The following is a 54,193-nucleotide window of genomic DNA, read 5'->3' as shown; positions in this document are numbered from 1 at the left end:
AGCGTTTCCGGCTGGGCCGGCGGCCGGGTGCGGTGTGAGGTGACCGTGGTGCTCATGCGGCGGACTCCGTGAACTCCCGGCGGCGGTAGATGATCGCCCGCGCGATGATGTTGACGACCAGCGTGATCGCGAACAGCACCAGACCGGATGCGATCAGGGCACCGCGACCGGTGTCGTTCGCCTCGGCGAAGCGGTTGGCGATATTGGCGGCGATGGTGTTGCCGCCGGACTCCAGCACGTTGAACGAGATGCTGTAGGTGGCCCCGAGGGTCAGCGCCAGCGCGATGGTCTCGCCGAGTGCCCGACCGAGTCCGAGCATCACCGCGGCGATGATGCCGGGCCGCCCGTACGGCAGGACCGCGGTGCGCAGCATCTCCCACCGGGTGGCGCCGAGCGCGAGAGCGGCCTCCTCGTTCGCGGTGGGCGTCTGGAGGAACACCTCGCGGGTGAGCGAGGTGACGATCGGCAGCACCATGATCGCCAGCACGAGGGAACCGAGCAGGATGGAGTTGCCGTACGGGCCGTCGCCGCCGAAGATCGGGATCCAGCCGAAGTACTTGTTCAGCCAGCCGGACAGGTCGGTGACCGGGCCGATGAGATAGTCGCGCCCCCAGAGGCCGAACACCACACTGGGTACGGCGGCCAGCAGGTCGATCAGGAAGCCGAGTGCGTTGCCGATGCGCCGGGGCGCGTAGTGGGACAGGTAGAGCGCGATGCCCATCGCCACCGGCACCGCCATGAGTAGTGCCAGCGCCGCCGTGAGCACCGTACCGAAGGCGAGCGCGCCGATGCCGAACGTGGGCGGGTTGTCGTTCGGGAACCAGCCCTCGAAGGTCCAGAAGCTGGCGGTGTTGGCACGCAGGGCCGGAATCGCCTTGGCGATCAGGAAGACCGCGATGGCGACGATGATGACCAGAACCGTCGTGCCGGCGGCCAGGGTGAGGCCGTGGAAGGCCCGCTCGGCGCCGAAAGCGCGGGCCCGGGGCAGTGCGCCACCGCCGCCGAGCCCGGAACCGTCAGGGGAACGGGTGCTGACTGGTGCCTCGGCCACACGCGCCGAGGCACCGGCGGGCCACTCGTGACTCTGGGTCACGCGCGTCCCGCCGGTGCCGGCGTCGGCCGAGCGGTGAGGGGTTTCACCCATCTGCTCGCTCGATTCGGTTGCGGAGGTGTGGGGTCGGGTCAGGAGAGGTTCTTGACCGCGGTCTCGACCTTGGTGCGGACCGTCTCCGGCAGCGGGGCGTAGCCCAGCTCGGTGAGAGACGCCTGGCCCTCAGCGCTGGCGGCGTGGCCCAGCAGGCCCTTGACCAGCTTCAGCTTGTCGGCCGCGAGGCCCTTGCTGCAGACGATCTCGTACGTCGCCAGGACGATCGGGTACGCCCCGGCCTCCTTGGTGTTGTAGTCGATCGACATCTTGAGGTCGTCGCCCTGGCCCTCGATCTTGGCCCCGGCGATGGTCTTACCGGCCGACTCGGCGGTCAGCGCGGCGAACTCGCCCGCGCCGTTGCCGACCTTGGCCATCTTCAGGCTGGCGTTCTCGGCGTACGACCACTCGACGTAGCCGATGGTGCCGTCCGTGCTCTTGATCTTGCTGGCAACGCCGTCCGACTTGGCGGCGCCCACGCCACCCGGGGCCTTCCAGGCCTTCGCGTTGCCCAGGGTCCAGTCCGCCTCGGCGGTCTTGGAGAGGAACTTGGTGAAGTTGTCGGTCGTGCCCGACTCGTCAGAGCGGTGCACCGCCTGGATGGCGGTCGACGGCAGCTTGGCGTCCGGGTTGTCGGCCTTGATCGCCGGGTCGTCCCACTTGGTCACCTTGCCGGAGAAGATCTTCGCCAGGGTGGCCGGCTTGACCTGGAGGTTGTCCACGCCGTTGAGGTTGTAGGCGATGGCCACCGGGCCGATCACCATCGGCAGGTTGATGGCGGCGCCACCGACGCACTTGGCGTCGGCCTTCGGCTGCTCCTCCGGCTTGAGCGCGGAGTCGGAGCCGGCGAAGTCGGCGGTGCCGTTGGTGAACGCCGTGATGCCGGCGCCCGAGCCGGACGGCTCGTAGTTGATCGTGACGCCCTGGCACTTCTGCTGGTACGCCTTGATCCACTCGTCCATGGCGTTCTTCTGGGCCGAGGAGCCCTGGGCGTTCACCGTGCCGGTGGCGCAGTCGACCGCGGCGGCCGAGCCCGAAGCGCTGGTGCTGGGCTCGTTGTTGTCCGAGCCGCATGCACTGAGACCGAGCGTCGCAGTAAGAGCGAGGCAGGCAATAGTGCCGTACCGCTGGAGCTTCACCTGAGGGGTTTCCCTTCGCGTCTGACTTGGCACCCCGATCCCGGGGCCCGAGGACCGGCACTGACCGGCTGACACGAAAGTTAGAAGTGCCAGGTAGCCGGTTCGCCGGTCGCAAGTGAACGCGAGGTGAACACGTACGGCCGCCGAGGTGACCGCTTGCTGAGGGTGAGTTGTCCGTTAAGTGAACCGGGAAGCACCTGTCGGAAGTATGGGTATATTTCCGGTTCGCCGTTATGTCGCCGACGCCCGGCCGTTACCCACCGGTGACCCGGCCGGAGCGACGGCCGACGGTCAGCCCAGGTGGTAGTTGATGTGCGCCGACCAGCGGGCGAAACCCAACCGCTCGTAGAGCGCGACGGCCCCCGCGTTCGACTCGTCCACGTAGAGCATCACCCGGTCCAGACCCCGCCGGTCCCGCAGGTACGCCAACCCGGCGGTGGTCAGGGCCCGGCCGAGCCCGCCGCCGTGTGCGGTCGGCTCCACGCCCAGCACGTACACCTCGCCGATCCGGGCCGACCCCGGGCGTTCGTGCACCTTGGTCCAGTGGAAGCCGAGCAGTCGACCCGTGTCGGTCTCCTCGGCGAGCAGGAAGCCGGCCGGGTCGAACCACGGCTCGGCGAGGCGGACACGCAGGTCGTCCGAGGTCCACCGCCCCTGCTCGGGGTGCTCGGCAAAGGCGCGCGAGTTGAGGGTCAGCCAGGCCGCGTCGTCCGCCCCGGGCCGGAACGCGCGCAGCGCCACCCCGTCGGGCAGGCGCGGCTCGCCCAGCGGGGCGGCCAGGGCCCGGCGCAACTGCCAGAGCACCCGCGCCCGGGTGAACCCGAGATCGACGCCGAGCGCCGCGGCGGACGGGTGGTCACCGTGCGCCCACGCCCGCAGCGGCCCGGTGGCCGAGGCGAGTACGCCCCGCGCCAGCGCGCGACCGGTGCCCCGCCGCCGGTACGCGGGGTGCACCACCAGCTCGACCCCGATCCCGCCGACGGGGTCGGTGGTGTCCAGGTGTGCGTACCCGGTGAGGGTGCCGTCGTCGGCGCGGGCGATCAGGTGCAGGGCCGGGGCGTCCGGGTCACGGAGGCGGAGCAGGACGTGCTCGTCGAGCGGGTCGGCGCCGTCGGTGTCGCCCGCGGCGCTGGCGAGGGCCAGTATCTCGCCGATCTCCGCCGGCCCCAGTCGATCGGTCCGGGTCACCTGGTCGCTGGTCGGCTCCGCGCTGCTCATTCCGCCACCGTATCCGCTGGGTGTCCGGACGCCCGGACCGTCGCCGAGTAAAGCCGAGCCTCAGGTGGGGTCGGTGGGCAGCGCTTCCAGCTCGAAGCGCGCGGTCAGGTCGGGCAGGATCCGGCGCAGCGCGTCCACGGTGCCCTGCCGGTTCCCGCCGGCGTCGTGCAGCAGCACCACCGAGCCCGGTTGGGCCTGCGTCAGCACGGTCGCGGTGATCTTGCCGGCACCGGGCAGTTCCCAGTCCGACGGGTCCACCGACCAGTGCAACGGGGTCATGCCGAGTTGCCGGGCCACCGTCACCACGGGGTACGTCCAGGCGCCGCCCGGCTGGCGGTACCAGACGATCGGTGCGTTCGGCACCGCCGCCCGGATCGCCTCGTTCGTGCGCAGCAGGTCGGAGCGGATCGCGTCGGCCGAGCGGGCGCCCAGGCCGACGTCGTGGTGCCACGAGTGGTTGCACAGGGTGTGCCCCTCGTTGACGATCGCCTGGATCAGGTCGGGGTGGTTCTGCGCGTTCTCGCCGACCACGCAGAACGTGGCGTGCACGTCGTACTCGCGCAGGAGGGCGAGGACCTGCGGGGTGTAGCGCGGGTCGGGGCCGTCGTCGAAGGTGAGCGCGAGTCGCGGGGAGCCGGAGGTGGCGTGCGCGCCGAACAGGTTGTCGGTCCCCGCCTCCTGTCCCGACCCGTCCTGACCGGTCTCGGCGGGGCCGGTGCCGGCGCTCGGGGTGCCGCTGGGCCCGCCGCCGCTGAGCTGGTCGGCGTAGTGCGGCCCGTCGGCGCCTGTCGTGGCCCCGGTGGAGTGCCCCGGAACCTGGTCGGGGACGAGACTGCGGCCCAGCGCGTACGCCGAGCCGAGCAGTGCCGCCACCACCACCGTCACGATCCCGGCCGCCCGCGCGGTCGAGTTGCCCCGCGTCACGGCGTCCGCCCGGCTGGCCGGTCAGCCCGGCCCGTCGCCCCCGTGGTCACTGCGCGCACAGCCGCCCCCTTCTCCGACAAACCCGGCAGTCAGAATAGGACTGCCAAGCTGCGCAAAAAGGGCATATAGGAAAGCTGAGGTGACTCGCCGATCAGACGGGTAGGGGCGCGTGCTCCGCCTCGGGCAGGGACCGCGACGGCGGGACGACGAACTTGTAGCCGACCTGGCGGACGGTGCCGATCATCGACTCGTACTCCGAGCCGAGCTTGGCGCGCAGCCGCCGGACGTGCACGTCCACAGTGCGGGTGCCGCCGAAGTAGTCGTAGCCCCAGACCTCGCGCAGGAGCTGGTCCCGGGTGAACACCCGACCCGGGTGCTGGGCCAGGAACTTCAACAGCTCGAACTCCTTGTAGGTGAGGTCGAGCGGTCGACCCTTGAGCTTGGCCGCGTACGTGTCCGGGTCGATGTTCAGCTCGCCGGCCCGGATCGAGCCGCCCGCCCCGGCGGTCGCGTTGCTCAGCCGGCCGACCGCCAGCCGCAGCCGTGCCTCGACCTCGGCGGGACCGGCCGAGGCGAGGATGACGTCGTCGACGCCCCAGTCCGCGTTCAACGCGATCAGGCCGGCCTCGGTCACCACCGCGACAAGCGGCACGCCGAGCCCGGTGGCGTGCAACATCCGGCAGGTCGCGCGGGCCTCGCTCAACTCCGATCGGGCGTCCACCATCACCGCGTCCGGGCTGGGGCCCGCGACCAGTGTGCGAACGTCGCGCGGCGCGGTGCGCACCGAGTGCGGCAGCAGGTCGAGTGCCGGCAGCACAGCCGACGGTTCGCCTGCGCGCGCGGTCACCAGCAGCAGGATCTCCACGATCACCTCCGTCCCGGCGGCGCACGGCCGCACGCGACCAGACACACTCACGAAGGAGCGCGCTGAGAAATTGCGTGGTCCCGGCGTCGCTGACGGGCGGGGTAACGGGTTGAGCGTAACCGATCGCCTCGGCCGCGCCGTCAGGCCATTTCCTGTTTGTCTACCTTGCCCCTGATCGTGGCCCAGGTTTTAACGTTGTTGAAACCCGTGACCGCCGCGTCGGGCCGCCGGTCTGGCACGATCGGGTCGTGTTTCCCTCCACGTCGCCCGAGGCCGGCCGCGAATCGTGGCCCGCCGGCCCCCACCCGGGTCCGGCCGCCACACCGACCCGCGGCCAACCGCCCGCGCCGCGTACCGGCCCGGCCACCACCGACGGCGATCGCCGCGAGCGGGGCGGCCCTCGCCGGGCCCGTCGCGCCGGTGAGCCGGCCCGCCGATCCGAGGACGAGATCGACGAGCCGGAGGAGGAGGTCGTACCCCCGGTCGAGGTGCGCCGCCAGTTGGCGGTGACCATCGCCGGCTTCGCCGCGCTGCTCGGCGTCGGCCTGGTGCTCGGCGCGCAGACGTCCGGTCCCGGTAACCGCCTGCCGTTCGCCTTCATCATCTTCGGCGTCCAGTTGCTGTTCGTGCTGGCCTGGACCATGGCCATGCGACCGCCCGCGGTGCTGGTGGTCGCCGGGATCAGCGCCACCGTCGCGGCGCTCGTCGACATCGCCGCGGTGCAGACGGAGGTCGCCGGCCTGGCGCCGCTGGGCTACCTGGCCGCCGGCGGGTTCCTCGCCGCGGTGCTCGGCCAGTTGGTCCGTCGGGTCGACCGCGTCCGGGTCACCGACTCACTCGGCGCCACGCTGCTCATCGTGGTCGGGGTGGTGGCCTTCGGCACCCTGATCGTGCTCAGCCGCATCCCGGCCGGCACCCAGGCGATCACGGTCTGCCTGTCCGCGAGCGGCGTCGCGCTGACCGTCGCCCGGTTGACCGACGCCGTGCTGCCCTGGCCCCGGCTGGCTCCGCAGGTGCCACGGGGCGCCGCTGGTGTGGTGGCCGGCGCGATGGTCGGCACGCTCACCAGCGCCCTCCTGGGCAGCTACCTGGTGGCTCCCTTCACGCCGACCCGGGCCGCCGTGATCGGCCTGGTCGCGGCCGTCACCGCCGTCCTCTCCGATCTCGCCGTGGGGTACGCGGAGGCGGGCCGGCTGATGGCCGGTGAGACGCCCACGATGTGGGTGGCCCGGCACATGCAGGGTCCGCTCGGCGGCTTCGCCCTCGCGGCGCCCGCCGCGTACGCCATGTGCATGTTCTTCCTCTGAGTCACGGTTGAGCCCGGAGCCGGTCGGGTACCTACGGGTGCGCCGCCCTGCGGCGTCGGTACGAACGACCCGTCGCGACGCGACGGGCGGAGACAGGAGGCGGCGTGGCGCAGGACTATCCGGTGGACGAGGCGCGACCCCGGCGCCGTGGCCGCAAGCTGCTCATCGGGCTGTTCGTTCTGCTCCTGCTGCTGGCGGGGTTGCTGGTGGTCGCCGACCGGGTGGCGGTCGGTGTCGCCGAGCGGATGATCGGTGACCGCGTCCAGCAGGAGGTCGCCAAGCAGGGCGCGCAAGCCGCCAAGCCGGACGTGGAGGTCGCCGGAGTCCCGTTCCTCACCCAGGTGCTCGACGGCCGCTATGAGCGGATCTCGATCAAACTGCGGGACGTGCAGGCCCCGGTCGAGGGCGACACCGTGCGGTTGCCGGTGCTCGACGTGGACGCTCGCAACGTGCGGGCCTCATTGGACACCCTGCGCACCGGCCAGGGTGACGTCGTGGCGGACACCGTCAACGGCACCGGCACGATCAGCTACGAGAGTCTGGCCGCGCTGTTGAAGCGCCCGGGGCTCACCCTCGGCGAGCAGAACGGCAAGCTCGCCGTCACGGGTCCGGCCGACATCCTCGGTCAGAAGATCACGATCAGCGGCACCGCAGACGTCACAGTCGCCGACAACGGCGCGGTCGCCCTGCGGTTCAACGACCTGGACGCCGCGGGTCTGCCGAACCTGCCGCTGGCCCGCACCTTCCTGAACAACTTCGCCAAGAGCATCTCCATCGATGTGCCCCTGCCGGACCTGCCGTTCCAACTCGCCGTCCGGGAGGTCCGTCCACTGCCGGAAGGCTTGGCGGTCACCGCCGACGCCAAGAACGTGCCGATCAATTCCGCGAGCTGAGTCGCGACCCGGGCCGGCCGTCGGCCCGGGTCGTTCCCGGATGGTGGTCGGCTCAGTGGCAGCACGGTCACCGGCTGGTAGGCTCCCTGCTCATGGGGACCCACCTCACCAAACGGCGCGCGGTCGACCTGTGCCGCGTGGCCACCTGCCTGTGTCGCCCCGTCATCTGACGGCGGGGCTGTCTCCGGCCGCCTGACGGCGGCCACCGGCACAGGGTTCTCGCACCCTCCGGTAATCCCACCGAACGCCCGGCAGCGGCGCCGTCGCACGAACCCGTGATCCCGTCCTTCCGCTGGGTCCCGCGCGTGGTGCGACAGTTACACCTATCGATACTCGCGCGTTGGCTCACCATCCATCCTCACCAGGGAGTGATTCGATGAGTCGCGACACCGCACTCGTTTCGGCCGAGTGGGCCGAGAAGAACCTCGACGCCCCGGGCGTCGTCTTCGTCGAGGTCGACGAGGACACCTCGGCCTACGACACCGGTCACATCGCCGGCGCCATCAAGATCGACTGGAAGACCGACCTCCAGGACCAGGTCCGCCGGGACTTCGTCAACAAGACCCAGTTCGAGGCGTTGCTCTCCGAGCGGGGCATCAGCAACGACGACACCGTCATCCTCTACGGCGGTAACAACAACTGGTTCGCCGCGTACGCCTACTGGTACTTCAAGCTCTACGGCCACCGCGACGTGAAGCTGCTCGACGGCGGTCGCAAGAAGTGGGAGCTGGATGCCCGCCCGCTGGTCACCGACACGGTGGCCCGCCCGGCGACGCAGTACGTCGCGCAGGAGCCGGACACCTCCATCCGGGCGTTCCGCGACGAGGTCGTCGCCGCGATCGGCACCAAGAACCTGGTCGACGTGCGCAGCCCCGACGAGTTCGCCGGCCGGCTGCTCGCCCCCGCCCACCTCCCCCAGGAGCAGGCGCAGCGGGCCGGTCACATCCCCACCGCGATCAGCGTCCCGTGGTCCAAGGCGGCAAACGAGGACGGCACCTTCCGGTCCGACGACGAGCTGCGCCGGATCTACGGCGACGCGGGCCTCGACGACGGCAAGGAGACCATCGCCTACTGCCGCATCGGTGAGCGCTCCTCGCACACCTGGTTCGTGCTCCAGGAGCTGCTGGGCCACCGCAACGTCAAGAACTACGACGGCTCCTGGACCGAGTACGGCTCGCTTGTCGGCGTGCCGGTCGCGCTCGGCGACGAACCCGGGGAGGCCTGATCATGACCCTCCCCACCGCCGCGGGTTGCGCCGCACCTGACCAGGCCGCACCGCTGCCGGCCAGCCTGGACCTGGAGAAGGAAACCGTCATCACCGGCATCGTCCGCTCCGCTGAGGACGAGCCGGTGCCGGGCGCGTACGTCCGGCTGCTCGACTCGACAGGCGAGTTCACCGCCGAGGTGGTGACCTCGGCCGCCGGCCAGTTCCGGTTCTTCGCCGCGCCGGGTTCCTGGACGCTGCGGGCCCTGTCCCGGCACGGCAACGGCGACACCGCCGTCACCGCCGGTCGGGGTGTCAACGAGGTTGCCGTCACTGTCGCCTGACCCACTGCTCTGATCGACCGGGGCCGGTCACCCACACGGGTGGCCGGCCCCCGTCGTTTCCCGGCAGCGTCAGTAAGCTCGCATCCTGCTCTGGTTGTCGGCGGGGGCTGAGTCGGGCGGAACAACCTTGTATTGCAGTTCCTCAAGCGCCCGAGCGGCGGTGCCCGGAGCATCGCGTACAGCCGCAAGTAATTGGCGCTTGCGCCACTCCTCCCGACCTTCGCCGACTGCGTTCCGCCATCCCTCCACCGTGTCGACGGAGAACTCCTCCACCACAGCCTGCAGGACATCCTCGACACATGGCCGAAAGCGGTGTCCGCCGAGCGGGAAGTGGAACTTGGCAAGCCGTGGGACCTCGTGCCTGCGCTTACGGGCTTTCGGGCGCCCGCTTGGCCCGTCCTGCATGACAAAGGCGAATTCGTCGCGGTGGCCGTGCACATGGAGGTGGGCACAGGGCACGCCAGGTTGGACCTCCCGGACGTACTCGTAACGAAACAGGGGCGCCTTTTCGCCCTTTGGTGTGACATGGAGCCAGGAGGCGTCCGTGGCCAGGTGCCTGCCGCTCGAATCCATGCAGCAGTTGAACTTGATGAGCAGGTCAAGGCGGTGCTTGTTGTCGATGTACAGCGGAAACGTGCCGAAATCGTCTCCCTCGACGATGCCCACCATGACGCGACCGCCGTTCCTGCCGGGCATCAGCAGCGCGGACAGGTGCTTCTCTGTCCTCACCACTCGTTGCACTCGGCTGGTGATGTCGTCGGCGAAAGCGCTGGCTCGGGCGATCAGGTCCGGGGAGACGGGTGTCCCGTCAGTCGTCATCGCCGAGCAGGTAGTCGATCGAGCGGACCATCTCGTAGACGCTGCGCTCGTCGGCGCGGAGCTCGAAGTTGCGCCCCAGGTCATACAGCGTCTCTTTGCTCATGTGGACACGCTCCAGGAGCCGAGATCGCCACTCTTGCAGCTCCTGCTGGGTCTTGACGATGGCGGTGCCCATTGCTGGTCCTCTCGCCGTCGACGACGTCGCTGTTGGCGTCACCCTAGTGCCTCCCTCCGACGACGCGGACCGCGTTACGGAGCCTCGCGTCACTAGTCCACTACCCACCATCAATCGATGGCACCGGCTCTTCGGTTGCGTTGGTGTCGGTTCCACGACAGTGCTTGCGAGTGGTGCGGCCAGGCGAGGCGCGAGCGGGTGTGCCGGGTGGTAGTCGGAAGAAATTCCAGTGTCGCCAAGCGTGCGGGCGGTCCAATCGAACCCATTGGCATGCGTCACTATCTAGGGGTGGAGATCACGGTTGGTGCGCAGGGCGGCGGCGAGGCCGGCGCGGAGGTCCCGATCGTCGTCTGCGTCAGCGCGGACGCCTCGGTGCTCGGTCGGGTGCTGCGCCGGCTCGACGGTGTCGGCTCGGTGGTGAACTGCGCCGACCTGACCCAGCTACGGGCCTTGCTGTCCCCGTCCCCGGCCGCCTCGACGCCTGTCGTCGGACCGGTCACTCCACCGGCCCCACAGGGCCCGGTCCGCTGGGGTGACCTGCTCGTCGACCCGGCCGGACACGTGGTGAGCTGGCGCGGCGACCCGCTGCCCCTCACCCGCACCGAACGGGAGTTGCTGGCGCGGCTCATCGGCCCGCCGCTCGTGGTGTGGAGCTACGAACAGCTCTGCGCGTCCGTGCCGGGTGACGCGGACACCACGCTGCTGCACTCCACGATCAACCGGCTTCGGCGCAGGCTGCGGCGCCTGCCGGGCGCCCCGCAGGTGCACACCGTGCGCGGGGTCGGCTATCGACTCGACCCGCCACCGCGCTGAACGACCGCTGACCGCACCGCCGACCGCCTCCGCCGCCGTGCCGGCGGCGGACGCGTGACACCATGACCGGGTGAGCGGTGCTGTCCAGACGGGTTTCGCCTCCTCGGCCGGTCCCACCGTGCCGGCACCCGCCCGGCGACGGCGGCGTTGGCTGCTGGCCGCGACCGTGGCCTGGGCCGTGCTGCTGGCCGCGCTCACCTGGACGTCGGTCCGCACCGACCCGCCGACCGTCCGCGAGCAGCGTTCCCTCAACCAGGCCGGCCCGGTGGTCGACCGGGCGGTCGGCGAGCTTGCCCGGGCGGCCGGTGCCGCCGCCCTGCTGGAGCTGAGCCCGCCGCGGATCGCGGCCGGCTGCCGGGTCACCCCGTTCGCCGAGGGGGCGAGGCTACGACGTGAGATCAGCGTGCTCGCGCCCGCCGGCACCGAGCAGGCCGTGTTGGCGGACATCGCCGATCGGCTGCCGGCGAGGTGGCGGGCCGGCGTCGGCTCCGGCCTGGACGGCCCCGAGCTGCACGCCGACGCCGGTGAGTTCGTGGCCGTCGAGGGACGCCCGACCGTGGACGGCCGGCTGCTGCTGTTCGTCGACACCGGTTGCCGGCCGGTCGGCTCCGGCTACCAGCCAGCCCGGTCGACAGTCGCCGGTCCGGAAGCCGCCGCACTGACCGCCGCACTGACCGCCGCGCTGGCGGCGCTCGGCCGGCCCGGCGACGCCGCGCCGGAGCCGGTCACCGCGCCCTGTCCGGGCGGCGGGTCTGCCCGCACCGTGTGGTCCGCGGGCGGTCCCGGCCCGGCCGCGTCCCCTGACGCCCTCGCCCCGCTGGCCGACAACGCCCCACTGCTGGACAAGCCTCCGGTGTACGCGTACCGCACCGGCCCGGTCACGGTGCTCGCCGACCTCGCTCCGGACGACACCCGGCTGGCCGCCACCGTCGGCTGCCCGAGCTGAGTCGGGCAGGCCCTCCGGGTCAGCCGTCGCCCGGCTGATCCGACTGTTCCCGGCTGCGCCCCAACGCGTCGACCATGCCCCACCGGCCGGGGATGTCCAGCAGCTCGACCCGGCCCATCCCCGGCGGCACGGCCGGGTCGATGATCAGGTGCTCGCCCTGCGGCTCCAACCCCAGCATCACCCGCAGCAGCAGCAGGGGGGTGCCGGTCGACCAGGCCTGCGGGCTGCACGCGGTCGGGTACTCCACGGGGTAGTCGGTGAGGTCCCGGGCGTAGCCGGCGAACGCCTCCGGCAGTCGACCCTCGAAGTAGCGGGACGCCGCCAGCATCGTGTCGCAGAGCAACCCGGCCTCCTCCCGGAAGCCGTACCGCCACAACCCCCAGGCGATGATCGAGTTGTCGAACGGCCAGACCGTGCCCACGTGGTAGCCGATCGGGTTGTACCGTCCCTCGTCCGTGGCGAGCGTCCGCACCCCCCAGCCGGAGAACAGTCGTGGCCCGAGCAGGTGCTCGACCACCTTGCCGGCGCGCGACTCGTCCACGATGCCGCTCCACAGCAGGTGCCCGATGTTCGAGGTAAGCGCGTCCACCTGCCGGCCGTCGGCGTCCAACGCGAGCGCGTAGTACTCGCGGTCGGCGATCCAGAAGTCGCGGTCGAACCGCTGCTTGAGGTCGGCGGCCTCCCGCTCCAGTCGGTCGGCGTACTCCGGGTCGTTCCAGAAGGTCCGCGCCAGCCGGGCGGCCCGCATCTTCGCGTCGTACGCGTACCCCTGCAGTTCGCAGGTCGCCCGGGGGAAGCCGGGGAACTGGCCGTCGGAGTACGAGATGGCGTCCCAGGAGTCCTTCCAGCACTGGTTCTGCAGACCGGTCTCCGGGTTGCGGGTCTGGTACCAGAGGTAGCCGGTGCCGAGCAGGTCGCCGTACGTGTCGATCCACTCCAACGCCGCGCGGACCTGCGGCTCCAGCCGACGGACCAGCGCGGAGTCGCCAGTCCAGCGCTCGTACTCGTCGATCAGGATGATGAACAGTGGTGTCGAGTCGGCCGACCCGTAGTACGGCGAGTGCGGCTGCTCCTCGAAGCCGGCGGTCTCCCCGTACCGCAGTTCGTGCAGGATCTTGCCGGGTTCCTCGTCCCGGAAGTCGTCCACCCGGTGCCCCTGGAGTCCGGCGAGCATCAGGATGGTCGGTGGGACGAGTTCCGGCAGGAACGGCAGCACCTGTAGTGAGGTGATGATGCTGTCCCGGCCGAACAGGGTCATGAACCAGGGCAGTCCCGCGGCGATCAGCCGCACGCCCAGGGCGATCGACTCGTAGCGCAGGGCGGCCAGGTCGTTCAGGCTACGCCGGTACGCCCCGGCCAGTGGCTCGCAGTCGCATCCGAGCTTCGGCGCCCGGTCGATCAGCTCCTGCTGCTCGGCCCGGATGGCGTCCGCGCTGCGGCTGCCCCCGTACGGCAGGGTGGCCCGGATGTCCTCGCCACGGGCACCGTAGACGACGCTTGACACGTGCAGCCGGGTGGTCCACCTGCTGTTGCGGGCGATCCGGATCCGGAAGGTCATCCCGGTGGCGTCGACCTCCGCCGGCGCGCTGGTGCTGACCACCATCTCCCGGTGGAACGCCTCCCGCCGGTAGGTCAGCCGCAGCTCGTTCTCGGCGACCGAGACGGTGGTCTGGCCCCGCTTCCGCCGCGAATCCTTGATCTCGAACAGGTCGGCGAAGTCGGCCCCGATCTCGATCCGGACGGTGCACTCCACCTCCGCGCCGAGGTGGTTCAGCACGGTCAGCTCCTCCTCGAAGCTGCCCACGATCGCCCGGCTGCGGATTACCGACGCCTTCGCGTCCAGGTAGTGGGTGGGTTCGCCGGGGGCGAGGAAGAACTTGGTGCGGTACGACTCGGCATCGTCGACGGAGAGGGCGTGCAGCCGTTCGCCGTCCAGGGTGAGCACCCACGTGGACAGGAATCGGGTGTCGAAGGAGAACAGCCCGGTGGGGAAGTCGTAGGACGGTTCGATGTCCCCCCGCCGGTCGCTGACCAGGAAGGTGTTGCCGTCCAGGATGCTGACGAGTTCCTTCACGCCGGTCGTCCGGCTGCTCTGCGCGCCGTTTCCCGGGGGTCGCGGGTGCCGGGCGGGTTCGGGAAGAACCGGCGGAAGGCGAGGAAGAGCACCACGTTGCCGCTGAACGTGCTCTCGTTGCGCAGCACCGCCGCGACCCCCTGCGCCTCGCCGGCGATCAGTCGGTCGAAGAGGGCGGCGCTGCTGTACCAGATGGCGTCGGCCGGCCCGCGCCCCCGGCTGACCTGCACCGACCCGGGCCGCATCCGGACCAGCCAGTGTTCGGTCTGGTGCTCGTCGCCGAGGTCGATCTGAAGGGTTCCGTCGGCCAGGCCGCCGAGGATGTCGGGGGCGCGGGACGGCAGCGCTTCGAAGAACCTCTCCGTCGCCTCGGTCACATCCGAATCGTAGGCAGCTGTCCGGGATGTCGGGTCGGTATCGGCACTCCGCCCGAATCGACGGACCGGGTCGGAGGGTCAGTAGACGAGCGCCTGCGCGCCCTCGGCCATCGCCTCCTCGACGAAGACGGCGGCACCCGCGATCCGGACCCCGGGCAGCACGTCGTCCGGGCCGATCTCCCGTCGGGCCGCGCACTGGGTGCAGGCGGTCACCCGGCCACTGGTCAGGATGACGTGCAGCAACTCGGCAAGCGGCGCGGAGTGCGGCAGCTCGAACTGCTGGGCGCGACCGGGCAGGACGAACCAGGTCGACTCACCGGTAAGCCAGAGCGACACGTCCACCCCGGCCGCGACCGCCGTCGCGGCGACCGTGAATGCCTGCGCACACCGCTCCGGGGCGTCCGCCCCAGCGGTGGCCTTGACGACGAGAGTACGGGCCATGTGGCCCAGCATAGGATGGCCGGGATGGTTACCGAGATCGGGTTTGTCAGCCTGTTGGTCGCTGGCCTGGGCGGGCTCGCCGGTGGCCTGGTCTACCTTGCCGTACGCATTTCGAGAGGACGCTGGTGAGCGAGAACCCGCTACAGCCGCCGTGGCTGAACGCGCCGCCGGTCGAGGAGTACCCGTTCGAGGAGAGTCACGACCTGCGGGTCGGGCCGAAGCTGCACCCCGCGCTGGACGGCCTGCTGCCCTACATCGGTCTGTGGCGTGGCCGCGGCAAGGGTGGTTTCCCCACCATCGACGATTTCGACTACGCGCAGGAGATCCGGATCAGCCACGACGGCCGGCCGTTCCTGCACTACGAGTCCCGCGCCTGGATCCTCGACGAGCAGAGCAAGCCGGTCCGCCCGGCCGGTCGCGAGATCGGCTGGTGGCGGCCGGTGCTGGTGGACGGACGGGCGACCGATGAGCTGGAGGTGCTGCTGACCACGCCGACGGGGGTGATGGAGCTGCACCTGGGCAAGCGCACCGGCACCCAGGTGGAGTTCGCCACCGACGCGGTGGTGCGGACGCCGACCGCCAAGGAGGTCACCGGCGGGAAGCGGCTCTTCGGCATCGTCGAGGGCGCGCTGCTCTACGCCCAGGAGATGGCCGCGATGGGGCACGGGCTCAGCCCGCACCTCTCCGCCCGGCTCGTCCGGGTCGGTGGCTGACTAGCCGGGGAAACCCAGCAGAGCCTGGAGGGCGGGGGTGCGCGGGCAGCGGGCCCGACGCACCCCGTCCAGCGTGTGCACCTCGACGGCCCCGCGTACCGACGAGGTGAACCACACGCCGTCCGCCGCGTGCAGCTCGGCCGGGGTGACCATCCGCTCGGCGGCGCGCAGGCCCAGCTCGGCGGCGTGGGCGAGCAGCCAGGCCACTGTCGTGCCGGCGAGGATGCCGGTGGTGGCGGCCGGCACCGTGCAGAGCGTGTCGTCGGTGAGCCACACCACGTTGGCCCAGGGGCCCTCCAGGGCGTAACCGTCGGAGGAGATCCAGAGCACGTCGTCCACCCCGGCCCGGTCGGCCCAGCGGCGGGCGGCGCTGTTCACCGCGTACGACGTCGATTTGATCCCGGCCGGCAGCCAGCTCAGCCCGTTGCGGGCGGCGGCGGGCACCCCCAGCGGCAGGGTGGACACACTGATCCCGGCCCGTCGGGCCGCCCGGGAGGCCGCCGGCACCTCGGCCAGCGTGGCGTAGACCGTCGGCGGGCCACCGGTCTCCGGGCCCCGGGTGCAGACCAGCCGAAGCGCCCCCTCCACAGGCGCTGGCCAGCCTGCGCACACCTCGTCGAGCAGGTCGATCAGCGCCGCGGTGGGCGGCACGGCCATCTCGACGGCGTCGGCGGCGGCGACCAGGCGGGCCAGGTGTTCGTCGCGCAGCCACGGCCGGCCCTGACGCAGGTGCATGGTCTCGAAGAGGCCGTCGCCCCGGAGTACGCCGAGGTCGTCACCGCGGAGCACCGGGTCACCGGCCGGCACCGGGCCGCGCCCGAGGACGACGATCCGTGCGGTCGGATCGGCCCCGACCTTCCCGGCGGGCGACATCACCATGACCGTCGAGCGTAGCGGCGGTCGATCGCGGTGCGAGGACCGGCATGGTTGGCCGAACTATGATCGGACGGTGTCCGAATCCTCCCTAGCGGAAATGCTGCGGGCCCGTGGGCTGCGGCTGACGCCCCAGCGGCAGCTCGTCCTCCAGGCGGTGCTCGATCTGGGGCACGCCAGCCCGGAGCAGGTGCACACCGCCGTCCGGGAGGTCGCCGCCGGCGTCAACATCACCACCATCTATCGCACGCTTGAGCTGCTGGAACGGCTCGGCCTGGTCACCCACACACACCTTTCGCACGGCTCACCGACCTATCACGCGGCGGGTGAGCACCAACACGTCCACCTGGTCTGCCGGGAGTGCGGGGCGATCGACGAGATCGATCCGGGGCTGCTCCGGCCGCTCGCCGACGAGTTGGCCGCGCAGCGGGGGTTCCGGGTGGATATCGGGCACGTGTCACTCTTCGGCGTCTGCGTACGCTGCGAGAACGGGGACGACAAATGATCGACATCGCGGGTGCGGTGGCCGTCGAGAGCATCGACGAGGCGAGCCGCGACCAGCCGGATCCGGCGCACGTCGCGGCCGGGGTCCGGGGGGTGGCCGCGCACTACGGGGACCCGCTGCGCGAGCAGCGCACCCTCGACACCGAGGTCGGCCTGGTCGACCGGTCGCACCGGGGGATCATCGCGGTGCCCGGGGAGGAGCGCGCCGGCTGGCTGCACACGATCACCTCGCAGCACCTGACGACGCTTGCCGCCGGTGAGGGCACGGAGCTTCTGGTGCTCTCCCCGCACGGCCACGTCGAGCAGCACGCGCTCGTCGCGGAGGACGGCGAGACCGCCTGGCTGGACACCGAGCCGGGTGCCACCGAGGGTCTGCTCGGGTACCTGGAGAAGATGCGGTTCTTCAGCAAGGTCGAACCACGCGACGCGACGGCCGAGCGCGCGCTGTTGTCGCTGGTCGGGCCTGCGGCCATGGAGGCGCTCGGCACGCTCGGCGTGACCGGGCTGGCCGCACCGGACCTGGTCGCGGTGCCCGGTCCGAAGTTCGCCGCCGGCGCCGTGCCACCACGGGCGAGCGTTCGGTACGACGTCAAACCGCTGCCGATCGGCGGCTGGGCGCGGCGCGGCCTGCTCGGGGTGGACCTGCTCGTGCCCCGCTCGGCGATGGAGCAGGTGGTGGCGGAACTGCGCGGCGCGGGTGTGCCGGTCGCCGGCCTGTGGGCGTACGAGGCGATCCGGGTGGCTGCCCGGCAGCCCCGGGTCGGGGTGGACACCGATCACCGGACCATTCCGGCGGAGGTGGACCTGATCGGCCCGGCGGTGCATCTCGACAAGGGTTGTTACCGGGGGCAGGAGACCGTGGCCCGGGTGCACAACATGGGTCGGCCGCCGCGTCGACTCGTCCTGCTGCACCTGGACGGGGTGACCACCGATCAGCCGCCGACGGCCGGTACGCCGGTGACCCTCGACGGCCGGGCGGTGGGCTTCGTCGGCACCGCCGTGCTGCACCACGAGCTGGGGCAGGTCGCCCTCGCGGTGCTGAAGCGGAACGTGCCGGACGACGCCGCGCTGCGGATCGGGGAGACGGCGGCGGCGATCGACCCGTCCTGAGCGGGCCGTCTAGGATCGCCGGCATGACGACAGGGACGTTGATCACGGTGGCTCCGACCGGCGCGGAGTCGGCCAAGGCGGAGGTGCCGGCACTGCCGGTGACCCTCGACGAGCTGCTGCTCACCGCCAAGGAGTGCGAGGCGCTCGGCGCCGCCGTGATCCACGTCCACATCCGCGACGACGAGGCCCGGCCGACCCTCGACCCGGTGCGTCTGGCCGACACGGTGGCGGCGCTGCGGGACAGCACCGACCTGATCGTGCAGCTCTCCTCCGGCGGCGCGGTGACCGACCCGGAGGCGGCCCGGCTCGCGGTGCTCGACGCCCGACCGGACATGGCCTCCTGCACCATGGGCACTGTCAACTTCGGCGACGACGTCTTCCTCAACCGCTGGGAGTTCATCGTCGACCTGCACACCCGGATGCAGGAGCGCGGCATCGTCCCGGAGTACGAGATCTTCGACCTCGGTCACCTGTCCGCGTTGCAACGACTGCTCGGCAGGTACGGGCTGCCGGCCGGCGGGCACGTGCACGTCGACTTCGTGATGGGCGTCCCGGGCGGCATGCCGGGCACCACCGAGACGCTTGTCGCCGCCCACCGGATGCTGCGCGACCTGCCCGAGGGCACCACCTTCTCGGCCACCGGCGTCGGCCGCAGCACCCTTCCGGTGCTGTTGGCCGCGTTGTCGACGGGCGGGCACCTGCGGGTCGGCATGGAAGACACGGTGACGTACGCGAAGGGCCGCCCGGTGGAGTCCAACATGCAGTTGGTCGCCCGCGCTGTGGGTTTCGCCCAGCTCGCTCAGCGCCCGCCGCTGACCACCACCGAGGCTCGCGAGTTGCTCGGGCTGTAAGGCCGGGCTGGTCCCGCGCTCCTGTCACCCGGGCGGAGGACCACCTGGTCACCCCGCCGACGGGCACCCCGGGACCGTCGGTACCGTCCAGCGCGTGACGAAGACGTACGAGGGCGGCGCGCCGCTCGCCGAGGTGGTCCGGTCCGGGTTCGTGGAGGGTGCGCACCGCGGCTCGGTGGTGGTGCTGGACGCCGCCGGTGTGCCGGTGGCCGCCGCCGGGGACGTGACGTCGCCGGTCTTTCCCCGGTCGGCCAGCAAGCCGATGCAGGCGATCGGGATGCTTCGGGCCGGTCTGACGCTTACCGACCCCGCCGATTTGGCCCTGGTGTCGGCGAGCCACGCGGGTGAGGATTTCCACCTGGCCCGGGTCGGTGCGCTGCTGGAGCGCGCCGGGCTGGACGCCTCGGCCCTGCACTGCCCGCCCGACCTGCCGGTGGGCGCGGCGGCCCGGGAGGCTGTGCTGCGTGCCGGTGGCGGGCCGAGCAGGGTGCAGATGAACTGCTCCGGCAAGCACAGCGGAATGCTGCTGACCTGCGAGGCCGCCGGTTGGCCGCGGGAGGGTTACTGGCGGCCGGAGCACCCGTTGCAGCAGCGGTTGCGGGCGGCCATCGAGGAGTTCACCGGCGAGCAGGCGGCGGCGGTGGGAGTCGACGGCTGCGGCGCCCCGGTGCTCGCCGTGTCGCTGACCGGCCTCGCCGGGGCGTACCTCCGGCTTGTCGACGCCGAGCCCGGCTCGGTGCCTCGGGCCGTGGCCGACGCCATGCGCGGGAACCCGGAGATCGTGGGTGGCACCCAGGCCGACGACACCCGGCTCATGCGGGGGGTCCCGGGCCTGCTCGCCAAGGTCGGTGCCGAGGGGGTGATCGCGGTGGCGCTGCCCGGCGTCGGTGCCGTCGCCCTGAAGATCGACGACGGCGCGGACCGGGCCCGGATGCCGGTGCTGGTCTCCGCGCTGCGCCGGCTCGGTGTGGACGCCCCGGTGCTTACCGAGTACGCCGAGGTGCCGCTCTTCGGCGGCGGGGTCCCGGTCGGGGCGGTCCGCCCGCTCTGGTGACACCACCGGTCCGGCGGTCGGCGCTCCGGCGGCCAACTCCGGAACGAGCGCTGTACCTCACAGGTATGAATATGACTCTGAGGGACAGCGCTCGTCGCGGTGTCAGCCCCCGCGTGCGGGGCACGCGGTCGGGGAGCGCGTGCCGGGCGTCCTAGCTGTACACCTGGCCCAGGAAGTCGAGCAGCGCGGCGTTGACCGGCTCCGGACGCTCCAACGGCAGCAGGTGCGCGGCGTCCGGCACGTCGGGCAGTCGTGACGCGCCGGGGACCTCGGCGGCGATCCGGTCGGCGAGCCGACTGATGTCCGGCACGTCCGCGGCACCGGCGGTGACCAGGACGGGGATCTTCAGCTCGCTGAGGCGACCGATCGCCGGTGGGGTCAGCTCGCCCACCTCGACCGCGCCGAGCGCCAGTTCGGCGGCGAGGGCGCGCTGGTCCATCTCCTGTGCGAACGCGATCAGCTCGGGGTCGACGTCCTCCGGCCGGCGGCCCGGGCCGATCACCCAGAACCGCACCTCGCCGGCCGCCCCGGCGACGAAGTCGTCGGGGTCGACCTCTCCGACGAGGTCGTCCCAGAGGTCGTTCGCCTCCTCGGACCACTCGTTGCCGGAGACCGCGGTGTCGAACAGCGCGAGCGCGCTCACCCGGTCGGGGTGGGCCAGCGCGGTGTCGATGGCGACCGACCCACCGAAGGAGCAGCCGACCAGGGCGGCCCGGGGCAGGTCGAGCGCGTCCAGCAGCCCGGCCACGTCGTCGTGGTGCGTGAACGGGGTGGGGGGCAGCTCCGAGTCTCCGTAGCCGCGAAGGTCCGGAACGATCACCCGGTGTCGGGTGGCGAGCGCGGGCACCTGCCCCCGCCACATCCGCCGGTCGGCGATGCCAGCGTGCAGCAGCACGACCGGCGAACCGGTGCCGACCTCGTCGTACGCGATGCTTGTTCCATTGACTGTGATCCTGTGCACGAACGGACCGTACGGATCGGTGAAGCGGCGCGCAAACGGGATGCTGAGACGTTGCTAACTGTGGCTAGCGTTTTGCTTGCAAGAGCTAGCACGGCCGGTTACCGTCGCTGTCATGGCCACACCGAAGGACCTTCCCGACGTCGGCGGGTTCATCCGCGATCTGCGGCGCAACGCCAAGATCTCGCTGAGGCAGCTCGCCGAGCAGGCGGGGGTCAGCAACCCGTACCTCAGCCAGATCGAACGCGGCCTGCGTAAGCCGAGCGCCGAGGTGCTTCAGCAACTGGCGAGCGCGCTGCGGGTCTCCACCCCGGCGATGTACCTGCGAGCCGGGCTGCTCGACGACAAGGAGGGCCACGGCGTGCTGGCCGCCATCGCGGTGGACACCGACCTGACGATGGCCCAGAAGCAGTCGCTCAGCCAGATCTACGAGACGTTCCGCCGCGAGAACACCCGGCTGGCCGAGGCCCAGGCCACCGCCGAGGGCGCCACCCCGACCGGCGCGACCACCCCGACCGACGTCGCCGACCAGCCCGCCGACGTGGCCAACCTGGCCGCCACCGGCCCCACCACCGCGGGCGGCACCCCGACCGAGGCCGTACTCGAGTCGGTCGCCGTCACCGAGGCGGGCACCGCACCCGCCCCGGGCAGCACCAGCACCCCCGAGAAGAAGGCCGCCGGTCCGGCGGCCCGCGAGGCCGCCACGGTGGCCGAGGAGGAGACCTCATGAGCGAGCCGAAGACCAACCGCATCCCCGCCCCGCTGTACGCCGCCGCAGGCGCCGGTGAGTTGGCCATCGAGCACCTGCGCAAGCTGCCGGCCGTGGTCGGCGTCCTCGGCACCCGGGTCGTCGCCGACCTGGGCGGTCGGGCCGTGCTGACCGGCTTCGAGTTGCGGCAGAAGGCGACCGAGACCCTGCGTACCGCGAACGAGACGGCCGGGACGCTGCGCGATCGGGCGCAGGCCGAACTGGACCTGTCCAAGCTCCGCGAGTCGGCCGACCTGGCCAAGCTGCGTGAGGCCGCCGACCTCGACAAGCTGCGGGCGGCGGCGACCCGCAACGCCATCATGGTCTTCGCGAGCGCGCAGGCCGCCCAGGAGCGGGCGTACGCCGCGTACGGCGCGCTTGTCGCCCGCGGTGAGCGCGTCGTCGGCACCGGCGTGCTGGAGGCCGCCGAGACGGTCAACGCCGACATCGAGGCGACCCAGGCCGCGACGCCGGGCACCGCCGCCCCGGCCGCGACCCCGGCCGAGGTTTCGACCCCGGTCGACGTGCCGACCCCGGCCGACGTGGCCGAGATCGCCGAGGCCAAGCCGGCCGCCGTCAAGAAGGCCGCCCGGGCACCGAAGGCTGCCAAGCCAGCCGAGACCCCGTCGGCGAAGCTCCCCGGAGCCACCAAGCGGACCCGCCCGGCGGCCGAGTAGTTCGTCAGGTCGACGACCCCGGCGGCGTCCTTGTCGGACGTAGCCGGGGTCCTCGACATAAGCTTGCCGGCATGGCCAACGCCGCGCCGATCTTCGCGTTCGAAGTCCGCTACGTGATCGAGCTGATCCTGCTCGTCTTCGCACTGATCGTCCAGGGTGTCGCCCTGGTGCACGCGATCACCCAGCGCTCCGACGCCTTCCCCGCCATTGGCACCCTCCCGAAGGGCGGCTGGATCGCCATCCTCGCCGTCTGCCTCCTGCTCACACTGCTCGGCTTCGGCCCGATCAGCCTCTTCGGTCTGATCGGCATCGCCGCCGGTCTGATCTATCTCCTCGACGTTCGGGTCGGTCTGCGCGACCTGACCGACGGCAAAGGGTTCTGGTGAGAGGTTTTCGCTGGCCGCCTCCACCGGACAGTGGCCCCCGCACCTGGGGTCCCGGCCCGGGTGGGCCGCGTACCGGCCGACCGGCGTTGCCGGAGCCGGAGACCGAGCTGGTCACCACCCCGCACGGTGTACGACTGGAACGGCTGGTCACCGGCACCGGTGATCCGGTCACCGTCTTCGCGCACGGGTTGGGCAACGGCATCGCCACCACCCGCCCGTTCGGCAGTGGGGTGACCGGCCGCAAGGTGTTCTTCCAGTTCCGTGGGCACGGCCGGTCCGATGCCCCGGACGGGCCGTGGAACTACCTGGACCTGGCCCGGGATCTGCGCGCGATCGCGGACCTCGGCGGGGCCAGCCGGGCATTCGGCGCGAGCCTCGGCGCCGGTGCCCTCTGCCGCCTGCTCGCGGAGAGCCCGGAGCGTTTCGAGAAGCTTGTCTTCTTCCTGCCGGCGGTGCTCGACGAGCCGCGCGGGCCGGTCGCCCACGAACGGTTCACGGATCTGCTGGAGGCGGTGCAGAGCGGGGAGGCCTCGGCGGTCGCCGACGTCGTCGCACTGGAGCTGCCCGCGGCGGTGCGCAACACCCCGGCCGGTTGGGCGTACCTGCGGCAGCGGCTCGACCAGCTACTGCGCGACGGTCTGGCCGAAGGCCTGGCCACGCTCGCGGAGCAGACGTCGCTGCGCCAGATCGGTGACCTGGCGGCGGTCACCGCGCCGGCGCTTGTCATCGGCTGCGCGGGCGACGACCTGCACCCGGTCGAGGTCGCCGAGCGGCTCGCCGTCGCGCTGCCCCAGGCCACCCTGCACGTGTACGACAGGCCCGCCGTCCTCTGGACGGAACGCGCCGACCTGCGGGACCGCATTTCCGGCTTCCTCAACGAGTAATCTGCCCTGTCATGGGCGTCACACGACATGGCCGCACGCACCGGCTCGACCTCGCCGACCCGACCCTGCGCGAGTGGACCTGCACGGTCCTGCACGCCGACCCCGAGCAGGGCATCGTCCTAAACCGCTCGGCGTTCTACCCGGGTGGCGGCGGCCAACCGCCGGACCACGGGGTGTTGCTGTGGCAGGGCGTGCAGACCCGGATCGTCGGCACCCGCAAGGGCGACGACCTCTACCTGATCCCCGCCGAGGGTGACCCGTTGCCACCGGCCGGCAGCGAGGTCGTCGGCGCGCTGGAGGACGAGCGTCGCAGTCGACTGATGCGTACCCACTCCGGGCTGCACGTGCTCTGCGGTGTGGTGTTCCGCGACTTCGGCGCGCTCGTGACGGGCGGGAACATGGAACCGGGCGAGGCCCGGATGGACTTCAACCTCCCCGAGGTGCCACCGGACTTCAAGAGCCGCATTGAGGAGCTGGTCAACGCCGAGGTGGCCGCCGACCGCTCGGTCGCCACCCGGGTGCTGCCGCGCACCGAGGCGCTGGCCCTGCCGGACATCATCCGTACCCAGTCCAACCTCATCCCGCCGGACGAGCAGGAGGTCCGGATCGTCGACATCGTCGGGCTGGACGTGCAGGCCGACGGCGGGACACACGTCGCGTCCACCGCGCAGATCGGCAAGGTGCAGGTGGTCAAGGTGGAGAGCAAGGGCCGGGCCAACCGCCGGGTCCGCGTCCGACTGGTGGACTAGATCGAGTAGCGAATTCGGACGTCGGCTGTCAGGTATTCCTGACAACGTCGCAGGCATGACGCAACCGCTAACCGGAAAGATCGCGCTCGTCGCCGGTGCCACCCGTGGTGCTGGGCGGCAGATCGCCGTTCAGCTCGGCGCGGCCGGTGCCACTGTCTACGCCACCGGTCGCAGCACCCGGGCCGGCCGCTCCGAGATGGACCGACCGGAGACCATCGAGGAGACCGCCGAGCTGGTCACCGCGGCCGGTGGCACCGGCATCGCCGTTCAGGTCGACCACCTGGTGCCCGAGCAGGTCCGCGACCTGGTCGCCCGGATCGACGCCGAGCAGGGCCAACTCGACGTGCTGGTGAACGACATCTGGGGCGGCGACCCGCTGGTCACCTGGGACAAGCCGGTCTGGGAGCAGCCGCTCGACGCCGGCTTCCGTACCCTGAGACTGGCCGTCGACACGCACATCATCACCAGCCACTTCGCCCTGCCACTGCTGATCCGCAGGCCCGGCGGTCTGGTGGTGGAGATGGGTGACGGCACCAAGGCGTACAACGACGAGAACTACCGGCTGTCGGTCTTCTACGACCTGGCCAAGGTCTCGGTGAACCGGCTCGCGTTCTCCCAGGCGCACGAGTTGAAGCCGCACCGCTGCACGGCCGTGGCGCTCACCCCCGGGTGGATCCGTTCGGAGGCGATGCTCGAGCACTTCGGCGTGACCGAGGACAACTGGCGCGACGGCGCCGCCACCGACCCCAACTTCCTCATCTCGGAGACGCCGGCATTCGTCGGCCGCGCGGTGGCCGCGCTCGCCGCCGACGACGAGAAGGCCCGCTGGAACGGCCAGTCCGTCGACGCCGGCACCCTGTCCAAGGTGTACGGCTTCACCGACCTCGACGGCAGCCAACCCGAGGGTTTCCGCTACATCACCGAGGTGGTCGACGCCGGCAAACCGGCGGACGTGACCGGCTACCGGTAGAGCCCGCCGAGGCGGTCGGCCGCCTCGGTGAACAACCGCCGCAACTCGGGTGGGTCGAGGACTTCCACCTCGGGGCCGAGCCCCAGCAGTTGGTGGTACGCCACCGGGACCGACTCGACGGGCAGCCGGGCCACCACCCAGCCCTGCCCGTCGGGTGGGCCGGCGGCGGCGACCACCTCGTCGTACACCTGCGGGGCACCGACCAGGTGCCGGAGCTGGCGCAGGCCGGCGGGGCTCAGCCGGACGGTGACCTCGGCCCGCAGCATGGTCCGCAGGAACGACCCGGCCTGCTCGCGCCAGTGACCGGCCAGGTCGAAGCCCTCGTCGCGGTCGAACTGCTCCGCACCCACCTCGACCCCGGTGACCCGGTCCACCCGGTAGGTGCGCGTGTCCACGCCGACCCGGCCGACCAGATACCAGACCCCGCTCTTGAGGACCAGCCCGTACGGCTGGACCTGGCGGCTCACCTCCCGGTCGCCGCGTCGGTAGCGCAACTCCACCACCCGGTCTCCCCAGACCGCCCGGGCCAGCTCAGGAAGCCAGAGCGATGGTGGGGTCTCCCGGAACCAGCCCGGTACGTCCAGGTGGAACCGCTGCCCGGCCCGGGCCGGGGCGTCGCGCAGGGCGGGTGGCAGCGCCGCGAGCACCTTCAGTTCGGCGGAGGCGACCGCGTCGGCGAGCCCCATCTCGCCGGCCGGTCCGGGTAGCCCGCTGAGGAAGAGCGCCTCCGCCTCGTCCCGGGTCAGCCCGGTCAGTCGGGTGCGGTAGCCGCCGAGCAGCCGGTAACCGCCGGCCCGACCCCGGTCGGCGTAGACCGGCACCCCGGCGGCGGAGAGCGCCAGCACGTCCCGGTAGACGGTCCGTTCGGAAACCTCCAACTCCCGCGCCAGCTCGCTCGCGGTCATCGACCCGCGCGACTGCAACAGCAACAGCAACGAGATCAGTCGGGACGCGCGCACCCTCCCATCCTGCCCGGTGCCGCTCACCGCCCGCCGGGCGTCAGCAACCCCCTGTCGTACGCGGTGGCCACCGCGGCAGCCCGGTCGTTGACCCCGAGCTTGGCGTACACGTGCAGCAGGTGCGTCTTGACGGTGGCCTCGCTGATGAACAGGCGGGTCGCCGCCTCCCGGTTGGAGGCGCCACGGGCCACCAGGGTGAGCACCTCCAACTCCCGTTGACTGAGCGGCTCCTCGGCGGGAGCGCGCAGCCGACCCATCAGCCGGCCGGCGACGCTCGGCGCGAGCACCGACTCACCCCGGGCCGCGGCCCGGACCGCCCGAACCAGATCTTCCCGGGGGGTGTCCTTGAGCAGGTAACCCGTCGCACCGGCCTCGATCGCCGGCAGTACGTCCGCTTCCGTGTCGTAGGTCGTGAGGACCAGCACCCGGGCGGCGCTGCCGGCGCGAGCCAGCCGCCCGATGGCGGTCACCCCGTCCATCCCGGGCATCCGCAGGTCCATCAGCACCACGTCCGGCCGCAGCGCCGCGACCAGGGCCAACGCCTCCGAGCCGTCCGCCGCCTCGCCCACCACCTCGAAATCGAGGTCGCCGGTGAACATCCCCCGCAGCCCGTCCCGCACGACCGGATGGTCGTCGACGATCAGCAGTCGTACCGGGGCGGTCAACCGGCACCTCCGGGTAGGGCGGGGACGGACGCCGAGATGGCGGTGCCGCTGCCCGGCTCGGATTCGACGGCCAACTCGCCACCGACCCGGGTCACCCGCTGCCGCATGGCGGTCAGCCCGTACCCGCCATCCAGATCGCGGGGCACCGGCTGGTCGGTGACGTCGAAGCCCGTTCCGTCGTCGCGGACATCGAGGGTGACCACGTCCGCCATGTACGACAGGGTCAGCCCGACCCGCGACGCGGCGGCGTGCCGGGCCACGTTGGACAGCGCCTCCTGGGCGGCCCGCAGCAGGGTCACCTCGACCTCCGGGTGCAGTGGCCGGGGCGTGCCGGTGGTGGCCACGTCGGCCCGTACCCCGTTCAGGGCCGACCAGCGCCCGCCCAGCTCGACGAGGGCATCCGGTAGTCGGGCCGTCTCCAACGTCTCCGGGCGGACCGCCTGTACCGAGCGGCGGGCCTCGGTGAGGCTCTCCCGGGCCAGGGCGATCGCGTTGTCGACGTGCCGTCGCCAGTCGGCGGACCGGTCGCGGGTCTGCTCGGCCGCCTCCAGTTGGGTGATGATGCCGGTCAACCCCTGCGCCAGGGTGTCGTGGATCTCGCGCGCCATCCGTTGCCGCTCGTCCAGCACACCGGCCTCCCGGGCCTGGGTGAGCAGTTGGGCGTGCAGCCCGGCGTTCTCCCGGACCGTCTCGGTGAGTTGGCGGTTGGCCTCGCCGAGTTCCGCCATCAACCGCTTGCGCCTGGCGTCCTCCTGCTCGGCGACCATCGCGAACCAGCTCAACGAGCCGGCCACCACCAGGTTGAAGAGCACCAGCACCAGCCAGAGCGGCAGGTGCGACGTCACCACCGACAGACCGCCGCCCTGCGACGTGGCGACCAGGGTGGCCGTGGTGACCACACCGGCGATCCGCCAGCGAGTGCGTAGCACCGGAAAGGCGTGCGTGTATCCGACCCAGGCGAAAAAGCCGTACCACGGATTGGCGGCCACCAGCACGGCCGCGAACGCGAGCAGCCCGGCGTAGTAGACCGCCATCAGCCCGCGCCGGCTCTGCCAGCCGGGGTGCAGGGTGATGAACCAGGCGACCCAGCACCCGGCCGCCAGGGCGATGGCGAGGGTGGGTGCGGTGGCGAGGGCCCGGGGTGCCGGTGCGACGAGGGCCAACACGGTGCCCAGGGCCAGCCCGCCATAGGGGAACACGCGATAGAGGCTCGCCTCGCGCTCCCGCCAACTGGTCAGATGGTCGTGCCCACCGCTGTAGGTCATCGCATCTCCGCTCACTCCCAGCGGAACAGTTTCGCCGCGCTGGCGCCGGCCACCACGGCGATCACCGCCATTATCGCCAGGTGCAACGGCTGCGGCGACGTGCCGGTCCAGGCGTCGAGGAGTGCCTGCACACCCGGCGGCGTGTAGTCACCGATCCGCGCCACGAAGTCCGGAAGCAGGAACCGGGGGAGGTAGGCCCCGCCGAAGAACATGGTGACCATGAACAACGGTGCGGCCAGGGCCTGGGCCGCCTTCGTCGTCCGGGCCACGGCGGCGACCAGCAGGCCGAGCGCCAGCAGCGCCGCCGTGCCGAGCACGAACGCCAGCGCGAAGCCGAGCGGGTGCCGGGGCAGCGGCACCCCGAAAGCCAGCCGGGCGACGACGATGAGCAGCAGCGCGCTGGCCAGGATCCCGGCCAGGGCCAGCACCAGTTGGGCGGCGAGCAGAGCCGCCGGGTGCGCCGGGGTGGTTGCCAGCCGGCGCAGCACGCCGCGTTCCCGGTAGGTGGCCAACACGGCGGGCAGGGTGTTCACCCCGACAACGACCAGGCTGACCACCAGCAGCGACGGTGCGAAGTAGCTGACGAAGGTCTGCCCGTCGAAGGTCGGATCCGGCTCGCGGAGTGCGGGGATCAGCCCGAGCACCGTCAGGATCAGGGTGGGCACCCCGATGGTGGAGAGCAGCGTCGGCCGGTCCCGCAGGTAGAGCCGCGCCTCGATCCTCAGGATCTGGCGGAAGCCGTGCATGGTGTCTCCTTCTCTCAGTTGGCGGGCCGGCGGCCGGTCAGCTCGACGAACGCGTCGTCGAGGGTGGACTGCTCCAGCCGCAGGTCCGCGGCGACGATCTGGTGCCGGGCGAGCACCGAGGTGACCGCGTGCAGCACCTCGCCGGTGCCGGTGACCACCACCTGGCTGCCGGTGCGGTGCACGTCGGTGACCTCGGGCAGGTCGGTGAGGAGCCGGTCGTCGATCGGGGCCGACGGCCGGAACCGGATTCGTTGCTCCGGCGCCACTGTCGACACCAGGCCCGCGGGGCTGTCCAGCGCGACGACGCGGCCCCGGTCGATCACCGCGACCCGGTCGCAGAGCCGCTCGGCCTCCTCCATGAAGTGGGTGACCAGCACGATCGTCACCCCGCTGTCGCGGACCTGTTCGATGAGGCCCCAGGTGTCCCGGCGGGCCTGCGGGTCCAGCCCGGTGGTCAGCTCGTCGAGGATGGCGATCTCCGGGTTGCCCACCAGGGCCAGCGCGATGGAGAGCCGCTGCTTCTGACCGCCGGAGAGCTTCTTGTACGAGGTGTTCCGCTTCTCACCGAGACCCAGCTTGTCGATCAGCGCGGCCGGGTCCGCCGGGTTGCGGTAGAACGAGGCGTACAACTCCAGTGCCTCGGCCACCCGGAGCCGGTCCGGCAGTTGACTCTCCTGAAGTTGCACCCCGACCCGCTGCCGGAGCTGGGCCGCGTCCCGGCGAGGGTCGAGCCCGAGGACCGACACCCCGCCCCCGTCGGGGACACGGAGCCCGGCGACACACTCCACGGTGGTGGTCTTACCGGCGCCGTTCGGGCCCAGGACGCCGAAGATCTCTCCGGCCTCCACGGCGAGCGACACGTCGTCCACCGCCACCAGATCGCCGTACCGCTTCTTCAGGTGGGTCACCTCGATGACCGGCATCGTGCCGCCTTCCGCCGTTGGCCTCGTACCCCCTCAAGGGTCGTCGGGGTGACCCGGCGGCGAATCGACCGGTCGGCGATGACCGCCGGCGTCCCCGGTTGATCGCTGCCGTCCACCAACCGGTTGATGCACGCGGTACGGGTCACTGCTAGCGCGCAGCCCGGCGGATTCGATCACCGCTCGCTAGGCTGCTCGATCGTGGATGCCAGCAGAATCGCCAGCCCGGTGACCGGGGTCGTCGGACGCTTCCTCGCCGGGGCTGGCCTGCTCCTGCGCGGGCTCGGCCTCTACGTCCGCAGCCCGGGGCTGATGCTGCTCGGCATCGTGCCGGCGCTGATCTCCGGCGCGTTGTTCCTGGCCGCGCTCGCCACCCTTGTGTATTTCGTGGACGACCTCGCGGCGCTTGTCACCCCGTTCGCCGACGACTGGTCGAGCACCACCCGCAGTCTGGTCCGGGTGATCGCCGGGCTGGCCTTCCTGGGCGTTGGCGGCCTGCTCGGTGTGCTCACCTTCACCGCGGTGACCCTGGTCATCGGCGACCCGTTCTACGAGAAGATCTCCGAGCGGGTCGAGCAGCGGTACGGCGGCACGCCGGGTGCGGTGGACGTGCCGTTCTGGTCGTCGCTGCGCCGCAGTCTCGCCGACTCGGTACGGCTGGTGGCGCTCACGGCGCTGGTGGGGATTCCGCTGTTCCTCGCCGGCTTCATCCCGGTGGTCGGTCAGACGGTCGTCCCGGTCATCGGGGCGGCGGTGGGCGGTTGGTTCCTCGCCGTGGAGCTGGTCGGTGCGCCGTTCTACCGGCGGGGGATGCGGCTGCCGCAGCGCCGGACGATCCTGAAGGCCGACCGCGCCGCCTCGCTCGGCTTCGGTGTGGCGGTCTTCCTCTGCTTCCTCATCCCCCTCGGCGCGGTGCTGATCATGCCGGCGGCGGTCGCCGGTGCCACCCTGCTGGCCCGCCGTTCGCTCGGCCAGCCGATCGAGAGGGACTGACATGGAGGTCACGCTGGTCGAGGGGGACATCACCACCCAGCGGGTGGACGCCATCGTGAACGCCGCGAACTCGTCCCTGCTCGGCGGCGGTGGCGTCGACGGCGCGATCCACCGGCGCGGTGGGCCGGCCATCCTCGCCGAGTGCCGGGCGCTGCGGGCGTCCCACTACGGCAGGGGCCTACCCACCGGCCAGGCCGTGGCGACCACCGCCGGCGAGCTACCGGCCCGCTGGGTGATCCACACCGTCGGGCCGGTCTGGTCGCCCAGCGAGGACCGGTCGGCGCTGCTGCGCGACTGTTACGCCAACAGCCTGCGGGTGGCCGACGAGCTGGGCGCGTCCACAGTGGCGTTCCCGCTGATCTCCGCCGGCATCTACGGCTGGCCGCTCGACGACGCGGTCCGGCAGGCGCTGTCGGTGCTGCGCGCGGCCACTCCGGCCACCGTCACCGAGGCCCGCCTGGTCCTCTTCGGCGCCGACACCCACGCGACAGCGCGCCAGGTCTTCGACGCCGCCTGACGTCGGCCGCAGCCACCGCTTCCGCCTCGATCAGGTGATGAAAAGTAGGTCTCCGAGGCGATTCTGACCTACTTTTCATCACCTGATCACCGTAGCTCGGATGGGGCTGTCGGGCAGGTGCTAACCAAGCGGCTTGGCGTACGGTCGATCACCTTGAGACAATCGCCGCTGAGGCGAGAACAGGCCTGGTCCCGGATCGACGATGATTGATCAGGTCAGGTCGGCCAGGCAGGACCACTGGGCCGCGACCGGCCGGTAGCCGAGCCGGGCGTTGATCGCCAGCATCGGCGCGTTGGTCTCGTCGTTCGACGTGTACGCGATCCGTACGCCGTTGGCGGCGGCCCGGTGCAGCGCCGCCATCTTGGACAGCCGGGCCAGCCCACGCCCCCGGTACCCGGGGATGGAGCCCGTGTAGTCCGACCACATCCGGTCCCCGTCCCGCTTTACCAGGCTGAAGGCGACCACAACGCCGTCGACCTCGGCGGCGGTGCTGGCCGCCTTGTCCAGCCCGAGGTTGTCCCACACGTCGTACTGCCAGCTCTCGTAGCTCTGCGCGTCGACCGGCACGTCGCCCGGTTCGTCCAGTGACGAGGCCGTATTCGCGACGTACAGCAGGTGCGGGTCCAGGTCGGCGATCGGGCGCAGCCGTACGCCCGGGGGCGGCTCGGGCAGCGCTGGTGCCGGATTCAGGTTGAGCGCCGAGTAGCGCACCTCCCGACTGGGCTCGTAACCGTGTCGGCGGGCGAACGGCAGCGCGTCCGGCAGCGCCATGGCACGCACCCGGCGGACCCCCAACGGGCGGAGGTGGTCGGTCGCGGCGGTCAGCAGGGCCGTCCCGATGCCGCGCCGCCGGTGCTCCGGGTGCACGTGCAGCAGGTTGATGCCGCCGACGTTAGCCACCGATGTCGTCCCGATGCGTTCGGCGGACACCCAGCCGACCACCCGCCCGTCGACCTCGGCCACGAAGGCGGCCCAGTCCTCCCCGGGCGGTGGTTCGGCGATCATCTTCCGCGTCGACTCGACACCGCGCACCAGGTACGGAACGACGGTCGCCCGCAGGGCCACCACGTCCGGGGCGTCGTCCGGCTGCGCCACTCGGATCCGCATCTCAGGCCCCCTGCGGGGTGTGATCGGCCGGCGCGACGGTGGCAGCGTGGGCGTACTCGGCGACGTCGAAGAGTGTGGGGACGTGCGGCAGCGCGATATGGTCCGGCATGCCGGCGAGACTAACCATGATCGTCCGCCGCGGCGAGGAGTTAAACCCCCGTGCCCGGTACGCCGGGAGGAAGCAACTTCAGGGTTGTTGCTGCCTCCGGACGTCATGAGGCAGCAACAACCCTGAGGTTGTGCGGATCTTGCCGCGGGCGCGGCCGGTGTGGCGGTTGTTCAGGCTGACGCGCGCCGGATCAGCTCGGTGGGGAGCATGACCGCCTGCTCGATGGTCTCCCCGGCGGCGAGCCGGAGTAGCTGGCGGGTCATCCGCCGGCCGAGTTCCACGATCGGCTGCCGGACGGTGGTCAGCGGTGGCTCGGTGTACGCGGCGGTTTCGATGTCGTCGAAGCCGATGACCGCGACGTCCTCCGGCACCCGTCGGCCGGCCTCGCGCAGTGTCCGCAGGGCGGCGTGCGCCATCAGGTCGGAGGCGGCGAAGACACCGTCCAGGTCGGGGTGCTCGGTGAGCAGCCGGCGCATCGCCGCCGACCCGGACTCCCTTGTGAAGTCGCCGACGGCGACGAGTTCGGGCAGCCCCGCGTCGGCGACCGCGCTGCGGTAACCGCTGAGCCGTTCGATTCCGGCGATCATGTCCTGCGGGCCGGCGATGGTGGCGATCCGTCGACGACCGCTGTCGATCAGGTGTCGAATGGCAGCGGTCACTCCGCCCACGTGGTCGACGTCGACGTACGGCACGGGCACGTCGCCGAGCGGCCGGCCGCTGACCACCACCGGAATGCCGAGCCGGGCCAGGGTGCCGGGCAGCGGGTCGGCACCGTGCAGCGAGGCGAAGAGCACCCCGTCGACGTGCCGGCCGGTGGTGTACCGCTCGACCCGGTGGTGTCCGGCCGGTGAACCGGCGAGCATCAGCACCAGTTGCTTGTCGGCGGCCTCCAGTTCCTGGCTGACACCACGGATGATGCCGGGGAAGACCTGGTCGTCGGAGAAGACCCGGGTGGCCGCTTCCGGCATGACCAGGGCGATCGAGTCGGTGCGTTGGGTGACCAGGCTGCGGGCGGCGAGGTTGGGCACGTAGCCCAGCTCGGCGACCGCCCGGGTGACCGCCTCCCGGATCGGCTCGGCGACTGTGGTGGAGCCGTTCACCACCCGGGACACGGTGGCCCGGGACACTCCGGCCCGCGCTGCCACCGCTTCGAGCGTCGGCCGTTGCGCCGTCGTCATCGCGCCTTCCTCCCGCTCGTCGCAGCCTGGAACCGCCTGCGGTAACCCTCGGGATTGACCATACGAGATAACCGTCCAGGTCCATGTCCCGTAGATCGCCTCCTGAGCGAAACCCCGGAGGTGATCTGCCGCATGACGACGGCAATCGAGAGAGCGCTCTCGCGCCAGCCTGACCGGTGCTTCCCGCACTGTCAAGAGAGCGCTCTCTCGTCGTCTCGGAACGGGCGAGGGCGCCACCCGGCGGGGTGACGCCCTCGTCGAGACGAACCGATCACTTGACCCGCAGGCCATCCAGCAGGTTGGGATCGCCGGCAACGTCAAGCGTCTCGAAGCTCACCCGACCCCAGAGCGCCAGCAGCAGGTCGCTCGCCGTGCCGCTGACCTGAGCCCGAGCGTGATGATCGTCGTGGTCGAAGATGGTCGCCGTGTCGAGCAGCGCCACCCCCTCGCCGCGCAGCCGCAAATACCACTCCTGAGCGGCGTCGGTCGCGGTGAGCTGCACCACCCCGTGCCAGTCGCCCGGCGTCCGCCGCCGGCCCGCCGGCAGCCAGGTGTCAAGCACCTCACTCACCCCGTCGGCCGCGAGCTTCGCCTCCACCGGCTCGCCGGCCGCGATGGCGAGCTGCGCGTCCCAACGGTGCACGGCCGTCTCGTGCGCCATCCGACGCGGCCAGAAACCGGCCTTCTTCGGCTGCGGAGCCCAGTTCCACGCCGGCGCCTCCGGGTCGAGCCCGTCGAAGACGGTCATCAGCCGCTCGTACCCCTGCTGCCACAGCTCGAGCGGGCGCACGCCCGGGTCCGCCTCAAGCGCTTCCCGGTGGGCCGGCTGAGCGGGCCGGCCGGACCCGGCGAACGACGAAACCCAGTGGTAGATGCCAGCGAGGTGCAGTGTGAGGTCGTTGACCGTCCAGCCCGGACAGGACAGAACCGGTGTCTCCGGCGGCGCCTCGGCCACCGCCGCCGCGAACGCGGGACCCTCCGCTCGGAGCGCCCCGACCCAGAAATCCTTACTGCCCTGCAGTCTGCTCATCGCCATCCTCCCGGGGGTGCCGGGCGACCAGTGGGTGCCACGGCTATCACTCAGCCTAAGGTGAAGGGCGTGCCAGACGCCTCCGCCCAGCCGACAACCGAAGCCGATCGTGCCATCCCTGGTCCACTGGCCAGCTACACCACTCTGCGGATGGGTGGGACGGCCCAGCGGATCGTCGCCGCCGACAGTGCCGACGAGATCGTCCGCGCCGTCCGCGCCGCGGACGAGCCGGTCCTGATCCTGGCCGGTGGCAGCAACGTGGTGATCGGCGACGCCGGCTTCCCCGGCACCGTCGTGCTGGTCCGCTCCCGTGGGCTGAGCGTCGTCGGCGAGGACGCCGGATCGGTCACCGTACGGGTCGACGCCGGCGAGCCCTGGGACGACCTGGTCGCCGCCACCGTAGCCAACGGCTGGGCCGGGCTGGAGTGCCTCTCCGGCATCCCCGGCTCGACCGGCGCCACCCCGATCCAGAACGTCGGCGCGTACGGCCAGGAGGTGGCCGAGACGATAAGCGGCGTCGAGGTGTACGACCGGGCCGAGGGCACCCGCCGCATCATCCCCGCCGCCGACTGCGGGTTCGCCTACCGAGGCAGCATCTTCAAGTACCGGGACCGTTGGGTGGTGCTGTCCGTCGACTTCCGACTCACCAGGTCCCCGCTCTCCGGCCCGGTGCGCTACGCCGAGTTGGCTCGCGCGCTCGGTGTCGAGGTGGGCGACCAGGTGCCGCTTGCCGACGCCCGCGCGGCGGTGCTGCGGTTGCGCGCGGGCAAGGGCATGGTGCTCGACGCCACCGACCCCGACACTCGTTCGGTCGGCTCCTTCTTCACCAACCCGGTGCTGGACCAGGCGACGTACGAGCTGCTCCTGGCGCGCGCCGCCGAGCTGGGCGACCCGCCCGCCTGGCCCGGAGCCGACGGCATGGTCAAGGTGAGCGCGGCCTGGCTGATCGACAAGGCCGGCTTCACCAAGGGGCACCCCGGGCCGGGCGGTGTGGCCATCTCCGGCAAGCACACTCTCGCCCTCACCAACCGCAGCGGCACCGCCCACACCGGCGACCTGCTGAGCCTCGCCCGGGACATCCGCGACACTGTGCACGACCGCTTCGGCGTCACCCTCCACCCCGAGCCCGTACTCATCAACTGCGCCCTCTGAGCCCACGCTCGGGGTCAGGGCGGCCACGGGAGGGTCAGTTCCCCGTGCCGCCAGCGGTGGGGACCGTCGAGGACGGGCCAGCCGGTCTCGCGCAGCCGGGTCACCGCTCTCAGCCAGCGTTGGCGGGGGCCGAAGGTGGCGTACGGGGCGGCGGCCTGCCAGGCGTCGTCCAGGGCGCGGATCAGATCGTGCACCGGCTCACCGGGAACGTTGCGGTGGATCAGCGCTTTGGGTAGCCGCTCGGCCAGCTCGGCGGGGCTGCCCAGCGTGGTGAGCTTCGCGGCCAGGGTGAGCGTCCGGGGGCCGTCGGCGTCGACCAGCAGCCACGCGGCGAGGCGACCCAACTCGTCGCACGTGCCCTCGACGAGTGCCCCGCCCGGGGCGAGCGCGGCGGTCATCGTCCGCCAGGCGTCCGCAACCTCGCTCTCGTCGTACTGTCGCAGCACGTTGAACGCGCGGACCAGCACCGGCCGGAGCCCGGCCAGCTCGAACCCGCCGCGGGCGAACGTCAGGCCCGGCGGGTCGGCGGCCGGGGCCGCGGCGGCCACCCGGGCCGGGTCGATCTCCAACCCCACCAGCCGTACGTCGGGACGAACCCCCGCCGCCAGCCGGGCGCGCAGTTCCACGGCGGTCACCGGGTTGGCGCCGTAGCCGAGGTCGACCACCAGGGGATCGGCCGCCGCCCTGAGCCGGTCGGCGCAGGTGGCGACGATCCAGTTGTCCACCCGACGGAGCCGGTTCGGGTTGGTCGTGCCCCGGGTGACCACACCGAGCGGCCGATGCCGCGCCACGCCGCTCATTGCCGGCTCTACTGGCTGACCCGGTGCACCTTGTGCTGGGCGGCCTGCGCCCGGGGCCGGACCACCAGCCGGTCGATGTTGACGTGCTCCGGGCGGGTGGCGCACCAGGCGATGCAGTCGGCGACGTCCTCGGCGACAAGCGGCCCCGGCACCCCGGCGTAGACGGCGGCCGCCCGTTCCGCGTCCCCCTCGAAGCGGACCAGCCCGAACTCGTCGGTCTTCACCATGCCCGGGTCGATCTCGATCACCCGCAGCGGTCGGCCGCACAGCTCCAGGCGGAGCGTGCCGGCGATGGCGGTCTGCGCGTGCTTCGCGGCGGTGTAGCCGCCCCCACCCTCGTAGACGGTCAGGCCGGCGGTGGAGGAGACCACCACGATGGTGCCGGAGCCGGACGCCTCAAGCGCGGGCAGCAGCGCCTGGGTGACCCGCAGCGTGCCGAGCACGTTGACGTCGTACATCCACTGCCAGTCCGCGACCGAGCCGGACTCCACCGGGTCCAGCCCGCGCGCTCCGCCAGCGTTGTTGACAAGCAGGGTGACCGGCCCGGGTGCCTGGGCGGCGGCCTCGGCCAGCCCGGCCACCGACTCGTCCGACGTGATGTCGCACGTCACCGCGGTGGCCTGCCCGCCAGCGGCGGTGATGTCGGCGACCAGGTCGGCGAGCCGCTCGGCGCGGCGGGCGGCGGCGAGCACGTGGAAGCCCTCGGCGGCGAGTCGGCGGGCGGTGGCCGCGCCGATCCCGCTGGACGCTCCGGTGACGATGGCGACAGCTGTCATTCCGACATTGTCACAGCGACCGTGGGACCCGTTCCGACCGGGCGGGGGCGGCCATCGACGGGGGTGCGGTGATGAGGTCCGTCACCCCCGGGGGCCGCGCTGGGGAATTTCCGAAGCCCGATGGGGAAGATGACATCTGGCGTACAGGTTGACCGAGAAGCGCCGGTCGTGCGAGACGGCATCTACCGTGACGAAGGAGCGGATGTGGCGGAAATGCACACCGGTGTCGGGCGTCAGCGAGGTGCCCGACCGTGGCCCCGGCCGCGCCGCATCGCCACCCTCTCGGTGCACACCTCCCCCCTGCACCAGCCCGGCACGGGCGACGCCGGCGGGATGAACGTCTACATCCTCGAGGTCGCGCGGCGACTCGCCGAAGCCAACGTCGAGGTGGAGATCTTCACCCGGGCCACCTCCGGCGACCTGCCCCCGGTCGTCGAGATGGCACCTGGCGTGCAGGTCCGGCACGTCACCTCCGGCCCTTTGGAGGGCCTCACCAAGGAAGAGTTGCCCGGCCAGCTCTGCGCCTTCACAGCCGGGGTGCTGCGCGCCGAGGCGTCCCGCCCGCCCGGGCACTACGACCTGATCCACTCCCACTACTGGCTCTCCGGGCAGGTCGGCTGGCTGGCCAAGGAGCGTTGGGGGGTGCCGCTCGTGCACACCGCGCACACCCTGGCGAAGGTCAAGAACGCCCAGCTCGCGGCCGGCGACCGGCCCGAGCCCAAGGCCCGGGTGATCGGCGAGGAACAGGTGGTCGCCGAGGCGGACCGGCTGGTCGCCAACACCCGGGTCGAGGCCAGCGACCTCCTGGCCCGCTACGGCGCCGACCCGGGCCGGGTCTCCGTGGTGCAACCGGGTGTCGACCTGGGCCGGTTCCGGCCCGCGCCGGGCGACCGGGCCGCGGCGACCCGTGCGGCTCGCCGCGAGCTGGGGCTGCCGGCCGACGGGTACGTCGTCGCCTTCGTCGGTCGGATCCAGCCACTCAAAGCCCCCGACGTGCTGATTCGCGCGATCGCCGCGCTGCGCGATCGCGACCCGGCGCTTGCCGACCAGGTGACGGTGGTGATCTGCGGCGGCCCCAGCGGCAGTGGACTGGACCGGCCGACCGCGCTCATCGAGCTGGCCGCCACGCTCGGGGTCACCGACGGGGTGCGGTTCCTGCCGCCGCTCACCGGGGACGACCTGCCGGCCCTGTACCGGGCTGCCGACCTGGTCGCGGTGCCGTCCCACAACGAATCGTTCGGGCTGGTCGCCCTGGAGGCGCAGGCCTGCGGTACGCCGGTGCTGGCCGCCGCCGTCGGCGGGCTGGTCACCGCCGTGCGGGATCAGGTCAGTGGCGTCCTGATCGACGGCCACGACCCCGTCGACTGGGCCAGGGCGCTGGGCCGTCTGCTGCCGGACCGAGCCCTGCGGGCGGCGCTCGGCCGGGGAGCCGAGCAGCATGCCCGGCACTTCTCCTGGGACCGTACGGTCGCCGGTCTGCTCGGCGTCTACGGCGAGGCGATCGCCGTGCACCGCGCCCGGCTCGCGGCCGACCTGGCGGCCAAGCCGGCGCTCTCCTGCTCCTGGTGACCGAGGGGCGTCACCGTCGACGGGTGCGCCGGGCGGGTCGGTCGTAGAGTGGGTCCGGTGAGCCCGAAGAGCGATCTTGCGACCCTGATCGAGTCGGTCTGCGCGGAGCGGGAGCTGGCCTGGGAGGCGACCGGCCCCGACTCGTACGCGGTGACCCTGCCGGGCACGCACAAACTCAAGACGGTCTGCAACCTGATCATCGGCGAGCACGCACTGCGGGTCGAGGCGTTCGTGATGCGCCAACCGGACGAGCGTCGCGAGGAGCTGTGGGCCTGGCTGTTGCAGCGCAACGCCCGGATGTACGGGGTCTCCTTCTCCACCGACGCGGTCGGCGACGTGTACCTGACCGGGCGGGTCAACCCGGCCGGGGTGGACGCCGACGAGTTGGACCGGCTGCTCGGCTCCGTGCTGACGTACGCCGACGAGTCGTTCGACACGATGCTGGAGATCGGCTTCGGCAGTTCGATCCGCCGTGAGTACGAGTGGCGGGTCAAGCGTGGCGAGTCGACCGCCAACCTGGCCGCGTTCGCCCATCTCTTCGAGCCCTCCGGCGCCGGTCCCGACCAGTCCTGACCGCACACCCGGCGCTCGCGCCCCGCTTCCGCGCGGATGCCACTCTCGATCCCGGATCGAGCACGATCACGACGAGCTGCCGGTGGTTCGGACCGCTCCTGACGGGTATGCCGCTCCGCGCGGTGCGGCGAGGGACCCCCGCGCGCCGAGGACGGAGTGTCAAGGAGCGGAGCGTCCCATGGCTCAGCGGAACAGCTCAGGTCGCGGCGCGACTGCGACCAGGACGAAGCGACAGGCCGGCAACCAGACACCGGGTACCCCGGGAGTCTCCGAGTCGGAGATCTCCCGGATGCGGGTGGACGACATCCGTGGGCAACTGCGCAAACGCGGGGTCTCCGGGATCTCCGCGCTGCGCAAGCCCGACCTGGTGAAACAGTTGGTGCGTTCGATGCGGGCCGGCGCGGGTCGGAGCAGCACCGGCCCGTCGGGCCGGGCCACCGGCACCAGGGCATCGGCCGGTCGGGCCGCCGCCACGAAGAAGTCGGCGTCGAGGGCGGCACCGAGTCGCGCGAAGGCCGTACCGGCGAACAAGAGCGCGCCGGCGAAGCGGGCCGCCGCAACGAAGGCGACCGCCGCGCGGAAGTCGACGGCGGCGGCGAAGAGGGCGCCGGCGAAGAAGGCGACCGCCGCGAAGAAGACCACAGCGTCGACGGCAGCCCGCAAGACCACGGCCGCGAGCCGGACCACGGCTGCCCGCAAGACCACGGCCGCCCGCAAGACAGCGACGGCGCGTACGGCGCCCGCGCGGAAGGCGCCAGCGAAGAAGGCACCGGCCCGGCCGGCGGCGAAGCGCACGGCACCGGCCAAGAACGCGGCGGCCAAGCGCACGACAGCGAAGCGCGCGACGCCGGCCAAGCGCACCACAGCGAAGCGCACGACAGCGGCCAAGAGTGCGCCGGCCAGGCGCACGCTGACGCCGTCGACAGGTGGCGGCACGTCGGCCGGTGGGATCCGGACCGGACGGGGCACCGGACGGTCGGTCCGCAGCTCGCAGGTGATCTCGTCGGTCACGGACCGGCCGGAGCGACCGGGGCGGAGTCTGATCACCGCGAACCACGAGGTGATCCAGCGGTGGGCCCGGGAGCGTGGGGCCAGGCCGGCAACCATCGCGGGCACCGAGCGCGACGGCCGGGCGGGCGTTCTGACCTTCAACATCCCCGGTTACCGGGAAAGTAGCCGAATTCGCGAGATCACCTGGGATGAGTGGTTCCATACCTTTGATCTGCGCCGGCTGAACCTGATTTATCAGGAACAGTTGCGCGACGGCCGGCAGAGCAACTTTTTCCGGACCGAGTCGCCCGATCGGGAGGACGGTTGAGGTGTTTGCGGGAATGGCTGACGGGTACCCGGCTGTTGCCAGAGATCGAGGCCCGAGCAGCGGATACTCGTCAGTTGTGACCGGCGAGACAGCCGTTCTGGGTTGAATCCAGAATCCGGGCGAACTAGCTTTATTGCACCGCGTCCCGCTTGGAAACGTTCGGGGGAGCGGCGGATCGATCAGATCCGCGCACCAGGCGAGACGCGAGGGGACGGGTGGATTTACCGTTGGGGGACGGTGCCCACCTGTTTGGACCGGCGGCTGAGCGGGCGACGCTTACGGGGGTGAGTGTCTGCCCGCCGCCGCCGGCCCCACCGGCGGGCGCCCACCACGACCTCAGGGACGTGGTGGGCGCTTTGCCGTGTCGGGAGTCATGCGGTGGGCACCCGGTCGGCGGATGGTGTCCGCTCCCGGCGCAGCGCGGCGACGTGCCGCTCCCGGGGTGGTCCGGCGAGCAGGTGCCCGACCGCCGCCGCCATGCCCAGCCCACCCACGAGCAGCCAGTGCCGGTCGCCGAGGTGTTGCAGGCTCACCCCGCCGAGGGTGGGAGCGACGAACGCCGCGGCCGGGAACGTCAGGTAGAAGACCGCCTGATACCGGGCGCGTAGCTGCGGCGGTGCCAGGTCGGCGTTGATCTGCGCGTTGGGCGGGGCGGCAAGCATCGAGCCGACCGTCCAGACCACCGCGGCACCCAGGTAGACGGCCAGTTCGTCGGCGACGGCGAGCACTCCGAAGCCGAGCGCGAGCAGTGCGGTGGAGGCGGCCAGGACGACGTCCTTGCGGTGCCTGTCGATCAGCCGGGGCACGAACAGTTGCCCGATCACGATCAGCGCGCCGCCGAGCGCCACCACCAGCCCGTACGCCGATGGGCCCAGACCGTCCGTGCGCATGGCCAGCGGCATGATCGTCGACGTCTGCATGGTGAGGACGGCCAGCACGAAGGTGAGCCCGACGAAGACCAGGAAGGTGCGGTCGGTGAGCGCGGTGTGCAGTCCCTCTCGACGGGGCCGGACCGGCGCGGGGTCGGCCGGCGGAGGGTCGGCCGGCGGGGCGGCCAGCCGTAGGGTCTCCGGTACCTTCCAGCCGATCACGGCGGCCGCCGTCAGGGTGGCGCCGGCGTCGACCAGGAACAGTGCCGTGAAGCTCGCCTCGGCCAGCACCCCGGCGAGCAGCGAGGCGACCGCCATGCCCAGGTTGAACGCCCAGAACTGGAGGTTGAACGCGCGGGAGCGGCGCTCGGCGGGCACCACGTCGACGATCGCCGCGACGAACGCCGGACTGGGCATCGAGTGGACCACGCCGACAAGCGCGGAGAGCACCGCGATCAGGAGCAGGGGCTTGCTGAAGGCGAGCGCCACCATCAGGACCACGGTGCTCAGGTGCGCGGCGAGCAGGGTCGCCCGGCGGCCCCACCGGTCGGCGAGGACACCACCGAGCAGCACGCCGGCCGCGCCGCCGGCCCCGTAGGCGCCGACCACAGTGCCGGCCAGCCCGATGCTCGCTCCGCGTACGTCGGTGAGGTAGAGCGAGAGGAACAGCATGGCGAACGCGCCGGCCCGGTTGATCAGCAGGCCGGCCCAGAGATACCAGAAGGTGGCGGGAAGACCGCCCGCGGTGTCGTGCCACCAGCGCCGCAGGGCGTGCACCCGACCTCCCGACAGTTCGGTTTCTTAACTATTCCGATTGCAGGGTAGGAACTCGGGCCGCCCCGGCGCCAGTCGTCAGGCCGCCGCCTCGGCGGGTTGCGCCGTCCGGCCGGTGTCCACGGGTGCCAGTGCCTCACCGGAGCGGCGCAGCTCGGCTGCCCTCCGCTCCCGGGCCGGCCCCGACACCAGGTGGGCCACGGCAGTCAGCACGCCGAGCGCGGCGCAGCCGTACCAGAGCGTGTCGTTGCCGGCGTGCTCGCGCACCAGGCCGCCGAGGATCGGCGCGCTGGCCCCGGCGATCTGCCAGGACAGGGAGAAGACGCCCTGGTAGCGACCACGCAGCTCGGCCGGGGAGAGTTCGGCGATCAGGGTGGAGTTGGACGGCGAGTTGAGCATCTCGCCCACCGTCCAGATCAGCACGGTCAGCCCGTAGAACCAGGGGGTGCCAGCGAATGCGGTCAGCCCGAACCCGACGCCCATCACCACGGACGCCAGCGCGAGCACGTGCGAGCGGCTCCGACCCCGGATCAGCCGGGGTACGAAGAGCTGGCCGACCACGATGAGGACCCCGTTGAGCGCGATCACCGTGCCGTAGGTGGCCGGGCTCAGGCCGTCGTCGCCCATGGCGATCGGCAGCATCGAGATGTGCTGGAGGAAGACCAGCGCGGCGAACAGGTTGAGAGCCACGAAGCCGAGGTAGACGCGGTCGGTGAGGATCGTGCGCAGGGCGCCGCGCGGGGCGTTCGCCGCGGGGCTGGCGGCGCTGCCGGACTGCCGTGTCTCCGGCACCCGGGTGAAGATGATCAGCGCGGTGATCAGCATGGTGCCGGCGTCGACCACGAAGAGCAGCAGGTAGTCGGCCTGCGCGGCGAGGCCGGCGAGGACGGCGGCACAGGCGAAGCCCAGGTTGATCGCCCAGTAGTTCAGCGAGAAGGCGCGCAGCCGGTCCTTGGCCGGGACGACGTCGATCATCATCGCGCCGAACGCGGGCCGGGCCGCCTCGGCGAACATGCCGAGCAGCAGGGCGCCCAGCGCCACCGCCCAGAGGTCCCGGGCCAGGCCGAGGCCGAGCATCATCGTGGCCGCGCCCACGTGCGCGGTGAGCAGTGTGGGTCGGCGACCCCACCGGTCCGCCAGGGTGCCGCCGGCGGTGGTGCCGAACGCGCCGCCGACGCCCCACAGGCCGATCACCAGGCCGGCCTGCGAGGCCGAGAAGCCGCGTTCCTGGGTGAGGTAGATGGCGAGGAAGACGAGGACGAACGAGCCGAGCCGGTTGATCAGGGTGCCCGACCACAGGTACCAGAAGGTGGTGGGCAGGCCGCCGGTGGTGTCCCGGAACCAACTCCGCATCGTCCGCATATGGCGCCCCGCTTGCAAGTAATGACCGATGTGACTGGCGTGCCTTACAACCCTAGTGGCGGGCGCAGCCGCTGGTCATCCGCATTTTCACGTGGTGGTCGTCACGACGGCTGCCCGCGTGTCCCCTCGGCGCTTGAGGCAGGATGATCCGCATGACTGCGAGCGAAGGGCCCACCGTCGGGACGCTGGTCCTGCTGCGCCACGGTGAGAGCGACTGGAATGCCAAGAACCTCTTCACCGGCTGGGTGGACGTCGACCTGACCGAGAAGGGCGAGGGCGAAGCGCGGCGCGGCGGCGAGCTGATGCGCGAGCACAGCCTGCTGCCGGACGTCGTGCACACCAGCGTGCTGCGCCGTGCGATCCGCACCGCCGAGCTGGCGCTCAGCGCCGCCGACCGGCACTGGATCGCGGTGCGCCGGTCGTGGCGGCTCAACGAGCGCCACTACGGCGCCCTGCAGGGCAAGAACAAGAAGCAGACCCTTGACGAGTACGGCGAGGAGCAGTTCATGCTCTGGCGCCGGTCGTACGACACGCCGCCGCCGCCGATCGACGACAACGACGAGTGGTCGCAGGTCGGCGACCCCCGCTACGCGCTGCTGCCGACCGAGCTGATGCCGCGTACCGAATGCCTCAAGGACGTCGTCGAGCGGATGCTGCCCTACTGGTACGACTCCATCGTGCCGGACATCCTGGCCGGCCGGACGGTGCTGGTGGCCGCGCACGGCAACTCGCTGCGCGCCCTGGTCAAGCACCTGGACCAGATCTCCGACGAGGCGATCGCCAAGCTGAACATCCCGACCGGCATCCCGCTGCGCTACGACCTCGACCCGCAGTTGCGCCCACTCACCCTGGGTGGCACCTACCTCGACCCGACGGCAGCCAAGGAAGCCGCCGCCGCGGTCGCCAACCAGGGCCGCTGAGCCGACGACGAAGGCCCCCGGAATTCCGGGGGCCTTCGTCCTGCCTGGTTCAGCTCGCGGAGGGCCCGTTCTGCCCGGTGATCAGATAGATCACGTGCTCGCCGGCGTTCACCGCGTGGTCGGCGAAGCGCTCGTAGAAGCGGCCCAGCAGGGTGGCGTCGATCGCGGTCTCCACCCCGTACGGCCAGTCGTCGCCGAGCAGCATGGCGAACAGGTTCTTGTGCAGCTCGTCCATGGCGTCGTCGTCGCCGTCCAGTTCACCGGCCAGGTCGGCGTCGGGCTTCGCCAGCACCGAGCCGATCTTCACGGCCATCCGGTCGGCGATATCGGACATCTCGGTGAAAACCGTCCGCAGTTCGGCTGGGACGGCGGGAGAGGGGTGCCGGCGCAGGGCGGTCTTCGCCACGTGCTCGGCGAGGTCGCCCATCCGCTCCAGGTCAGCGGCCACGTGCAGCGCGGTGATCATCGCCCGGAGGTCGGAGGCGACCGGCGCCTGTCGGGCGAGCAGGTCGCAGACCCGCTCCTCGACGTGTCGGTAGAGGTCGTCGATCTCGGCGTCCCGCTCGATGACCGTCTCGGCGGCCTGCCGGTCGGCGGTGAGCAGGGCCCGGGTGGCCTGGCGCATGGCGGCGCGGACGCCCTCCGCCATGTCCACCAGCAGTTGGCTGACGATCTGGAGATCGGCCCGAAACTCGTCGCGCATCATCACGTCCTGTGGTCGGTCGCCGCCGACGGGTGCCGGCGCAGGGGGGTTGAGCAGGTGCGACGCCAACGGTATGGGGCGCGGGCGGACCTCGGATGAACCACGGTGAACGACGCCAGACGCAGGGGTGAACACTTCTGGAAGTGCGGGTGGTTCGTCCCGTTCTGTGTGGTAGCCAGGTTAACAATGACCCTACGATCGCCGGGTGGAGTGGACGGTGGCGGTCGTAGTGGCCGTGGCGCTGGTGGCCGGGTTGGCCGCCGGCCTTCTGCTGCCCCGGTTCCTGCCCGCGCGGGCCGGTCGCTCCACGTCGACGGGGAGCGCCAGCTCCCGCTGGAGCAGGGGGAGGCCCGCGATCGCCGACGAGCAGCAGGCCGGGCTCGGCCGCCGGACGATCGACTCACTCCGGGCCGGTGTCGTGGTACTGGACAACGACGACGTCCCTGTGTTGATCAACCCGGCCGCCCGCGCGATGGGGCTGCTGCGTACCGGCAGCACCCCCGGCTCGATCGCCGCGCACCCGCTGATCCGTACCCTCGCCGGCCAGGTGCGGCGCACCGGGGTGCGGCGCGAGATCGAGCTGGACCTGCCCCGAGGTCGCGACAGCGCGGGGGAGAACCCGCTCGGCGTGCACCTGCGGGCGATGGGTCTCGGCAACGGCTTCATCGCGGTGGAGGCGGTCGACGTGACCGAGTCGCACCGGCTGACCCGGGTACGACGCGACTTCGTGGCAAATGTGAGCCACGAGCTGAAGACCCCGATCGGGGCGCTGCAACTGCTCGCCGAGGCGTTGCTCGACGCCACCGAGCCGGCCGACGCGGCGGTGCCCGACCTCTCCGAGGACCTGGTGGCCGCGCGCCGGTTCGCCGAGCGGATCCAACACGAGTCGACCCGACTGGGTCGGCTGGTGCAGGAGTTGCTGGAGCTGACCCGGTTGCAGGGCGCCGAACCGCAACCGCCACCCGAGCCGGTCGCGCTGGACTGGGTGATCGCCGAGGTGGTCGACCGGACCCGCACCACGGCTTCCGCCCGAGGTGTCGAGGTGACAGTGGACGGCCAGCGGGGCCTCACCGCGTACGGCAGCGATTCCCAACTCGCCACCGCTGTGGCGAATCTGGTGGAGAACGCCATCAACTACTCGGGCGAGGACACCACGGTGCGGGTCACCCTCCGCGGTGACGACGAGCACGTCGAGGTGGCGGTCGCCGACCAGGGGATCGGGATAGCCCCCACCGACGTGGACCGGATCTTCGAGCGGTTCTACCGGGCCGACCAGGCCCGTTCGCGTGCCACCGGCGGCACCGGGCTCGGCCTGGCAATCGTGAAACACATCGCGAGCAACCATGGCGGACGGGTCGAGGTGTCGAGCACTCTTGGTGGTGGATCGACGTTCACCCTCCGGCTGCCCGCCAGCCCACCGGACGACCTGCTGGCGACACTGCCGCCGGTTGGGATCGAGTCCGGTCCGGCTGGGCTACGGCAGGTCTGACAGCAATGAAAGGAAATCCCCGTTGAGCCGCGTTCTGGTGGTCGAGGACGAGGAGTCGTTCTCCGACGCCTTGTCGTACATGCTCCGTAAGGAGGGTTTCGAGGTTTCGGTCGCTGCGACCGGCACCGACGCCCTCACCGAGTTCGACCGTACCGGCGCCGACATCGTGCTGCTCGACCTGATGTTGCCCGAGATGTCGGGGACCGAGGTCTGCCGGCAACTGCGGCAGCGGTCGGCCGTGCCGATCATCATGGTCACCGCTCGGGACAGCGAGATCGACAAGGTGGTCGGGCTGGAGATCGGCGCCGACGACTACGTCACCAAGCCGTACTCGCCGCGGGAACTGGTTGCCCGGATCCGGGCCGTGCTGCGCCGGCAGAGCCCGGAGGTGGCCGAGGCGGGTGCGCCGACGCTGGCCGCCGGCCCGGTGCGGATGGACATCGAACGGCACGTGGTGACGGTCGAGGGCGGGGCTGTGCAACTGCCGCTCAAGGAATTCGAGTTGCTGGAACTGCTGCTGCGTAACGCGGGCCGGGTGCTCACCCGCGGCCAGCTCATCGACCGGGTCTGGGGCGCCGACTATGTCGGTGACACCAAGACGTTGGACGTGCACGTGAAGCGGCTGCGTTCCAAGATCGAGCCGGAGCCGTCCGCGCCGCGTTTCATCGTCACCGTCCGGGGCCTGGGCTACAAGTTCGAGCCGTGATCGGCGTACCCGGAGGGGGTCTGCGCTCGGCGCAGGCCCCTTCGGCCTGTCCGGACAGCGGCTGGGGTGGTGTCCGCCTCCGCGTGTAGAGCTGCCCCAGTTATGGGACGGCGCAAGCGCGTGGCGCTCGTGAGGGCTGGAGACGCACGCCGCCCTGGCCCGACGGGGTGTAGCCGAGCCACCCTGCGCGGGTGTGCCCCATTTCCGGGGCAGCTCTACAGGGAGATGGGATGGTCGGTGGCCGGCAGCGGACGGACCAATGCCTGGTGGGACACCACCCGGGCGCGTCCGGGTGCCGCTCAGAACAACTTGTGCAAGGCGGCCGCGATGTCGGCCACCTCCGTCAGCCTGCTTTCCGTAACGCTGATGACCAGGTCGTACGCGATGTCCTGGTCGACCTCGTCGAGCTGAGCGATGGTGACGGCGTGATTCTGGAGCAGGAAGGTGATCGCCACGATCCAGCCGATCCGCTTGTTGCCGTCCACGAACGGGTGGTTGTTGACAAGTGAGTGCAGCAGCGCCGCCGCCTTGGTCCACAGGTCGGGGTAGGCGTCTTCCCCGAACACGCTCGTCTGCGGCCGGGCCACAGCCGACTCGACGAGGCCGGCGTCCCTGATCCCAACGCCGATCTTGCGGGCGATGCTCGCCACGTCAGCGAGCGTGGGGTAGCGGATCTCCGTCATCACTCCGCCAGGCGGGCGAGCAGCGTGGCGTGACGCTCGATGATCTCGTCGGCGAGGTCGCCGAACTCCTTGGCGTTCCGCCGGGCCAGGTAGTCGTCGATCGCGGTGACGACGACGGCGTGCATCGACCGTGCCTCTTCGTCCGCAACGAGACGGAGTCGCCGTTCACGGTCGTCGTCAAGTCGCAGCGTCATGGCCATGGCGAAAATGGTAGCAGGATTGCTATCAAGATCCGCTAGGACTCGTCGGCGGGGTGGGGGGCGACCATGCCCTGCCTGATCCGGGCCGCGCACAGCTCGGCCAGCCGCTCGTAGGCGGCGGCGCCGATCAGCGCGGTCAGCTCCGGGGCGTACGACAGGTACATCGGCTCGGCACCGACGTGCGCGTCCGTGGAGGAGGTGCACCACCAGTCCAGGTCGTGCCCACCGGCACCCCAACCGCGCCGGTCGAACTCGGAGAGGGTGGAGACCAGCACCTTGGAGTTGTCCGGACGCTTGACCCACTCCTGATCACGGCGGATCGGTAGCTGCCAGCAGACATCCGGCTTGTATTCCAACGGGTGCACCCCGTCGCGCAACGCCTGGCCGTGCAGCGCGCAGCCACCGCCGCCGGGGAAGTCGGCGTCGTTGAGGAACACGCAGGGGCCGTCGGCGCCCTGGGTGGCGGTGCGGCGAGCGGGGTTCTTGCCGTCGATGGTGTCCTCGTCGGTCCAGTTCTTGAACCCACGCCGGAAGTGCTGCCAGGTCGCCGGGGTGAGTCGCTTGACGGCGTTGCGGACCCGCTTCTCGTCGTCGGAGTCGGTGAAGAACGCCCCGTGCGAGCAGCAGCCGTCGGCGGCCCGGCCGGCGATGATGCCGTGGCAGCCCTTGCCGAAGATGCAGGTCCAGCGGGAGAGCAGCCAGGTCAGGTCGGCGCGGATCAGGTGCGTCTCGTCAGCCGGGTCGGTGAACTCGATCCACTCCCGAGGGAAGTCCAGTGGCACCTCGCGGCTGCGCGGGTCGCCTGGGTCGTCCACCAGCACACGGAGCTCCATCGTCACCCGGCCCAGCGTACGCGCGGTGACGTCCGCAGGCCGGCGAGCCGCGCAAACGCGTTGCACCTAGGGTCTTCACCATGCGACTGGGTGTCCTCGACGTCGGATCCAACACGGTGCACCTCCTTGTGGTGGACGCGCACCACGGCGCGCACCCGTGGCCGGCGCACTCCGAGAAGGTGGTGCTCCGGCTGGCCGAGCAGATCGGCCCCGACGGAGCGCTGACCGAGGCGGGTGCCGATGGCCTGGTCAAGGCCGTGGGCATGGCCAAGGCGGCGGCCGCCGGCCTGGCAGCCGACGACCTGATCGCCTTCGCCACGTCCGCGGTGCGCGACGCCACGAACGCGCCCGAGGTGCTGGCCCGGGTCCGCGACGAGACCGGCGTACGGCTGGCGGTGCTCTCCGGGGCGGACGAGGCGCGGTCGACGTTCCTGGCCGTGCGGCGTTGGTTCGGCTGGTCGGCGGGGCGGCTGCTGGTGCTGGACATCGGCGGCGGCTCGTTGGAGATCGCCGCCGGGATCGACGAGGACCCGGACGTGGCGGTCTCACTGCCGCTCGGGGCCGGTCGGCTGACCCGGGAACGGCTGCGGGTCGATCCGGCCAGCGCGGCCCCGCCGTCGGCGGAGACCGTCGAGAAGCTCCGGGAGTACGTGGACGGGCGGCTGGACAAGGTCGTCGATCAGATGACCGAGGTGGGCTGGGACCGGGCGGTCGCCACCTCGAAGACGTTCCGCACCCTGGCCCGACTGGCCGGGGCCGCGCCCTCCGGTGCCGGGCTCTGGGCGCGGCGCAGCCTGACCCGGGCGGGCCTGCGGCAGGTCATCGGGTTCATCCGGCACATCCCACCGGCCCAGTTGATGGAGTTGGAGGGGGTCAGCGCGGGTCGGGCGCACCAGTTGCTCGCGGGTGCAGTGGTCGCCGAGGCGGTGATGCGTCGCCTGGATCTGGACTCGCTCGACATCTGTCCGTGGGCGCTGCGCGAGGGCGTCATCCTCCGTCGACTGGATCAACTCGAACCGATCTGACCCGGCGGCCGGTTTCAGCCGGTTTGCCGGTGCTCGTGGTGATGACGGCAGCGCTGCCGGGCTACGCTGGCTGACGTGACTTCCCGCGTTCCCGTGCTCCTGTCCAGCTCGTCGGTCTTTCCCGAGCCGACCGCGGCGGCGTTCCAACTGGCCGCGGCACTCGGCTACGACGGGGTCGAGGTGATGGTCTGGACCGACGTGGTCAGCCAGGACGCGGGCGCGCTGCGCGGTCTCTCCACGCACTACGGCGTGCCGGTGCTCTCGGTGCACGCGCCCTGCCTGCTGGTCACCCAGCGGGTGTGGAGCCCGGACCCGTGGGAGCGGCTGCGCAAGGCCGCCGAGCTGGCCGAGACGCTGGAGGCGCCGACGGTCGTGGTGCACCCGCCGTTCACCTGGCAACGGGACTACGCGCGTAACTTCACCGAGGGGTTGGCCACGGTCGCGGACCGGTTCAGCGGGCTGCGGTTCGCTGTGGAGAACATGTACCCGGTGCGGATGGCGGGTCGGCAGTTCGTCCCGTATGTGCCGGGGTGGGATCCCACCGACACCGGCTACCCGTCGTACACCCTTGATCTGTCGCACTGCGCGGCCTCGCACAGCGACCCCCTGGAGATGGCCGACCGGATGGGCGCCGGGCTGGCGCACGTGCACCTGGGTGACGGCACCGGCGAGGGCCGCGACGAGCACCTGGTGCCCGGCCGCGGCACCCAGCCCTGCGCTGAGCTGCTCTCCTCGCTGGCCGGGCGCGGCTTCACCGGGTCGGTGGCGGTGGAGGTCGCCACCCGGGGCGCGAAGAGCCGCGCGGTACGCGAGGCGGACCTGCGTGCCGCGCTGGAGTTCGCCCGTCAGCACCTGACCGCGTCGTCCCCGGTCGACGCCTGACCACGTCCGCCCGCGCCGGGCGGCGGTGTCAGCTCACCGGGGAGAGCGAGTCGACGGCGCTCGTCGGCTGCGCGGCGACCGTCACCTGCTCACCGCCCGCCGCCCGCTTGCGGGCACGGTGGGCCGCCACGTGCGAGCGGGTGGCGCAGCGCTCAGAGCAGAACCGCCGGCAGCAGTTGGACGACGTGTCCAGGTAGACGTTGCCGCACCGTTCGTCGGCGCAGACCCCGAACCGGGCGCTGCCGTACTCGCAGAGCCAGACCGACAGCCCCCAGACCGCGCCGGCCAGGTATTCCGCACTGACCGAGGCGCCCCGGCTGGTCACGTGCATGTGCCAGTCGCTGGAGTCGTGCCCGGAGATGCGCGGCTGCACCGGGAACGCCTCAAGCAACCCGTTCAGCTCGGTGACCGCCTGGGCGTCCCGCCCCGAGGTGCCGTACTCGAAGACGTCGCGCAACCGTTTCTGGGCCCGGCGGAAGATCGCGACGTCCCGGTCCGCGACCTCGTCGCTCATCCAGGCGTGGTCGTCGGCGAAGAGGGCTCGCAGGTCGTCGAGGTCGTCCAGGCGGGCGTTGACCAGGTCAACGCCGGTCCGGGCGTACGCGTCGAAGTTCACGCCCCCAACGGTAGACGACTCACGGGGCGCGCGGCGCGTCGATGTAGTGCGGCGCCCTCGCCGCCCCTCGGCGGGCCTCCTGGCAGGGGCGATACGCTCGGTTCATGCTCCGTTCCGTCATCCTCGCCGCCTCCCGGTCATCCCAGGTCGAGCGGCTCGTCGCGACCGCCCCGTACACCCGGGACGTCGTTCGCCGGTTCGTCGCCGGCGCCGCCACCGACGACGCGTTGCGCGCGACCCGCGGGCTCGTCGACGACGGTCTCGCGGTCACCCTCGACCACCTCGGTGAGGACACCGTCACCCCCGAGCAGGCCATCGCCACCCGGGACGAATACCTGAAGTTGCTGAAGATGCTCGGCGGCGCCGGGCTCACCCCGGCCGCCGAGGTGAGCGTGAAGCTCTCCGCCCTCGGCCAGTTGTTCGACGAGCAGTTGGCGTACGACAACGCGCGGGCGATCTGCGCGGCGGCGGACGCGGCGGGCACCACTGTCACCCTGGACATGGAGGACCACACCACCACCGACTCGACGTTGGAGGTGCTGAGCCGGCTGCGCAAGGACTTCCCGTCGACAGGTGCCGTGCTCCAGGCGTACCTGCGGCGGACCGAGTCGGACTGCCGGGAGCTGTCCTCGGCCGGTTCGCGGGTGCGGTTGTGCAAGGGCGCGTACAAGGAGCCGGAGTCGGTGGCGTACCAGTCGGCCCGTGAGGTCGACAAGTCCTACGTCCGCTGCTTGAACATCCTGATGTCCGGCGACGGCTACCCGATGCTTGCCACCCACGACCCGCGGATGATCGCCATCGGCGAGGACCGGGCCCGCTGGTTCGACCGGGGGCCGGATCGCTTCGAGTTCCAGATGCTCTACGGCATCCGCCCGGAGGAGCAGGCCCGCCTGGCCGGCGAGGGCTACACCGTGCGCACCTACGTCCCGTACGGCGACGAGTGGTACGGCTACCTGATGCGCCGGCTCGCCGAGCGCCCCGCCAACCTGGTCTTCTTCGGCCGCGCCCTGATCTCCAAGAAGTAGTTCCTCCGGTTCGGCCGACGGGCCGGCGGTGACCTCGCGGGTCGCCGCCGGCCCGTTTCGCGTAGTCGGCTTGCCATCGTTGGCTAAGTGTATTAGCTTTACGGCTATGACAGCTAGCCAGGTGCGGCGGGACAACGGACACATCGCGTACGAGGTGCACGGCGAGGGGCCGTTGGTCGTCCTCGCGCACGGCATGGGAGAGAACCGGGCGAGCTTCCGGCACCTCGTGCCCCTGCTTGTCGCCGCCGGTCACCGGGTCGCCTCGGTGGACGTCCGAGGGCACGGCGAGTCCAGCACCGGCTGGCCCACGTACGCCCCGGCGGAGGTCGGCGCCGACCTGCTGGCCGTGGTCCGCGACCTCGACGCGGGGCCGGCCGTGCTGGTCGGCAACTCGTCCGCCGCCGCGGCGGTGGTCTTCGCCGCCACCGACGCCCCCGAGCTGGTCACCGGCATCGTGCAGATCGGCGCGTTCGTCGGTCAGTCGAAGCTCAACCCGCTGCTGCGGGCGGCGATGTGGTCAGTGCTGCACAGCCCCCGACTGTTCGGGATGTTCCACAAGACGCTCTTCCCGGTGCACCGGCCCGCCGACGACGAGGCGTACCGCCGCGCGATGGTGGCCAACCTGCGCGAGCCCGGCCGGATGGCCGCGATGCGCGGAGTGGTCGCACCGGCCGAACCGCACTGGACCGCCCGCGCCCCCCAGGTGCGGCAACCAGTGCTGGTGCTGATGGGTACCAGGGACCCGGACTTCCCCGACCCGGGCGCCGAGGCGCGGGCCGCCCGCCGGCTCTTCCGCACGGCCGAGGCCCGGATGATCGAGGAGTCCGGCCACTACCCGCACGCCGACCAGCCGCAGCGCACCGCCGAGGAGCTGCTCGGCTTCCTGGCGGTGTGCGCCGATGCCTAGGGTCGGCCTCAACCAGCAGACCGTCGTACGGGAGGCGGCCCGGCTGGCCGACGAGGTCGGCTACCAGCAGCTCACCCTCGCCGCGCTCGCCAGCCGGCTGGGCGTCGCCCTGCCCAGCCTCTACAAGCACGTGCGCGGGGCGGACGCGCTGGCCCAGAAGCTCTCCGCCCTCGCCACCGCCGAGCTGGCCACCGAGCTGACCGCCGCCGCCGTCGGCCGCTCCTGCGGCGACGCGCTGCGGGCCATGGCCGACGCGTACCGCGACTACGCCCACCGCCACCCCGGCCGCTACCCGGCCACGCAGCGGGTGCCCGACCCGACCGACCCGCAGCACGTCGAGGCGGGTGAACGCGCGGTCGGCG

At 71.6% G+C, this 54,193-nt stretch carries 63 protein-coding genes (2 of these 63 running past the window's edge); 33 read left to right on the top strand and 30 right to left on the bottom strand.

Annotated elements, in window-relative coordinates; genetic code table 11:
* The 6 genes from pstA to AB0F61_RS13050 all read right to left on the bottom strand — a co-directional run.
* Positions 1-56 carry the start of a phosphate ABC transporter permease PstA gene (gene pstA, locus AB0F61_RS13075; RefSeq protein ID WP_357808025.1) on the bottom strand. The gene continues 1,033 nt to the left of window position 1, outside the view, so 56 of the gene's 1,089 nt are visible here — the first part of the coding sequence; its start codon is at positions 54-56; its stop codon lies off the left edge, out of view.
* Positions 53-1,144: a phosphate ABC transporter permease subunit PstC gene (pstC, locus tag AB0F61_RS13070; protein WP_357808022.1), complete on the bottom strand. Its 1,092-nt coding sequence runs from the start codon at positions 1,142-1,144 to the stop codon at positions 53-55. Before pstC ends, pstA begins: the two co-directional genes overlap by 4 nt.
* A 38-nt stretch (positions 1,145-1,182) precedes the next feature.
* Positions 1,183-2,283, bottom strand: a complete 1,101-nt coding sequence (gene pstS, locus AB0F61_RS13065; protein ID WP_357808019.1) for a phosphate ABC transporter substrate-binding protein PstS — start codon at positions 2,281-2,283, stop codon at positions 1,183-1,185.
* A 291-nt stretch (positions 2,284-2,574) separates the two neighbouring features.
* Positions 2,575-3,501, bottom strand: coding sequence for a mycothiol synthase (gene mshD, locus AB0F61_RS13060; protein WP_357808016.1), 927 nt, complete (start codon positions 3,499-3,501; stop codon positions 2,575-2,577).
* A 60-nt stretch (positions 3,502-3,561) separates the two neighbouring features.
* Complete coding sequence (locus tag AB0F61_RS13055; RefSeq protein ID WP_357808013.1) at positions 3,562-4,425, bottom strand: polysaccharide deacetylase family protein; 864 nt, start codon at positions 4,423-4,425, stop codon at positions 3,562-3,564.
* 151 nt (positions 4,426-4,576) lie between these two features.
* Positions 4,577-5,296, bottom strand: coding sequence for a response regulator transcription factor (locus AB0F61_RS13050; RefSeq protein WP_357808010.1), 720 nt, complete (start codon positions 5,294-5,296; stop codon positions 4,577-4,579).
* 242 nt (positions 5,297-5,538) lie between these two features.
* Between AB0F61_RS13050 and AB0F61_RS13045 the strand changes: the two genes are divergently transcribed.
* From AB0F61_RS13045 to AB0F61_RS13025, 5 genes are all read left to right on the top strand, one after another.
* Entirely contained in the window at positions 5,539-6,597 is a 1,059-nt protein-coding gene (locus AB0F61_RS13045) for a hypothetical protein (RefSeq protein ID WP_357808007.1), read from the top strand.
* A 104-nt stretch (positions 6,598-6,701) separates the two neighbouring features.
* Positions 6,702-7,490 carry a DUF2993 domain-containing protein gene (locus AB0F61_RS13040; RefSeq protein WP_357808003.1) on the top strand — a complete coding sequence of 263 codons (789 nt, stop codon included), beginning with the start codon at positions 6,702-6,704 and terminating at the stop codon, positions 7,488-7,490.
* A 92-nt stretch (positions 7,491-7,582) separates the two neighbouring features.
* A complete protein-coding gene (locus tag AB0F61_RS13035; RefSeq protein ID WP_310503780.1) occupies positions 7,583-7,660 on the top strand; it encodes an Ms5788A family Cys-rich leader peptide in 78 nt (25 codons plus the stop codon).
* Positions 7,661-7,866: 206 nt separating this feature from the next.
* On the top strand, positions 7,867-8,715 hold the full coding sequence (locus AB0F61_RS13030; RefSeq protein WP_357808000.1) for a sulfurtransferase: 849 nt from the start codon (positions 7,867-7,869) through the stop codon (positions 8,713-8,715).
* Positions 8,716-8,717: 2 nt separating this feature from the next.
* Positions 8,718-9,038, top strand: coding sequence for a DUF1416 domain-containing protein (locus AB0F61_RS13025; RefSeq protein ID WP_355027592.1), 321 nt, complete (start codon positions 8,718-8,720; stop codon positions 9,036-9,038).
* 69 nt (positions 9,039-9,107) lie between these two features.
* On the opposite strand, the gene AB0F61_RS13020 is transcribed toward AB0F61_RS13025, so the two are convergent.
* Together AB0F61_RS13020 and AB0F61_RS13015 are read right to left on the bottom strand one after the other, a co-directional pair.
* Positions 9,108-9,857 (bottom strand): hypothetical protein, encoded by a 750-nt coding sequence (locus AB0F61_RS13020; protein ID WP_357807997.1) that lies wholly within the window; start codon positions 9,855-9,857, stop codon positions 9,108-9,110.
* Entirely contained in the window at positions 9,847-10,032 is a 186-nt protein-coding gene (locus AB0F61_RS13015) for a hypothetical protein (RefSeq protein WP_357807994.1), read from the bottom strand. Before AB0F61_RS13015 ends, AB0F61_RS13020 begins: the two co-directional genes overlap by 11 nt.
* 342 nt (positions 10,033-10,374) lie before the next feature.
* On the opposite strand from AB0F61_RS13015, the gene AB0F61_RS13010 reads away from it, so the two are divergent.
* Positions 10,375-10,845 (top strand): winged helix-turn-helix domain-containing protein, encoded by a 471-nt coding sequence (locus AB0F61_RS13010; RefSeq protein ID WP_357808144.1) that lies wholly within the window; start codon positions 10,375-10,377, stop codon positions 10,843-10,845.
* Positions 10,846-11,011: 166 nt separating this feature from the next.
* On the top strand, positions 11,012-11,791 hold the full coding sequence (locus AB0F61_RS13005) for a hypothetical protein (protein ID WP_357808142.1): 780 nt from the start codon (positions 11,012-11,014) through the stop codon (positions 11,789-11,791).
* Positions 11,792-11,810: 19 nt separating this feature from the next.
* On the opposite strand, the gene AB0F61_RS13000 is transcribed toward AB0F61_RS13005, so the two are convergent.
* The 3 genes from AB0F61_RS13000 to AB0F61_RS12990 all read right to left on the bottom strand — a co-directional run bounded on the left by AB0F61_RS13000 (position 11,811) and on the right by AB0F61_RS12990 (position 14,695).
* Entirely contained in the window at positions 11,811-13,865 is a 2,055-nt protein-coding gene (locus AB0F61_RS13000; protein ID WP_357807991.1) for a glycogen debranching N-terminal domain-containing protein, read from the bottom strand.
* Positions 13,862-14,242, bottom strand: a complete 381-nt coding sequence (locus AB0F61_RS12995; protein WP_357807988.1) for an SCP2 sterol-binding domain-containing protein — start codon at positions 14,240-14,242, stop codon at positions 13,862-13,864. Before AB0F61_RS12995 ends, AB0F61_RS13000 begins: the two co-directional genes overlap by 4 nt.
* 78 nt (positions 14,243-14,320) lie before the next feature.
* Entirely contained in the window at positions 14,321-14,695 is a 375-nt protein-coding gene (locus AB0F61_RS12990; RefSeq protein WP_357807985.1) for a DsrE family protein, read from the bottom strand.
* A 12-nt stretch (positions 14,696-14,707) separates the two neighbouring features.
* Between AB0F61_RS12990 and mtfM the strand changes: the two genes are divergently transcribed.
* Both mtfM and AB0F61_RS12980 read left to right on the top strand, forming a co-directional pair.
* Complete coding sequence (gene mtfM / locus AB0F61_RS12985; protein ID WP_030327764.1) at positions 14,708-14,812, top strand: small membrane protein MtfM; 105 nt, start codon at positions 14,708-14,710, stop codon at positions 14,810-14,812.
* Positions 14,806-15,396: an FABP family protein gene (locus AB0F61_RS12980; RefSeq protein ID WP_357808141.1), complete on the top strand. Its 591-nt coding sequence runs from the start codon at positions 14,806-14,808 to the stop codon at positions 15,394-15,396. The genes mtfM and AB0F61_RS12980 overlap by 7 nt, the downstream gene beginning before the upstream one ends.
* Here the strand turns inward: AB0F61_RS12980 and AB0F61_RS12975 are convergent, their stop codons facing one another.
* Complete coding sequence (locus AB0F61_RS12975; RefSeq protein ID WP_357807982.1) at positions 15,397-16,275, bottom strand: aminotransferase class IV; 879 nt, start codon at positions 16,273-16,275, stop codon at positions 15,397-15,399. It abuts the gene before it with no gap.
* A gap of 70 nt (positions 16,276-16,345) precedes the next feature.
* Between AB0F61_RS12975 and AB0F61_RS12970 the strand changes: the two genes are divergently transcribed.
* The 4 genes from AB0F61_RS12970 to AB0F61_RS12955 all read left to right on the top strand — a co-directional run bounded on the left by AB0F61_RS12970 (position 16,346) and on the right by AB0F61_RS12955 (position 19,788).
* The gene (locus AB0F61_RS12970; RefSeq protein ID WP_357807979.1) at positions 16,346-16,774 is read left to right on the top strand and encodes a Fur family transcriptional regulator; all 429 of its coding nucleotides are present in this window, start codon (positions 16,346-16,348) and stop codon (positions 16,772-16,774) included.
* Entirely contained in the window at positions 16,771-17,883 is a 1,113-nt protein-coding gene (locus AB0F61_RS12965; protein ID WP_357807976.1) for a folate-binding protein, read from the top strand. Before AB0F61_RS12970 ends, AB0F61_RS12965 begins: the two co-directional genes overlap by 4 nt.
* Positions 17,884-17,906: 23 nt before the next feature.
* Complete coding sequence (locus AB0F61_RS12960) at positions 17,907-18,734, top strand: 3-keto-5-aminohexanoate cleavage protein (RefSeq protein WP_355027604.1); 828 nt, start codon at positions 17,907-17,909, stop codon at positions 18,732-18,734.
* Positions 18,735-18,828: 94 nt separating this feature from the next.
* Positions 18,829-19,788, top strand: coding sequence for an asparaginase (locus AB0F61_RS12955; protein WP_357807973.1), 960 nt, complete (start codon positions 18,829-18,831; stop codon positions 19,786-19,788).
* 151 nt (positions 19,789-19,939) lie between these two features.
* On the opposite strand, the gene AB0F61_RS12950 is transcribed toward AB0F61_RS12955, so the two are convergent.
* The gene (locus AB0F61_RS12950) at positions 19,940-20,749 is read right to left on the bottom strand and encodes an alpha/beta hydrolase (protein ID WP_357807970.1); all 810 of its coding nucleotides are present in this window, start codon (positions 20,747-20,749) and stop codon (positions 19,940-19,942) included.
* Between the two features lie 112 nt (positions 20,750-20,861).
* On the opposite strand from AB0F61_RS12950, the gene AB0F61_RS12945 reads away from it, so the two are divergent.
* The 6 genes from AB0F61_RS12945 (at position 20,862) to AB0F61_RS12920 (ending at position 25,160) form a co-directional block, all read left to right on the top strand.
* A complete protein-coding gene (locus tag AB0F61_RS12945) occupies positions 20,862-21,476 on the top strand; it encodes a helix-turn-helix transcriptional regulator (protein WP_357807967.1) in 615 nt (204 codons plus the stop codon).
* Positions 21,473-22,171 carry a hypothetical protein gene (locus AB0F61_RS12940; protein WP_357807964.1) on the top strand — a complete coding sequence of 233 codons (699 nt, stop codon included), beginning with the start codon at positions 21,473-21,475 and terminating at the stop codon, positions 22,169-22,171. The genes AB0F61_RS12945 and AB0F61_RS12940 overlap by 4 nt, the downstream gene beginning before the upstream one ends.
* A gap of 71 nt (positions 22,172-22,242) precedes the next feature.
* Positions 22,243-22,557, top strand: coding sequence for a DUF2516 family protein (locus AB0F61_RS12935; RefSeq protein WP_357807961.1), 315 nt, complete (start codon positions 22,243-22,245; stop codon positions 22,555-22,557).
* Positions 22,554-23,441, top strand: a complete 888-nt coding sequence (locus AB0F61_RS12930) for an alpha/beta hydrolase (RefSeq protein ID WP_357807958.1) — start codon at positions 22,554-22,556, stop codon at positions 23,439-23,441. Before AB0F61_RS12935 ends, AB0F61_RS12930 begins: the two co-directional genes overlap by 4 nt.
* A gap of 11 nt (positions 23,442-23,452) precedes the next feature.
* Entirely contained in the window at positions 23,453-24,190 is a 738-nt protein-coding gene (locus tag AB0F61_RS12925; protein ID WP_357807955.1) for an alanyl-tRNA editing protein, read from the top strand.
* A 55-nt stretch (positions 24,191-24,245) separates the two neighbouring features.
* Positions 24,246-25,160 (top strand): SDR family oxidoreductase, encoded by a 915-nt coding sequence (locus tag AB0F61_RS12920; protein WP_357807953.1) that lies wholly within the window; start codon positions 24,246-24,248, stop codon positions 25,158-25,160.
* Here AB0F61_RS12920 and AB0F61_RS12915 read toward each other — a convergent pair.
* Genes AB0F61_RS12915 through AB0F61_RS12895 form a run of 5 tightly spaced genes read right to left on the bottom strand, consistent with a single transcriptional unit; the run spans position 25,151 to position 29,718 of the window.
* Positions 25,151-26,119 (bottom strand): WYL domain-containing protein, encoded by a 969-nt coding sequence (locus tag AB0F61_RS12915; protein WP_357807949.1) that lies wholly within the window; start codon positions 26,117-26,119, stop codon positions 25,151-25,153. The two genes, AB0F61_RS12920 and AB0F61_RS12915, sit on opposite strands and share 10 nt — an antisense overlap.
* A gap of 23 nt (positions 26,120-26,142) precedes the next feature.
* Positions 26,143-26,784, bottom strand: a complete 642-nt coding sequence (locus tag AB0F61_RS12910; protein ID WP_357807947.1) for a response regulator transcription factor — start codon at positions 26,782-26,784, stop codon at positions 26,143-26,145.
* A complete protein-coding gene (locus tag AB0F61_RS12905) occupies positions 26,781-28,049 on the bottom strand; it encodes a sensor histidine kinase (RefSeq protein WP_357807945.1) in 1,269 nt (422 codons plus the stop codon). Before AB0F61_RS12905 ends, AB0F61_RS12910 begins: the two co-directional genes overlap by 4 nt.
* An 11-nt stretch (positions 28,050-28,060) precedes the next feature.
* The gene (locus tag AB0F61_RS12900) at positions 28,061-28,795 is read right to left on the bottom strand and encodes an ABC transporter permease (RefSeq protein WP_357807943.1); all 735 of its coding nucleotides are present in this window, start codon (positions 28,793-28,795) and stop codon (positions 28,061-28,063) included.
* A gap of 14 nt (positions 28,796-28,809) precedes the next feature.
* Positions 28,810-29,718, bottom strand: coding sequence for an ABC transporter ATP-binding protein (locus AB0F61_RS12895; protein WP_357807941.1), 909 nt, complete (start codon positions 29,716-29,718; stop codon positions 28,810-28,812).
* 198 nt (positions 29,719-29,916) lie between these two features.
* Between AB0F61_RS12895 and AB0F61_RS12890 the strand changes: the two genes are divergently transcribed.
* Together AB0F61_RS12890 and AB0F61_RS12885 are read left to right on the top strand one after the other, a co-directional pair.
* A complete protein-coding gene (locus AB0F61_RS12890; protein ID WP_357807938.1) occupies positions 29,917-30,708 on the top strand; it encodes an EI24 domain-containing protein in 792 nt (263 codons plus the stop codon).
* A gap of 1 nt (position 30,709) precedes the next feature.
* Entirely contained in the window at positions 30,710-31,225 is a 516-nt protein-coding gene (locus AB0F61_RS12885) for an O-acetyl-ADP-ribose deacetylase (RefSeq protein WP_357807935.1), read from the top strand.
* A gap of 210 nt (positions 31,226-31,435) precedes the next feature.
* Here AB0F61_RS12885 and AB0F61_RS12880 read toward each other — a convergent pair whose 3' ends face one another.
* The 3 genes from AB0F61_RS12880 to AB0F61_RS12870 all read right to left on the bottom strand — a co-directional run bounded on the left by AB0F61_RS12880 (position 31,436) and on the right by AB0F61_RS12870 (position 34,649).
* Positions 31,436-32,332: a GNAT family N-acetyltransferase gene (locus AB0F61_RS12880; RefSeq protein WP_357807932.1), complete on the bottom strand. Its 897-nt coding sequence runs from the start codon at positions 32,330-32,332 to the stop codon at positions 31,436-31,438.
* 279 nt (positions 32,333-32,611) lie between these two features.
* Positions 32,612-33,619 carry a LacI family DNA-binding transcriptional regulator gene (locus tag AB0F61_RS12875; protein WP_357807929.1) on the bottom strand — a complete coding sequence of 336 codons (1,008 nt, stop codon included), beginning with the start codon at positions 33,617-33,619 and terminating at the stop codon, positions 32,612-32,614.
* A 271-nt stretch (positions 33,620-33,890) separates the two neighbouring features.
* Positions 33,891-34,649, bottom strand: a complete 759-nt coding sequence (locus AB0F61_RS12870; protein ID WP_357807926.1) for a maleylpyruvate isomerase family mycothiol-dependent enzyme — start codon at positions 34,647-34,649, stop codon at positions 33,891-33,893.
* Between the two features lie 69 nt (positions 34,650-34,718).
* On the opposite strand from AB0F61_RS12870, the gene AB0F61_RS12865 reads away from it, so the two are divergent.
* Entirely contained in the window at positions 34,719-35,801 is a 1,083-nt protein-coding gene (locus AB0F61_RS12865) for a UDP-N-acetylmuramate dehydrogenase (protein ID WP_357807923.1), read from the top strand.
* A 14-nt stretch (positions 35,802-35,815) separates the two neighbouring features.
* Here AB0F61_RS12865 and AB0F61_RS12860 read toward each other — a convergent pair whose 3' ends face one another.
* Positions 35,816-36,601 carry a class I SAM-dependent methyltransferase gene (locus AB0F61_RS12860; protein ID WP_357807920.1) on the bottom strand — a complete coding sequence of 262 codons (786 nt, stop codon included), beginning with the start codon at positions 36,599-36,601 and terminating at the stop codon, positions 35,816-35,818.
* Between the two features lie 8 nt (positions 36,602-36,609).
* Entirely contained in the window at positions 36,610-37,377 is a 768-nt protein-coding gene (locus AB0F61_RS12855; RefSeq protein WP_357807917.1) for an SDR family oxidoreductase, read from the bottom strand.
* A 99-nt stretch (positions 37,378-37,476) separates the two neighbouring features.
* Here AB0F61_RS12855 and mshA point away from each other — a divergent pair, with 99 nt between their 5' ends.
* The 3 genes from mshA to AB0F61_RS12840 all read left to right on the top strand — a co-directional run bounded on the left by mshA (position 37,477) and on the right by AB0F61_RS12840 (position 40,837).
* Positions 37,477-38,946, top strand: a complete 1,470-nt coding sequence (mshA, locus tag AB0F61_RS12850) for a D-inositol-3-phosphate glycosyltransferase (RefSeq protein WP_357808138.1) — start codon at positions 37,477-37,479, stop codon at positions 38,944-38,946.
* Between the two features lie 57 nt (positions 38,947-39,003).
* On the top strand, positions 39,004-39,519 hold the full coding sequence (locus AB0F61_RS12845; protein ID WP_357807913.1) for a YbjN domain-containing protein: 516 nt from the start codon (positions 39,004-39,006) through the stop codon (positions 39,517-39,519).
* Between the two features lie 289 nt (positions 39,520-39,808).
* The gene (locus AB0F61_RS12840; protein ID WP_357808135.1) at positions 39,809-40,837 is read left to right on the top strand and encodes a hypothetical protein; all 1,029 of its coding nucleotides are present in this window, start codon (positions 39,809-39,811) and stop codon (positions 40,835-40,837) included.
* A 371-nt stretch (positions 40,838-41,208) separates the two neighbouring features.
* On the opposite strand, the gene AB0F61_RS12835 is transcribed toward AB0F61_RS12840, so the two are convergent.
* Both AB0F61_RS12835 and AB0F61_RS12830 read right to left on the bottom strand, forming a co-directional pair.
* A complete protein-coding gene (locus tag AB0F61_RS12835) occupies positions 41,209-42,483 on the bottom strand; it encodes an MFS transporter (protein ID WP_357807910.1) in 1,275 nt (424 codons plus the stop codon).
* A gap of 75 nt (positions 42,484-42,558) precedes the next feature.
* Positions 42,559-43,842: an MFS transporter gene (locus tag AB0F61_RS12830; RefSeq protein WP_357807907.1), complete on the bottom strand. Its 1,284-nt coding sequence runs from the start codon at positions 43,840-43,842 to the stop codon at positions 42,559-42,561.
* 152 nt (positions 43,843-43,994) lie between these two features.
* On the opposite strand from AB0F61_RS12830, the gene AB0F61_RS12825 reads away from it, so the two are divergent.
* Complete coding sequence (locus AB0F61_RS12825; protein ID WP_357807903.1) at positions 43,995-44,762, top strand: phosphoglyceromutase; 768 nt, start codon at positions 43,995-43,997, stop codon at positions 44,760-44,762.
* Between the two features lie 49 nt (positions 44,763-44,811).
* Here the strand turns inward: AB0F61_RS12825 and phoU are convergent, their stop codons facing one another.
* A complete protein-coding gene (gene phoU, locus AB0F61_RS12820) occupies positions 44,812-45,465 on the bottom strand; it encodes a phosphate signaling complex protein PhoU (protein ID WP_357807900.1) in 654 nt (217 codons plus the stop codon).
* Positions 45,466-45,670: 205 nt separating this feature from the next.
* On the opposite strand from phoU, the gene AB0F61_RS12815 reads away from it, so the two are divergent.
* Positions 45,671-46,954 carry an ATP-binding protein gene (locus tag AB0F61_RS12815; protein WP_357807897.1) on the top strand — a complete coding sequence of 428 codons (1,284 nt, stop codon included), beginning with the start codon at positions 45,671-45,673 and terminating at the stop codon, positions 46,952-46,954.
* 22 nt (positions 46,955-46,976) lie between these two features.
* Positions 46,977-47,660 carry a response regulator transcription factor gene (locus tag AB0F61_RS12810; protein WP_039906992.1) on the top strand — a complete coding sequence of 228 codons (684 nt, stop codon included), beginning with the start codon at positions 46,977-46,979 and terminating at the stop codon, positions 47,658-47,660.
* A gap of 299 nt (positions 47,661-47,959) precedes the next feature.
* Here the strand turns inward: AB0F61_RS12810 and AB0F61_RS12805 are convergent, their stop codons facing one another.
* The 3 genes from AB0F61_RS12805 to AB0F61_RS12795 are packed head-to-tail and all read right to left on the bottom strand — an operon-like array spanning position 47,960 to position 49,376.
* Entirely contained in the window at positions 47,960-48,343 is a 384-nt protein-coding gene (locus tag AB0F61_RS12805) for a type II toxin-antitoxin system death-on-curing family toxin (protein WP_238644387.1), read from the bottom strand.
* Positions 48,343-48,543, bottom strand: a complete 201-nt coding sequence (locus AB0F61_RS12800) for a CopG family transcriptional regulator (RefSeq protein WP_145790112.1) — start codon at positions 48,541-48,543, stop codon at positions 48,343-48,345. The genes AB0F61_RS12805 and AB0F61_RS12800 overlap by 1 nt, the downstream gene beginning before the upstream one ends.
* 35 nt (positions 48,544-48,578) lie before the next feature.
* A complete protein-coding gene (locus AB0F61_RS12795; protein WP_357808132.1) occupies positions 48,579-49,376 on the bottom strand; it encodes a hypothetical protein in 798 nt (265 codons plus the stop codon).
* An 80-nt stretch (positions 49,377-49,456) separates the two neighbouring features.
* Here AB0F61_RS12795 and AB0F61_RS12790 point away from each other — a divergent pair, with 80 nt between their 5' ends.
* Both AB0F61_RS12790 and AB0F61_RS12785 read left to right on the top strand, forming a co-directional pair.
* Complete coding sequence (locus tag AB0F61_RS12790) at positions 49,457-50,401, top strand: Ppx/GppA phosphatase family protein (protein WP_357807892.1); 945 nt, start codon at positions 49,457-49,459, stop codon at positions 50,399-50,401.
* Positions 50,402-50,476: 75 nt separating this feature from the next.
* Positions 50,477-51,283 carry a sugar phosphate isomerase/epimerase gene (locus AB0F61_RS12785; RefSeq protein WP_357807890.1) on the top strand — a complete coding sequence of 269 codons (807 nt, stop codon included), beginning with the start codon at positions 50,477-50,479 and terminating at the stop codon, positions 51,281-51,283.
* 28 nt (positions 51,284-51,311) lie between these two features.
* Here the strand turns inward: AB0F61_RS12785 and AB0F61_RS12780 are convergent, their stop codons facing one another.
* On the bottom strand, positions 51,312-51,899 hold the full coding sequence (locus AB0F61_RS12780; protein WP_357807888.1) for a CGNR zinc finger domain-containing protein: 588 nt from the start codon (positions 51,897-51,899) through the stop codon (positions 51,312-51,314).
* 104 nt (positions 51,900-52,003) lie between these two features.
* On the opposite strand from AB0F61_RS12780, the gene AB0F61_RS12775 reads away from it, so the two are divergent.
* The 3 genes from AB0F61_RS12775 to AB0F61_RS12765 form a co-directional block, all read left to right on the top strand.
* Entirely contained in the window at positions 52,004-52,924 is a 921-nt protein-coding gene (locus AB0F61_RS12775; protein WP_357807886.1) for a proline dehydrogenase family protein, read from the top strand.
* A gap of 106 nt (positions 52,925-53,030) precedes the next feature.
* Entirely contained in the window at positions 53,031-53,831 is an 801-nt protein-coding gene (locus tag AB0F61_RS12770; RefSeq protein WP_357807885.1) for an alpha/beta hydrolase, read from the top strand.
* A protein-coding gene (locus AB0F61_RS12765) for a WHG domain-containing protein (RefSeq protein WP_357807882.1) crosses the window boundary here: on the top strand, positions 53,824-54,193 show its 5' portion. 230 nt of this gene lie beyond the right edge of the window; the window shows 370 of its 600 coding nt (coding positions 1-370); its start codon is at positions 53,824-53,826; its stop codon lies off the right edge, out of view. Before AB0F61_RS12770 ends, AB0F61_RS12765 begins: the two co-directional genes overlap by 8 nt.

Source organism: Micromonospora sp. NPDC023888 (assembly GCF_040639415.1).
Taxonomy (GTDB): Bacteria; Actinomycetota; Actinomycetes; order Mycobacteriales; family Micromonosporaceae; genus Micromonospora.
Note: the sequence above shows the minus strand (reverse complement) of the source record. Positions and strands in the feature narration are given on the sequence as shown.

Coding starts and splice junctions, on each gene's coding strand:
- pstC (WP_357808022.1), bottom strand. CDS start 1,144: ATGGGTGAAACCCCTCACCGCTCGGCCGACGCCGGCACCGGCGGGACG.
- mshD (WP_357808016.1), bottom strand. CDS start 3,501: ATGAGCAGCGCGGAGCCGACCAGCGACCAGGTGACCCGGACCGATCGA.
- AB0F61_RS13035 (WP_310503780.1), top strand. CDS start 7,583: ATGGGGACCCACCTCACCAAACGGCGCGCGGTCGACCTGTGCCGCGTG.
- AB0F61_RS13030 (WP_357808000.1), top strand. CDS start 7,867: ATGAGTCGCGACACCGCACTCGTTTCGGCCGAGTGGGCCGAGAAGAAC.
- AB0F61_RS13025 (WP_355027592.1), top strand. CDS start 8,718: ATGACCCTCCCCACCGCCGCGGGTTGCGCCGCACCTGACCAGGCCGCA.
- AB0F61_RS13020 (WP_357807997.1), bottom strand. CDS start 9,857: ATGACGACTGACGGGACACCCGTCTCCCCGGACCTGATCGCCCGAGCC.
- AB0F61_RS13015 (WP_357807994.1), bottom strand. CDS start 10,032: ATGGGCACCGCCATCGTCAAGACCCAGCAGGAGCTGCAAGAGTGGCGA.
- AB0F61_RS12990 (WP_357807985.1), bottom strand. CDS start 14,695: ATGCTGGGCCACATGGCCCGTACTCTCGTCGTCAAGGCCACCGCTGGG.
- mtfM (WP_030327764.1), top strand. CDS start 14,708: ATGGTTACCGAGATCGGGTTTGTCAGCCTGTTGGTCGCTGGCCTGGGC.
- AB0F61_RS12975 (WP_357807982.1), bottom strand. CDS start 16,275: ATGGTGATGTCGCCCGCCGGGAAGGTCGGGGCCGATCCGACCGCACGG.
- AB0F61_RS12965 (WP_357807976.1), top strand. CDS start 16,771: ATGATCGACATCGCGGGTGCGGTGGCCGTCGAGAGCATCGACGAGGCG.
- AB0F61_RS12960 (WP_355027604.1), top strand. CDS start 17,907: ATGACGACAGGGACGTTGATCACGGTGGCTCCGACCGGCGCGGAGTCG.
- AB0F61_RS12945 (WP_357807967.1), top strand. CDS start 20,862: ATGGCCACACCGAAGGACCTTCCCGACGTCGGCGGGTTCATCCGCGAT.
- AB0F61_RS12940 (WP_357807964.1), top strand. CDS start 21,473: ATGAGCGAGCCGAAGACCAACCGCATCCCCGCCCCGCTGTACGCCGCC.
- AB0F61_RS12935 (WP_357807961.1), top strand. CDS start 22,243: ATGGCCAACGCCGCGCCGATCTTCGCGTTCGAAGTCCGCTACGTGATC.
- AB0F61_RS12925 (WP_357807955.1), top strand. CDS start 23,453: ATGGGCGTCACACGACATGGCCGCACGCACCGGCTCGACCTCGCCGAC.
- AB0F61_RS12920 (WP_357807953.1), top strand. CDS start 24,246: ATGACGCAACCGCTAACCGGAAAGATCGCGCTCGTCGCCGGTGCCACC.
- AB0F61_RS12905 (WP_357807945.1), bottom strand. CDS start 28,049: ATGACCTACAGCGGTGGGCACGACCATCTGACCAGTTGGCGGGAGCGC.
- AB0F61_RS12900 (WP_357807943.1), bottom strand. CDS start 28,795: ATGCACGGCTTCCGCCAGATCCTGAGGATCGAGGCGCGGCTCTACCTG.
- AB0F61_RS12895 (WP_357807941.1), bottom strand. CDS start 29,718: ATGCCGGTCATCGAGGTGACCCACCTGAAGAAGCGGTACGGCGATCTG.
- AB0F61_RS12885 (WP_357807935.1), top strand. CDS start 30,710: ATGGAGGTCACGCTGGTCGAGGGGGACATCACCACCCAGCGGGTGGAC.
- AB0F61_RS12880 (WP_357807932.1), bottom strand. CDS start 32,332: ATGCGGATCCGAGTGGCGCAGCCGGACGACGCCCCGGACGTGGTGGCC.
- AB0F61_RS12875 (WP_357807929.1), bottom strand. CDS start 33,619: ATGACGACGGCGCAACGGCCGACGCTCGAAGCGGTGGCAGCGCGGGCC.
- AB0F61_RS12870 (WP_357807926.1), bottom strand. CDS start 34,649: ATGAGCAGACTGCAGGGCAGTAAGGATTTCTGGGTCGGGGCGCTCCGA.
- AB0F61_RS12860 (WP_357807920.1), bottom strand. CDS start 36,601: ATGAGCGGCGTGGCGCGGCATCGGCCGCTCGGTGTGGTCACCCGGGGC.
- AB0F61_RS12855 (WP_357807917.1), bottom strand. CDS start 37,377: ATGACAGCTGTCGCCATCGTCACCGGAGCGTCCAGCGGGATCGGCGCG.
- AB0F61_RS12840 (WP_357808135.1), top strand. CDS start 39,809: ATGCGGGTGGACGACATCCGTGGGCAACTGCGCAAACGCGGGGTCTCC.
- AB0F61_RS12830 (WP_357807907.1), bottom strand. CDS start 43,842: ATGCGGACGATGCGGAGTTGGTTCCGGGACACCACCGGCGGCCTGCCC.
- AB0F61_RS12825 (WP_357807903.1), top strand. CDS start 43,995: ATGACTGCGAGCGAAGGGCCCACCGTCGGGACGCTGGTCCTGCTGCGC.
- phoU (WP_357807900.1), bottom strand. CDS start 45,465: ATGCGCGACGAGTTTCGGGCCGATCTCCAGATCGTCAGCCAACTGCTG.
- AB0F61_RS12805 (WP_238644387.1), bottom strand. CDS start 48,343: ATGACGGAGATCCGCTACCCCACGCTCGCTGACGTGGCGAGCATCGCC.
- AB0F61_RS12800 (WP_145790112.1), bottom strand. CDS start 48,543: ATGGCCATGACGCTGCGACTTGACGACGACCGTGAACGGCGACTCCGT.
- AB0F61_RS12795 (WP_357808132.1), bottom strand. CDS start 49,376: ATGGAGCTCCGTGTGCTGGTGGACGACCCAGGCGACCCGCGCAGCCGC.
- AB0F61_RS12790 (WP_357807892.1), top strand. CDS start 49,457: ATGCGACTGGGTGTCCTCGACGTCGGATCCAACACGGTGCACCTCCTT.
- AB0F61_RS12775 (WP_357807886.1), top strand. CDS start 52,004: ATGCTCCGTTCCGTCATCCTCGCCGCCTCCCGGTCATCCCAGGTCGAG.
- AB0F61_RS12770 (WP_357807885.1), top strand. CDS start 53,031: ATGACAGCTAGCCAGGTGCGGCGGGACAACGGACACATCGCGTACGAG.